General features: G+C 71.8%; 49 protein-coding genes and 1 pseudogene (1 of these 50 running past the window's edge). 10 read left to right on the top strand and 40 right to left on the bottom strand.

The window, feature by feature from the left end; genetic code table 11:
• The 12 genes from ACWER9_RS20060 to ACWER9_RS20005 form a co-directional block, all read right to left on the bottom strand.
• A protein-coding gene (locus tag ACWER9_RS20060) for a UDP-N-acetylglucosamine--LPS N-acetylglucosamine transferase (protein ID WP_452303257.1) crosses the window boundary here: on the bottom strand, positions 1–305 show its 5' portion. The gene continues 175 nt to the left of window position 1, outside the view; only the first 305 of its 480 coding nucleotides appear in the window; it begins with the start codon at positions 303–305; the stop codon falls past the left edge of the window.
• A 215-nt stretch (positions 306–520) separates the two neighbouring features.
• Positions 521–1783, bottom strand: coding sequence for a hypothetical protein (locus tag ACWER9_RS20055; protein WP_452303256.1), 1263 nt, complete (start codon positions 1781–1783; stop codon positions 521–523).
• A complete protein-coding gene (locus ACWER9_RS20050) occupies positions 1780–2682 on the bottom strand; it encodes a sulfotransferase domain-containing protein (protein WP_452303267.1) in 903 nt (300 codons plus the stop codon). Before ACWER9_RS20050 ends, ACWER9_RS20055 begins: the two co-directional genes overlap by 4 nt.
• Before the next feature lie 8 nt (positions 2683–2690).
• Positions 2691–4328 (bottom strand): lipopolysaccharide biosynthesis protein, encoded by a 1638-nt coding sequence (locus ACWER9_RS20045; RefSeq protein ID WP_452303255.1) that lies wholly within the window; start codon positions 4326–4328, stop codon positions 2691–2693.
• Positions 4325–5617 carry an O-antigen ligase family protein gene (locus ACWER9_RS20040; protein WP_452303254.1) on the bottom strand — a complete coding sequence of 431 codons (1293 nt, stop codon included), beginning with the start codon at positions 5615–5617 and terminating at the stop codon, positions 4325–4327. Before ACWER9_RS20040 ends, ACWER9_RS20045 begins: the two co-directional genes overlap by 4 nt.
• Positions 5618–5685: 68 nt before the next feature.
• The gene (locus tag ACWER9_RS20035; RefSeq protein WP_452303253.1) at positions 5686–7284 is read right to left on the bottom strand and encodes a lipopolysaccharide biosynthesis protein; all 1599 of its coding nucleotides are present in this window, start codon (positions 7282–7284) and stop codon (positions 5686–5688) included.
• Positions 7277–7795 (bottom strand): acyltransferase, encoded by a 519-nt coding sequence (locus ACWER9_RS20030; RefSeq protein ID WP_452303252.1) that lies wholly within the window; start codon positions 7793–7795, stop codon positions 7277–7279. Before ACWER9_RS20030 ends, ACWER9_RS20035 begins: the two co-directional genes overlap by 8 nt.
• 127 nt (positions 7796–7922) lie before the next feature.
• Positions 7923–9860, bottom strand: coding sequence for a hypothetical protein (locus ACWER9_RS20025; protein ID WP_452303251.1), 1938 nt, complete (start codon positions 9858–9860; stop codon positions 7923–7925).
• 222 nt (positions 9861–10082) lie between these two features.
• Positions 10083–11789 carry a glycoside hydrolase gene (locus ACWER9_RS20020; protein WP_452303250.1) on the bottom strand — a complete coding sequence of 569 codons (1707 nt, stop codon included), beginning with the start codon at positions 11787–11789 and terminating at the stop codon, positions 10083–10085.
• Positions 11790–11950: 161 nt separating this feature from the next.
• A complete protein-coding gene (locus ACWER9_RS20015; protein ID WP_452303249.1) occupies positions 11951–12619 on the bottom strand; it encodes a phosphoribosyltransferase in 669 nt (222 codons plus the stop codon).
• 67 nt (positions 12620–12686) lie between these two features.
• Entirely contained in the window at positions 12687–13601 is a 915-nt protein-coding gene (locus ACWER9_RS20010; RefSeq protein ID WP_452303248.1) for a DNA-processing protein DprA, read from the bottom strand.
• 147 nt (positions 13602–13748) lie between these two features.
• On the bottom strand, positions 13749–14579 hold the full coding sequence (locus tag ACWER9_RS20005) for a shikimate dehydrogenase (RefSeq protein ID WP_452303247.1): 831 nt from the start codon (positions 14577–14579) through the stop codon (positions 13749–13751).
• A gap of 203 nt (positions 14580–14782) precedes the next feature.
• On the opposite strand from ACWER9_RS20005, the gene ACWER9_RS20000 reads away from it, so the two are divergent.
• The gene (locus tag ACWER9_RS20000) at positions 14783–15274 is read left to right on the top strand and encodes a peptidoglycan-binding domain-containing protein (protein WP_452303246.1); all 492 of its coding nucleotides are present in this window, start codon (positions 14783–14785) and stop codon (positions 15272–15274) included.
• A 114-nt stretch (positions 15275–15388) separates the two neighbouring features.
• Here ACWER9_RS20000 and mltG read toward each other — a convergent pair whose 3' ends face one another.
• The 8 genes from mltG to ACWER9_RS19960 all read right to left on the bottom strand — a co-directional run bounded on the left by mltG (position 15389) and on the right by ACWER9_RS19960 (position 25579).
• Positions 15389–16582, bottom strand: coding sequence for an endolytic transglycosylase MltG (gene mltG / locus ACWER9_RS19995; RefSeq protein WP_452303245.1), 1194 nt, complete (start codon positions 16580–16582; stop codon positions 15389–15391).
• Positions 16582–17040 (bottom strand): Holliday junction resolvase RuvX, encoded by a 459-nt coding sequence (gene ruvX, locus ACWER9_RS19990; RefSeq protein ID WP_452303244.1) that lies wholly within the window; start codon positions 17038–17040, stop codon positions 16582–16584. The genes mltG and ruvX overlap by 1 nt, the downstream gene beginning before the upstream one ends.
• A 72-nt stretch (positions 17041–17112) precedes the next feature.
• A complete protein-coding gene (alaS, locus tag ACWER9_RS19985; protein ID WP_452303243.1) occupies positions 17113–19791 on the bottom strand; it encodes an alanine--tRNA ligase in 2679 nt (892 codons plus the stop codon).
• The gene (locus tag ACWER9_RS19980; protein ID WP_452303242.1) at positions 19788–20093 is read right to left on the bottom strand and encodes a hypothetical protein; all 306 of its coding nucleotides are present in this window, start codon (positions 20091–20093) and stop codon (positions 19788–19790) included. The genes alaS and ACWER9_RS19980 overlap by 4 nt, the downstream gene beginning before the upstream one ends.
• 29 nt (positions 20094–20122) lie before the next feature.
• On the bottom strand, positions 20123–20587 hold the full coding sequence (locus ACWER9_RS19975; RefSeq protein ID WP_357355147.1) for a DUF948 domain-containing protein: 465 nt from the start codon (positions 20585–20587) through the stop codon (positions 20123–20125).
• A gap of 149 nt (positions 20588–20736) precedes the next feature.
• Positions 20737–21432, bottom strand: coding sequence for a hypothetical protein (locus tag ACWER9_RS19970; RefSeq protein WP_452303266.1), 696 nt, complete (start codon positions 21430–21432; stop codon positions 20737–20739).
• Positions 21433–23753: 2321 nt separating this feature from the next.
• Positions 23754–25292 (bottom strand): replication-associated recombination protein A, encoded by a 1539-nt coding sequence (locus ACWER9_RS19965; protein WP_452303241.1) that lies wholly within the window; start codon positions 25290–25292, stop codon positions 23754–23756.
• Between the two features lie 74 nt (positions 25293–25366).
• The gene (locus ACWER9_RS19960; RefSeq protein ID WP_334506565.1) at positions 25367–25579 is read right to left on the bottom strand and encodes a hypothetical protein; all 213 of its coding nucleotides are present in this window, start codon (positions 25577–25579) and stop codon (positions 25367–25369) included.
• 129 nt (positions 25580–25708) lie between these two features.
• Here ACWER9_RS19960 and ACWER9_RS19955 point away from each other — a divergent pair, with 129 nt between their 5' ends.
• Positions 25709–26449, top strand: coding sequence for a GNAT family N-acetyltransferase (locus tag ACWER9_RS19955; RefSeq protein WP_452303240.1), 741 nt, complete (start codon positions 25709–25711; stop codon positions 26447–26449).
• A gap of 34 nt (positions 26450–26483) precedes the next feature.
• Here the strand turns inward: ACWER9_RS19955 and ACWER9_RS19950 are convergent, their stop codons facing one another.
• From ACWER9_RS19950 to aspS, 4 genes are all read right to left on the bottom strand, one after another.
• A complete protein-coding gene (locus ACWER9_RS19950) occupies positions 26484–27770 on the bottom strand; it encodes an MFS transporter (protein ID WP_452303239.1) in 1287 nt (428 codons plus the stop codon).
• A 55-nt stretch (positions 27771–27825) separates the two neighbouring features.
• The gene (locus ACWER9_RS19945; RefSeq protein ID WP_452303238.1) at positions 27826–28434 is read right to left on the bottom strand and encodes an ArsR/SmtB family transcription factor; all 609 of its coding nucleotides are present in this window, start codon (positions 28432–28434) and stop codon (positions 27826–27828) included.
• 66 nt (positions 28435–28500) lie between these two features.
• Complete coding sequence (locus ACWER9_RS19940) at positions 28501–29355, bottom strand: sugar nucleotide-binding protein (protein WP_452303237.1); 855 nt, start codon at positions 29353–29355, stop codon at positions 28501–28503.
• A gap of 62 nt (positions 29356–29417) precedes the next feature.
• The gene (gene aspS, locus ACWER9_RS19935) at positions 29418–31241 is read right to left on the bottom strand and encodes an aspartate--tRNA ligase (RefSeq protein WP_452303236.1); all 1824 of its coding nucleotides are present in this window, start codon (positions 31239–31241) and stop codon (positions 29418–29420) included.
• A gap of 138 nt (positions 31242–31379) precedes the next feature.
• On the opposite strand from aspS, the gene ACWER9_RS19930 reads away from it, so the two are divergent.
• Together ACWER9_RS19930 and ACWER9_RS19925 are read left to right on the top strand one after the other, a co-directional pair.
• Entirely contained in the window at positions 31380–32114 is a 735-nt protein-coding gene (locus tag ACWER9_RS19930; protein ID WP_452303235.1) for a DUF998 domain-containing protein, read from the top strand.
• A 45-nt stretch (positions 32115–32159) separates the two neighbouring features.
• Positions 32160–32795: a DUF998 domain-containing protein gene (locus ACWER9_RS19925; RefSeq protein ID WP_452303234.1), complete on the top strand. Its 636-nt coding sequence runs from the start codon at positions 32160–32162 to the stop codon at positions 32793–32795.
• 94 nt (positions 32796–32889) lie between these two features.
• Here ACWER9_RS19925 and ACWER9_RS19920 read toward each other — a convergent pair whose 3' ends face one another.
• Together ACWER9_RS19920 and ACWER9_RS19915 are read right to left on the bottom strand one after the other, a co-directional pair.
• A complete protein-coding gene (locus ACWER9_RS19920) occupies positions 32890–33936 on the bottom strand; it encodes a S1 family peptidase (protein ID WP_452303233.1) in 1047 nt (348 codons plus the stop codon).
• Positions 33937–34237: 301 nt separating this feature from the next.
• Positions 34238–34714 carry a winged helix-turn-helix transcriptional regulator gene (locus ACWER9_RS19915; RefSeq protein WP_452303232.1) on the bottom strand — a complete coding sequence of 159 codons (477 nt, stop codon included), beginning with the start codon at positions 34712–34714 and terminating at the stop codon, positions 34238–34240.
• A 55-nt stretch (positions 34715–34769) separates the two neighbouring features.
• Between ACWER9_RS19915 and ACWER9_RS19910 the strand changes: the two genes are divergently transcribed.
• Positions 34770–35276, top strand: coding sequence for a PaaI family thioesterase (locus ACWER9_RS19910; RefSeq protein ID WP_452303231.1), 507 nt, complete (start codon positions 34770–34772; stop codon positions 35274–35276).
• A 152-nt stretch (positions 35277–35428) separates the two neighbouring features.
• Here the strand turns inward: ACWER9_RS19910 and ACWER9_RS19905 are convergent, their stop codons facing one another.
• From ACWER9_RS19905 to ACWER9_RS19895, 3 genes are all read right to left on the bottom strand, one after another.
• Positions 35429–36370: an acyl-ACP desaturase gene (locus ACWER9_RS19905; RefSeq protein WP_452303230.1), complete on the bottom strand. Its 942-nt coding sequence runs from the start codon at positions 36368–36370 to the stop codon at positions 35429–35431.
• 71 nt (positions 36371–36441) lie between these two features.
• Entirely contained in the window at positions 36442–37770 is a 1329-nt protein-coding gene (gene hisS, locus ACWER9_RS19900; RefSeq protein ID WP_452303229.1) for a histidine--tRNA ligase, read from the bottom strand.
• 72 nt (positions 37771–37842) lie between these two features.
• Positions 37843–38553, bottom strand: coding sequence for an MBL fold metallo-hydrolase (locus ACWER9_RS19895; protein ID WP_452303228.1), 711 nt, complete (start codon positions 38551–38553; stop codon positions 37843–37845).
• A 270-nt stretch (positions 38554–38823) separates the two neighbouring features.
• Here ACWER9_RS19895 and ACWER9_RS19890 point away from each other — a divergent pair, with 270 nt between their 5' ends.
• Both ACWER9_RS19890 and ACWER9_RS19885 read left to right on the top strand, forming a co-directional pair.
• Positions 38824–39708 carry a peptidylprolyl isomerase gene (locus ACWER9_RS19890; RefSeq protein ID WP_452303227.1) on the top strand — a complete coding sequence of 295 codons (885 nt, stop codon included), beginning with the start codon at positions 38824–38826 and terminating at the stop codon, positions 39706–39708.
• A 59-nt stretch (positions 39709–39767) separates the two neighbouring features.
• On the top strand, positions 39768–40607 hold the full coding sequence (locus tag ACWER9_RS19885) for a peptidylprolyl isomerase (RefSeq protein ID WP_452303226.1): 840 nt from the start codon (positions 39768–39770) through the stop codon (positions 40605–40607).
• 77 nt (positions 40608–40684) lie between these two features.
• Here the strand turns inward: ACWER9_RS19885 and ACWER9_RS19880 are convergent, their stop codons facing one another.
• The 8 genes from ACWER9_RS19880 to ruvC all read right to left on the bottom strand — a co-directional run bounded on the left by ACWER9_RS19880 (position 40685) and on the right by ruvC (position 50252).
• Positions 40685–43207 carry a RelA/SpoT family protein gene (locus ACWER9_RS19880; RefSeq protein WP_452303225.1) on the bottom strand — a complete coding sequence of 841 codons (2523 nt, stop codon included), beginning with the start codon at positions 43205–43207 and terminating at the stop codon, positions 40685–40687.
• A gap of 198 nt (positions 43208–43405) precedes the next feature.
• A complete protein-coding gene (locus ACWER9_RS19875; protein WP_452303224.1) occupies positions 43406–43972 on the bottom strand; it encodes an adenine phosphoribosyltransferase in 567 nt (188 codons plus the stop codon).
• Positions 43973–44050: 78 nt separating this feature from the next.
• Positions 44051–45250: a protein translocase subunit SecF gene (secF, locus tag ACWER9_RS19870; RefSeq protein ID WP_452303223.1), complete on the bottom strand. Its 1200-nt coding sequence runs from the start codon at positions 45248–45250 to the stop codon at positions 44051–44053.
• 1 nt (position 45251) lies between these two features.
• A complete protein-coding gene (secD, locus tag ACWER9_RS19865) occupies positions 45252–47168 on the bottom strand; it encodes a protein translocase subunit SecD (protein WP_452303222.1) in 1917 nt (638 codons plus the stop codon).
• A 279-nt stretch (positions 47169–47447) separates the two neighbouring features.
• Positions 47448–47804, bottom strand: coding sequence for a preprotein translocase subunit YajC (gene yajC / locus ACWER9_RS19860; protein WP_081884077.1), 357 nt, complete (start codon positions 47802–47804; stop codon positions 47448–47450).
• 121 nt (positions 47805–47925) lie between these two features.
• The gene (ruvB, locus tag ACWER9_RS19855; RefSeq protein ID WP_452303221.1) at positions 47926–48993 is read right to left on the bottom strand and encodes a Holliday junction branch migration DNA helicase RuvB; all 1068 of its coding nucleotides are present in this window, start codon (positions 48991–48993) and stop codon (positions 47926–47928) included.
• A 132-nt stretch (positions 48994–49125) separates the two neighbouring features.
• Positions 49126–49728, bottom strand: coding sequence for a Holliday junction branch migration protein RuvA (gene ruvA / locus ACWER9_RS19850; protein ID WP_452303220.1), 603 nt, complete (start codon positions 49726–49728; stop codon positions 49126–49128).
• Positions 49725–50252, bottom strand: a complete 528-nt coding sequence (ruvC, locus tag ACWER9_RS19845; protein WP_210821188.1) for a crossover junction endodeoxyribonuclease RuvC — start codon at positions 50250–50252, stop codon at positions 49725–49727. The genes ruvA and ruvC overlap by 4 nt, the downstream gene beginning before the upstream one ends.
• 541 nt (positions 50253–50793) lie before the next feature.
• Here ruvC and ACWER9_RS19840 point away from each other — a divergent pair.
• Together ACWER9_RS19840 and ACWER9_RS19835 are read left to right on the top strand one after the other, a co-directional pair.
• Positions 50794–51576 (top strand): 3-hydroxybutyrate dehydrogenase, encoded by a 783-nt coding sequence (locus ACWER9_RS19840; protein WP_452303219.1) that lies wholly within the window; start codon positions 50794–50796, stop codon positions 51574–51576.
• A 14-nt stretch (positions 51577–51590) separates the two neighbouring features.
• The gene (locus ACWER9_RS19835) at positions 51591–53510 is read left to right on the top strand and encodes a helix-turn-helix domain-containing protein (RefSeq protein ID WP_452303218.1); all 1920 of its coding nucleotides are present in this window, start codon (positions 51591–51593) and stop codon (positions 53508–53510) included.
• Positions 53511–53638: 128 nt separating this feature from the next.
• Here the strand turns inward: ACWER9_RS19835 and ACWER9_RS19830 are convergent, their stop codons facing one another.
• The 3 genes from ACWER9_RS19830 to ACWER9_RS19820 form a co-directional block, all read right to left on the bottom strand.
• Entirely contained in the window at positions 53639–54247 is a 609-nt protein-coding gene (locus ACWER9_RS19830) for a TetR/AcrR family transcriptional regulator (protein ID WP_452303217.1), read from the bottom strand.
• Positions 54248–54258: 11 nt separating this feature from the next.
• Positions 54259–55827, bottom strand: coding sequence for an MFS transporter (locus ACWER9_RS19825; protein ID WP_452303265.1), 1569 nt, complete (start codon positions 55825–55827; stop codon positions 54259–54261).
• An 84-nt stretch (positions 55828–55911) separates the two neighbouring features.
• A complete protein-coding gene (locus ACWER9_RS19820) occupies positions 55912–56583 on the bottom strand; it encodes a transcriptional regulator (RefSeq protein ID WP_452303216.1) in 672 nt (223 codons plus the stop codon).
• Positions 56584–56725: 142 nt separating this feature from the next.
• Between ACWER9_RS19820 and ACWER9_RS19815 the strand changes: the two are divergent.
• Positions 56726–57397: pseudogene (locus tag ACWER9_RS19815) on the top strand (SPFH domain-containing protein); the annotation flags it as partial.
• Positions 57398–57671 lie beyond the last annotated feature (274 nt).

Genomic DNA, 57671 nt, shown 5'->3' with positions numbered 1-57671 from the left:
ACGAACGGCACCGCCACCCCGGCGCCGGTGGTGACCACGGCGGCGACCCGCCGCGCCCGCAGCACCCGCCAGGCCAGCAGCGCGTTGCGCAGCAGGTTCGGCACGTTGCGGGTGGTCGGGTGGTGTGCCGGCACCAGGTCCTCGCCGGTCAGCAGCGAGACCGCCTCCGGGGTGTCGAAGGTGACCCAGCAGCGCCGCCACCGTTCGTACCAGGGCCGCAGGGCCAGTAGTTGGGCCAGATGGCCGCCGCTGGAGCCGACCAGCAGCAGCACCGGCGCCCCACTGTCGTCGTTGTTGGTGTCCACGCGACTCCCCACAAGTTCGCTTGGAATTTCAGTTCACGCCACGCAGAAGCAGATCACACGATTCCCGGTCGTTGAATAGCGCGACCGGCCGAGATGACGATCTCCACAGCGGCCGGTCCAGCGCGCCGAACGTCCGAGAATCCATCGATCGTCATCACCACCTGCGATTTTGTCGTCACTCTGCGGCGTGCCGCCACGGCCGCGATTCCTCCAGATCAGCCGCTATGTCTTTTCTCGATGACGTCCAAGAGCGCGGGATGCAGTGCGCCGTTCCAGCCCGCGCCCGCGTTCGCGAGTCGCCAGGTCCGCAACCACATCTCCACCAGGTACGCGTCGGCGACGAGCCGGCGCTGCGCCGCGTCGAGGCCGAGCCGCTCGCCGTGCCGGCCCAGATACCCGTCGACGGCCGACGCGGCGACGTCGGCCGGCTCTCCCCGCAACACGAGTGCCCGCTGGAACGCGTCGTGCGCCAGGTCGAAGCCGACCGGCACGTCCGGCCCGCTGTGCTCCCAGTCCCAGGCGACCAACCGGCCGGCGTGCCAGCCCAGGTTCCACGGCACCCAGTCACCATGCCAGTGACCGAACTCCACACTGGTGTCGCCATGCCGACGGGCCAGCGCGGAGACCGCGGCGACCGCCCGCGTGCCGGCCGGCTCGCTCGCGGCGGCCCGGCCGGCCAGATCGGCCAGCCGGTGCAGGAAGCTCGAGTCGACAAGTGGTCGAGGTGTCCCCGCCGGGCCGCCCCGGCGGGCGACCGCCAGCAGCGCGGCGATCCGTGGCGGGTCGTCCACCGGCACACCGCGTACCGCCGGTGGCAACGGCTCGATCACCGCCACCACCTGGCCCGCCCACGACGTCTCGGTGAGCAGCCTCGGCGGGGTCGGGTGGTCGGCGACGCCGACCACCGCGCGCAACGCCCGCAGCGCCGCCGCCTCCGCGCTGACCAGCGCGCGGGTCGCGTCGTTCCAACCGATCTTCGCGTAGCCCCGCGGACGCCCGTCGGCACTGAAGAGTTGCAGGGTGGGCTTGCCGTTCGGGTCGGGTGGGCGGACCCCGAACGCGGCAAGCAGCGGCGTGTCACCCAGGTCGCTGGTGAGCCGCTCGCTCAGCAACAACTCCGCAGCCGGCACCCCGGCCGGCACCGAGACGGTCAACGTCGGAAAGGGCGCGAGCCCCACCCGCCCGAACCGCGCCAGCCCGCCGAGCACCGCCCGCAGCGCGCGCACCTTCGGTGGCCGCAACGCGTTGTACGCCAACAGGGACGCCGCCCCGGCCCGGGGCGCGCCCAACGGCACCAGGAACCGGGCGCGGGCGATCGACGGCACCACCGCGTACCGGGCGACCGCCTGGTGACCGGCCGGCGGAGCGCCAGCCACGGTCAGGCCGACCCGGTCGTCCGGGAAGACCGCGCGGCTCACCCAACCCAGCCCATCCTCGCGGGAACGGGGGTCGGTGGCCGGGCCCGCCGCCGTCGTCACGCCGCCCGGTCCGCCCAGTCGAGGTCCAGTCCGAGCCGCTGACGCAACGCGTCGTTGTACGGCCGGTAGTAGTCGGTCAGCTCGGCGCGCACGGTCGGCTCCAACGGTGCCGAGCGCCGATCGTTGTAGACCTTGAAGTTCGGCAGGTCGTACGCCGGCAGACCGAGGAAGTCCAGGGTGCGCCGGTAGGTCGCGCGCGAGTCGCGGTACAGGTCCTCGCTGGGCAGGAAGAGGATCTGCTCGGAGTCGAAGCGCTCCAACCACGGCTCCAGGTGCTCCAGGTAGCGCCCCCGGGCCCGGTACGTGTACCAGTCGTACGGCTCACTGAACGACTCCGGCTCGGCGATCAACCGCTCCCGCTCCCCCGCCGTGCGCTCCGCCTCGGCGGCGAGGGCGGCGGCGAAGTCCAGTGGCTCGATGTTGTGGGTGCGGCGCTCCTTCCAGTGCGAGTACGCCCGCTCCACCGGGTCGCGCAGCAGCACGATGAGCTTCACCGTCGGCATCAGCGCGGCGACCCGCTCCGCGGCGAGTGGGTGGAACATGTACAGCGGGGCCGCCTCCCCCACCCGGACCGGCCCGCCGTGCCGCTTGGCCAGGGCCTCGCGCTGCCGTTCGGTCGGGAAGTGCGAGCGGTACCAGGCCTCGCCGCGCCCCCAGTGCTCCTCGAAGTAGTGCGCCGACTTGGTGTTCCACGCGGGGAAGAGCCGGGGTACCAGCGGGTGCTGGATGAGGTAGTTCCACAGGGAGGTGGTGCCACCCCGTTTGGTCCCGATGATCAGAAAGTCCGGCAGTGGCCGACGATCGCTGGTGCGCACGCCGTAGTCGACAAGCGACTCCTTCACCCGGGTGGTCACCTGGGTCGGAACCAACTGCTTGACCCGGTCACGGATGGACACCACGACGGACCTCACCTGCCTCTCGTCGATGCCGGGGTGGGCTCGCCGGCCGCGGCCGCGTCGCCCCCTCCACGGATCTGCCTCATGGTCCCCCGGATGCCGGCGCGCACCCGGGGCAACGTCAACATGCCGACGCAGCCGGCCAGCAGCACCGCAAGCGCCACCGCGAGGCCGGGCAGGCCGCGACCGCCCACGAGCACGCCGACACCGGCGGCCAGGCCCACGCCGACGACGGTGGCCACCGCGGCACGAACCATCGCCGCGTCGAACAGCGGCTCCCGCACCACCGACCGGGCGAACCCGGCGGCGGTGAGGTTCTCGGTGGCGATGCCGGCCGCCCAGGCGACCGCCGCGCCCGTCGCGCCGTACCGGGGGATCAGCCACAGACCCAGCGAGACGGTCACCGTCAGCCCGGCCACGGTGGCGATCAGGTGCAGCCCACTGCGCCCGCCCATCAGCAGCAGGCTCTGCACGTTGCCCACTCCGGTGTTGACGAGCATCGCCACCGCGAGCACGGTCATCGCCGGCACGCCGGCGGTGAACTCCGGCCCGAACAGTTGGAGGAAGGCAAGCGCGAAGACCGCCAGCAGCAGGTACACCGGCCAGGACAGCACCAGCCCCCAGGTGGTCAACTGCCGGTGTACGGCCGCGGCCGCGGCCCGCTCACCCCGCCCGAGCAGCCGGGACAACTGCGGAGACACCGCCACCCGCAGCCCCTGCATGGCCAACTGACCGGCAAGCACGTACCTGCCGACGGCCCCGAACACGCCGGCGTCGGCCGGCCCGGCCAGCACCGAGGTGAGCAGCACGCCCACCCACATGTTGCCCGCGTCGATCGCCGCCGAGGCGGCCCGGGGCAACGCGAAGCGCCAGAACGTCGACCAGTCGGCGCGGTGCGGTCGCAGCGTCGCGCCCCGGCCCAGCCCGAGCGGGCCGGCGACCAGGGTGAGGCAGACCAGCAGCGCCAACGCCGCCGGCACCAACCAGCCGGTCATGCCGGCGAGCAGACCACCACCGGCCAGCGCGGCGGCGCCGACGAGCACCGGCCGGGCGACCGGCAGCAGCAGGAACTGCACCCCGACGTACGCCCGGATGGGCCGCACGCAGCGCAGCGCGGCGAGCAGCAGGGTCATCGCGACGACCACCGGCACCGCGGCGAACGTGACGGTGAGCAGCGCCTCGCCGTTGGCGAGGACGTCGCCGAGCAGTCGGGGCGCGAGCGCGTCGGCGGCCAGCACGCCCGCGCCGGCGACCACGAACGCGGTCAGCAGCGGCGGGATCAGCGCCACCGGGAGCACCCGGGCCGCGTCGCCGCGCACCCCGGCAGTGCGCCGGGGCAGCGCCCACATGAGGCCGGTCTCCGCGCCGAGCGTGCAGATCGCGGTGGCCACGGTGACGACCCCGATCGCGGCGAAGAACGCGCCCGCGCCGGCCGTGCCGTACCCCCGGGTGATCACGACGGCCAGGACGAACCCGAACAACCCGCTGGTGGCGGCACCGAGCAGTCCGGCGACTCCGCTACGGGCGCTGCGGCGGGTCTCGGCCGAGCCGGCGTCCCCGGCGGGTGACGGCGCGGCCGGGCCCTCGGCGGGACCCTGCGTCGGCCGGCCCTCGTCGGCGTCGGCCGGCGGTCGGGTGGCGGCGGTCACGCGGGCACCGCCGCGTTCCGGGCGGCCGGCGGTGGCGACCCGACCAACCGGGTCAGCCGTTCACGTTCGGTGAGCGCCATGGCGAAGGCGACCGCGAAGAACGCGACCGCCAGGTTCTGGTTGGCCATGCCGTAGAACGGGATCTGCACGAGGCAGACCACCGGCACCACCGCCAGCCACTGCCCGGCCGCCGACGTCGCCCGCGCGCAGATCACCGCGGCGGCGACGAACCACGCCAGGAAGCAGAGCAGCGCGGGTACGCCGTGACTGAACAGCACCATCCACAGCTGCCCCTGGGTGCCGATCGGCGCGGCCGCCGACACGGTGTCGACGTTCACCGGAGCGCCGTAGCCCAACCACGGCGACTCCTGCACCCGGCGGATGACCTCGGTGTAGAGCGAGAGGCGGTCGGTGTTGGTGTCGCTGGAGTCGACCCGTTTGCTGATCAGCTCGGTGATCGGAATGAACAGTGTGGCCACCGCGCCGATCACGACCACCCCGACGATCGACGCGGCCACCCGGACGTTGCCGCGCAGGCTGGCGCGCACCCCGAGCACCGCCAGCCCGGCGCCGAGGCTGAGGAACATCGCCCGGTTGAGGGTGAGGAACGCCGGCGCCAGCGACAGCGGCAACGACGCCAGTAGCGCCCAGCGCAGCACCCCCTGCCGACGCAGCATCGCGAAGGCCACCACGCAGGGCAGGGTCATGGCGTACGCGCTGCCGTAGTTGTTGGTGTACGCGAACGGCGCGGCCGGCCGGTAGATCGGGTTCAGCGAACGGGCGCTGTATTCGGCGGTGGTGAGGTGCACCATGTCCTGGATGAACGGGGTGCCGGCCACCCCGCCGGGCAGCAGCACCTCCATCGGGGTCGTCATGGCCAGCCGGGGCACCAGCACCCCGAGCCAGCCCAGCGCCACCAGCCCGAACCAGAACGCGCAGAGCGGGGTGAGCACCGCCACCAGGCTGGCGCGTTCCCGGGCGGCGGCGTAGACGTACACGCCGACCACAAGTGCGGTCAGGTAGAAGGCCAGCCGCAGGGCGAACGTCAGCAGCGAGGCGGGCGACGACAGTTGGGTGGCGCTGACCACCACGATGGCCAGGAAGAGCAGCCAGATGCCGACCGCCGGCGGCAGCGGCACACGCCCCCGGGTGAGCAGCAACGCGAGCAGCAGCGCACCCAGCAGCGGCCAGCCGAGGTAGAACGCGCCGAGCAGCCACCAGAGCGGCACCAGACCGAACATCATGGACAGCGGCCAGAGCGGCAGTTGCGGCGGCGCGGGCGGCGGCATCGGCCCGGCAGCCTCCGGGGCGCCTCCGGGCGGTGGTTCGGTCGCCGGGGCGCGGGTCACCGACACGCTCAGGCCCGGCCGTTGCGGGTGAGCACGAAGCCCAGCGGGGTGACGCCGGCGGCGCGGAGCCGCTCCACCAGGCGGCGCAGGTCGCTCTGCCGGGTGCGGTCCCGCTCGACGACCACCACCGCGCTGCCCTGCCGGGCCACGGCCACGCCACGCTCGTCGGACTCGGCCGGCGGAGCGTTGAACAGGACCAGGCCATGGTCCGCGCCCTGCCGCCAGGTGCCGAACCGGACACTGCCCACACCCACGGCGACCTCGTCGGGGCCGACGACGCGGCCGTTGTCCGGGCGGGCGGACGACACCCGCGGCAACGTCAGCGTGGCGTCCGGGTCGGTGGACGGGCGGGCGCCGGGCGGGTGCGGGGAGGGTCGGCGGGCGGGTGTGCCGTCCGTGGCGGCACCGGCGGCAGGTGTGCTGCCGGCCGGCCGGGGCTTGGGCACCAGCGGCCGGGACGGGTCGATGGGCAGCCGCCCCCGGTCGGCGAGCACGCTGGCCCGTAGCCGCTCGATCCGGCCGCTGTCGTCGGCGACGAAGACCTCCCGACCGTCCACGGCGAGCGCCACCGCCAGCCCTGCGGTGAGCGCCGTGGCGTCCTCCCGGGCGGTGACAAGCGCCACCCGGGCGGGTTGCCGGACCCGCTCGGCGACCGCCATCGCCACGTACCGGACGTCGGCGTCGACGGCGCGGGGACTACCCCGGAACGCCGGCCGGCGCACCGTGCCGAGCAGCGGGAGGCCGGAGGCGTCCCGGCCGTCGGCGACCGAGCGGACCCGCCTGTCGGTCGACTCCCAGAGGTACGCCAGCACGATGCCGACAAGCGCGCCACCGAGCAGGCCGGCGACCAGGTAGAGCGGCCGGTGCCCGGCGGAGGTGACGAGCGCCTTCTCGGCGGTCTGGGTGACCCAGCCGGGGTTGACGTCGACCGCCGCGATCTCGGTACGGGCGGCGTTGAGCTGGGTGAGCTGGTTGTTGATGCCGGCCAGCTCGGCGACCAGCGCGTCGCCGGCGGCGGTGTCCTTGGCGGTGTTCGCCCGCTTCTGCAACGTGGTCTGCTGGGCGGCGACCTTGGTGATGCTGGCGTCGTAGGAGCGCAGCATCTCGGCGCGCTGCTGCTCGTACATGGCCCGCCGCACACTGAGGTAGGCCTCGGCGGCCCTGTTGGCGCTCTGCACGGCCTGGTGGGCCTCGCGCGCCTGGTAGGTGAAGCGCAGGATCTGCCCGCCGGTGGGCACCTCGACCTCGAGCGCGTCGCGGATGTCGCGCGGGTCGCCACCGGCCGACTCGGCGAGCTGCTGCACCACCTCGGTGCCGGTGGCGATGCCGCTCTCCACGTTCATGTTGACCGCGCGGTCGGCGCCCGCGCCGCTGGGGGTGAAGGCGTCGGTCACCACCGGCCGGACCGCGACCACGGCGCTCGCGGACTGCGCCGCCGGCACCAGCAGCACGTAGCCGAGCGCGGCGAGCAGACCGACCATGGCGACCGCCGCCACCAACCGCAACCGGTGCATCGGCACCCGCAGCAGGTCGGTAAGTGTCACGGCGCGCGAGGTGCCGGCGGACGGGCCGTCCGTGGGCCAGGAACCGGGCGCTGCATCAGTCATGGAACTTCTTCACCGTCTGTTGAGGATTGCCGACGACCACGACGCCGGGTGGCACGTCCGCGCGGACCACCGTCGCGGCGCCGACGACGCTGTCCCGGCCGACCCGCACGCCCTTCAGGACCAGGGCGTGCGCACCGACCCAGACGTTGTCCTCGAGGACGATCGGGGCACGGGTGAGCGGGCTGGGCGGCGCGTGCCGCTGCTCGGGGGGCAGGTTGTGGAAGTCGTTGTCGAGCAGCTCGCAGTCCGACAGAAGGCACCTGTCGCCCACTGTCACCGACGTCCAGGTGCCGATCCAGGTGGCGTTGAGCAGGCAGTCCGCGCCGACGCGAACCTCGCCGGGGCCCGCGAAGCGGACGAGCTTGTTCAACCGGGTACGGTCACCGATGGTCACCCGCACACCGCGCCGCAACCGGATCCGGCCGCGGATCTCGACGTCCCGACCGAGCGTCAACCGCCGGTAACGGAGCTGATACCAGCCGCGTTTGACCGCGAAGACCAGACGCACCACGCGTCTCGTTCGGATGCCAGCGGCGCCGAGCAACGACCCTCCCCCACCATCGCGGGCCGGCGGCGGTGGTACCGCCACCGGCCCAACGTGAACAATCTACCGATGCTCCGTTACGAACGGTTGACCCTTACTGTACGGAGAAGAATGTCGATGGGGTAGACCAGGACAACTCGGGCGTTGCGGTGCTGATGACGGTCGCCGTGGTGCCGTTGACCACCGCCGTCGGGGCGGCCGTCGGGTCGAACGGCACGCTCCGCAGCGCGCCGTCGGTGGAGCCGTAGACGATCCGGCCGCCCACCCAGGCCATGCCTCGCACCGCGGACCAGGTCACACCGGTGGTCGGCAGGGTGAACTCGGTGGCGCCGAGGTAGTTGCCGTCGATCTCGAAGTAGCGGTAGTAGAGGTTGTTGGCCCCGGTCCGGGTGTAGTAGAGCCGGCCGTCGAGGAAGAACGCGCCGGTCAGCAACGCCGGGTTGTACCAGTCGTTGTAGCCGGACGCCTCCCACGGAGCGCCGATCGCGCCGCCGTTGAAGAGCGAGACGTCGATCCGGCTGCCGGTGGGCGTGCCGGCCACCGTGTGCGACCAGTAGATCCGGTCGTCCACCCGCCAGGTCGCGCCGGCCGCCGTGTACGCGGGCTGGCTGACGCTTGTCGCGGTGCCCAGCGCGGTGCCGTTGAACGGCACCTTCGCCACGGTGCCCGAGGCGGTGCCCAGGTAGAGGTTGCCGGTGGTCGCCGACGGCGGGTTCTTCGGGATGAAGGTACGCCCGCCGGAGAGCGGGAACATGCCGAGCCGGCCGTGGTACTCCTCGCCCATGCCGTCGGAGTTGTGCCCGAAGTAGAGGCCGTCCGAGCCGCGCCACAGCACCGGCACCGACGAACCCCAGTTGCTGGTGCCCGACGGCATCGAGGCGCTGCCACTCCGGCGCGGGTTCCAGTTCACCGGCATGCCGGTCGCCGGCGTGACGGCGGCGATGCCGAGTCGGTCGACCGCGCCCGGGCCCGCGTTGTCGCTGGCGTTCGGGTTGTTGACCCAGCGGAAGTGCCCACCCAGGTAGATGACGTTGTCGGCCACCTCGACCGAGGTGATGGTGTCGTTGCCGGTGTAGTCGACCCAGGTGGCGAGCAGGCCACTGCCCCGCGCGGCGGTCTCGAAGCGGACCAGGGCGTCGCAGTACGCGGCCGGCCAACCGGCGCCGCCGTTGGTGCCGACCACGAACCAGCTACCGTCGCCGCCGAACTTCACGTCCTGCACGTAGTGGACGAAGGTCGTCGGCGCCGCGCACGGCGGGACGAACTTGTCGGTGCTCCAGTCGAGCACCGTGGGGGTCCCGGAGACGTCCACCAGCGCCATCTGGTTACGCGGCAGGTCGTTCACGAGCGTGAAGTTGCCGCCGACGACGAGGGTGTCGCCGTCCGGTGCGACGTCGATGGTCCAGACGTACGACGTGGTGCTGTGCCGCCCCACGGTGGCGTCGATGCTGAAGCTCGAATCGATCGCACCGGTGGTCGCGTTGAGCCGGCCGAGGCCGGAGTGCGCGGTGCCGTTGAGCCAGTTGAACGCGCCGGCCACGTACAGCCAGTTACCGTCCAACGCCAGGTCACGGACCGTGCCGCCGTCCGAGCGCCCGACCCAGCTGTCGATGATCGCGCCGGTGGAGGGGTTGAGCGCCACCAGGTTCTTCCGGGAGACGCCGTTGACGTTCTTGAAGGCGCCGCCGACGATCAGCGTGCCGCCGGGGCCGGCGAGCAGGGTGTTGACCGCGCCGTCGAGCACCGGCAAGAACGTGGTCGACATGGTGCCGGTGGTCCGGTCGTACGCGAAGAGGTAGCGCTGGGTGACCCACGCGGAACTGGCGGTCTGCCGGAGCTGGGTGAAGCTGCCGCCGACGAAGACCGTGTTGCCCACCTGCGCGAAGGCGCGGGTCTCACCGTCTCGCGCGTGCGGGGTCGTGTCGGCGGGGTTCGCCGACACCAGGGTCGCCGTCGCCGGGACCGGTACCACCGCAGCCGACGCGGTCGTGGGCACGCCCAGAGCTGCGGCGATGATCGCCAACGCGACCATCCCCGCCCGAGTACGACGACGTCCTGCGGAACGCCACAAGTGCGAGAGTTTGGGCACGCTGCGCCTCCAGATTGGATGAGAACCCGAGGTAGCGTGCCTCGTCCAGCCTGGTAAACAAAATCCGCCGATTGGGCGGTGCATGAATCCGCAAGCCGACAGAACGCCGGAGGATCGGTTTGTCCGACCCCCGGCGAACGCCGTCGCGTCAGTCCAACTGGGTCGTCAGCGGCTACCTCCGGTGGGTTGCCGCAGGTAGGGATCCTGCCCCGCCTTGGCGAAGCCGGCCACCGCCGAGGCATCGTGGTTCATCGTCATGTCACAGGTCGACGTGCGGCTGGTCATGCCGGCCGAGTTGAAGTAGATGGCCGCCTTGATCTTCGGGTGCGCCTTCAGCGCCGCCGGGAACTCCTGGAACCAGCGCTGCTTGGCGCTCGGGTCGGCGGCGTCGAAGTTGGTGCCGAACTCGGCGAGCATCCGGGGCTTACCGGCGCCGATGCCGTTGTCGTCCAGCCAGCGGTAGAAGCCACCGACAGTCGTGCTCGGGCTCTTCCAGACCGTACTGCCGTTGCAGACGTGGAAGTTGTACGGGTCGTAGGCGACCCAGTCGACGTACTGGTCGCCCGGGTACAGCCCGGCGTACCGGGAGTAGTGCCCGGACCAGCCCATCATCGTCCAGACCCAGACCGCATTCGTCGCGCCCGCGTTGGCGAACCGGGCGTGCACGTAGCGCCAGGCCCGGACGAAGTCGGCGTCGCTGCCCTTGTTCGGCTCGTCCTCCGGCTCGTGGTCGAAGCCGATGAAGACCGGCACCCCGGCGGCCTTGATCCGGCCCGCGACCGCGTCGATGGTGCCGTCCTGCTTGCCGCCGTAGACATCCGACCACTTGAGAGTGGTGCCGGCGGAGAAGTCACGGGACTCCCAGGCGAAGAACATCAGCCGGCCCTCGCGCATCTGCTGCTGTTCGTACATGTCGGGGAAGGCGCCGTTACTGCCGGCGTTGGAGAAGTCGTGGTAGCGGTGCACGATGTCGAACTTGCGCCCGACCTGCGCCTCCACGTCGGAGACGGCCTTGCCGTGATCCCAGCCGCCGGCTGCCCCGGCGGGCGAGTACATGCCCCACCAGGCTCCGCAGGACGGCACGAGCTTGTCCGAGACGGACCCACACTTGCCGGCCGGGAGGGTGCCGCTGGGGCTCGGGCTGGGCGTCCGGGTCGGCGCGACTGTCGGTGACGGCGTCGGCGCCGCGGTGGTCGGCGGCGCGCTCGGTGACGGCGGCGGAGCCGGCCTGGTGGTCGGCGCCGACGACGGTCGGGCCCCGAGGTCGTAGCTGATCAGCAGGCTGGGCCGCAGGTCCGGGTTGCGGTTCTCGACCGACGCCCAGTAGATCCGGCTCTCCAGGCCACCCTGCGCGAGCGAGACCGTCCAGGTGCCGTTGCCGGTGACAAGCTTGGAGACGTCCCACTCGTTGAGGCCCTTGGACACGCTCGTCACGCTGTCGAGTGGCGCACCGGCCGGTGTCAGCGGGGGCCGCGACTCGCGGGCGCTCAGCGGCGAGGCGTGCGCCGTGACCGTGGCGGCGAACTGCTGCCAGGCGTGCACCCGCAGCGTCGCCCGGATGTTGACCGCGGCGGCCGGCACGGTGGTGACCGCGAACTCGATGACCGCCTCGCGAGCACCGCGCGGGTTGCCGTCGCAGCGGGTCGCGCAGGTGGCGAGGGTCGTCTTGGCCGCGTTGTCACCGTCCTGCGACACCGCGGTCGCGGTGGTGTCCGCCGCCGCCCGGATCGACAGGTCGTCGCTGGCCAGTAGCGGCATCATGGTCGCCACGATGCCGGCCACCACCGTGCCGCCGACCACGCCGATGGCAATCGCCTTACGGCGGGGTCCGGAACGGAACCGGGTGATGCGGTGCAGTCCGTGCCTGGTCAAGGAAACTCCTTGTGTCTGCGTCCGTAACGGTGTGCAGCGTATCGATGACCAGGGCACGTCGTGAGGAGGACAGTTTTCCGTAAGCGCGTCTTAACCGTGAGCTAAGAATCTGGCCGGGAGTTGATCCGCGTCGAACTCCTGGACAGAGGGCACGGGTGGGCTCAACCCTCCGTCACACAGTGGGTGGGGTCGAAGACCGGATCGGCGATTGCGGTCAGCAGCCGTTTGGCCGGCGCGTAGGTGGGATCGACGTGGCGTCCAAGGACGATGGCAGCCGCAGTGCTGGCACCGGCGGTCTTCAGGGCATGCGCCAGTGACTGGACCCGGGCTCCGGTCGTCCAGGTGTCCTCGAGAATCAGCGCATGGATCGGCACGCGAGAGGTGGGCACGAGCGGCGCAAACCAGTCGGCGTGGAAGTCGTGGTCGTCTGCCCCGTAGTCCGAATTGACCGAACTGACAATCCAGGGCAGGCCGAGTCGGTTGCCGACAAGAGCCGCGAGTGGATGCGGCCCAGCGCGACCACGTGTACTCGGGACGGTGATGACATGCGTCGGTGATGCGCCGACACGGTCCGCGATACAAGCAAGATGGTCTCGTAGGAAGAGCAGCAGCAGTGCGAGCAGGCTCCGCCGCGCCTGCTCGGAGCGCGCTGCACCCTTGTACGACCGCAGATTGTGATGATGCTGCCAGGTTCGTGGTGAGTAGGAGACCGGTACGACCAGGTCCGCCAGGATGCCGTCGGACTGCGTGAGATGGGATTGGCAGCGGAAGCAGACCGAGTAGCCCTCGCTACGAACACCCCGGCACGTGGGGCAGACCCATGAGTACACCGGTAGTGGGTTACGTAGATACCCGCGCTGGACTTCCACATAGCGGCTGATGATGGTCCAGCGCTGGTCAGCGAAGGGCGAAGTCAGGGAAGCTCTCCAGACCGGCGCCGGTGGGGTGGTAGCTGAGGATGTCGTCAACGGCCTCCAGCAGCTGTGCGGTGCCGTGAACGACGTAGACCCCTGGGTTCTCGGCGAACGTCCTGGCCCAGTTGCACTGCATGACCTGGCTTGTGAGAACGACCGGACGGCCGTGCTGAAGGGCCAGCCGGGCCTGAATCCTCGCTCCGCTGGTTTCACCCGCCTCGACAACGACGGTCGCGACTGCGTACCCACTCATGACGGCGTTGCGCATCGGAAAGCTCTGCCTGCTCGGTGCAGCATCAGGCCAGAACTGGGAGACCACGAGCCCAACGTCGGCGATGTGGTCCTGGAGACCTCGGTTACCTGATGGGTAGTAACGGCGGATGCCAGTGCCGAGGACGGCGACAGTGCGCCCGCCGGCCTCCAACGCAGCGGAGTGCGCGGCGGTGTCGATGCCGGCTGCGAGCCCACTCACCACCGTCACCCCGCGGCCCGCAAGCGTCGTGGCGACGGCCCGGGCAATCCGAAGACCCTCGTCGCTGGCCTTGCGGCTGCCGACGACGGCTACCGCCCGATCATGAACCCGCAGATCACCCTTACTGAACAGGATCGGCGGCACCTCTCGGATGCCGAGCAACTGGGCTGGATAGGTGTCGTCGAAGAACGCGTGGACACCGACGCCATCCCGCTGCCAGTCGGCGACCTCGGCAAGGGCCTCGCTGATCAGATCGGTGGTCGAATCCCCCTCGGGGAAGAGCGTGTCGGAGTGGCCGACCATGCGGTCGAGGACCGCCCTGGCACTGCCGTTCTCCTGGATGTCGAGAGCGACCTCCGACCAGCGCGTCTGTTGCAGGCGAAGTAGCGCAACCAGGGACGCCCGCTCGATCGCCACCGTGTCCATGGAAGGGATCGTAGGCCCTGGGGTGCGCGCCTGGCTCGACCATCCAGGCCAGCGTTGCGGGTACGAACTTCCAGAGCCCCTCATTCCTCGAACATATGTTCCAGACGGTAATGAATCAAGCTTGACCCGATCGTTCAGCTCGACCCGTCAGCTTGTCCGCGCGGCAGCCAACGCGGCGGCCATCGCCGCTCTCGGCGCGGGCACGCCGGTGAACTGCTCGAACTGCCCGACCGCCTGGGCCAGCAGCAGATCCAGACCGGAGACGATCCGGCAGCCGGCCGCGTCGGCGGCGGTCGCCAGCGGCGTCGGCCACGGGTCGTAGAGCGCGTCGAAGAACACCGCGCCCGCTCGCCACGCCACCGCGCCGGCCAAGGGGTCGGCGACCCCCTTCGGCACCGTGGACACGACCACGTCCGCGGTGGCGAGCTGTCGGGGCGCGTCACCCCACGGCGCGGGCGTCAGCGCGACGCGCAGCGCGTCGCCCACCGGACGCAGCTCCTCGACCGCCTCCGCTCGACGGGCCACCACCGTCACCGACGAGCAGGCCAGCTCCGCCGCCGCCGCGAGCGCGGCGCGGGCCGTCCCGCCGGCGCCGAGCACCGTCACGGCGGCACCGGCGGTCACCCCGGCGTCGGTGAGCACCCGCACCATGCCGGCGACGTCGGTGTTGTCCGCGTACCAGGAGCCGTCCGGACGGCGTACCAACGTGTTGGCCGCGCCGACGGCGGCGGCGACCGGCGACGCGGCGTCGGCCACGGCGAGCGCCGCCTCCTTGCCCGGCATGGTCACCGACAACCCGGCCCACTCCGGGCCCAGGCCGGCGACCAGATCCGGCAGCTCCGCCGCCGCGCACTCGATCCGAATGTACGACCACCCGGTCAGCCCGGCGGCCACGTAGCCGGCAGTGTGGATCACCGGGGAGAGGGAGTGCGTGATCGGCTTGCCCAGCACCGCGGCCCGACGGGTCGCCTCGGTCACCCCGCACCACCCAGCGCTGCCGCCGTGTTCCGCATCACTCTCCGTCCTCCCGAACCCTCGGATCGACCATACCCAGCAGGCAGGTCGAGCCACCAGATACCCACTACTGCGGACCGCAACCGGGAGGTAAGCGCTTGACGCTCATCGATGGGAGTGAAAACATTTCCGGCGACGGTACGGCCGATCCAAAAATGGGGGGAACCTTGAACAAACGCATTCTGCGTGCCCTGATCGCAATTGCCGCGGTCTTCAGCCTCTCGCTGATGATCGGCGCGCCCGCCAAGGCGGACCCGGCAGCGGGCAGCTGGTCGGACAACCACGAGCTGTGCAACTCCAGCTCCTGCGTGCGTGCCGGCAACATCGTGCGGCTCTGGCAGGCCATCATCTGGGCCGACGACCTGAGCGGCTCCGTCGGCACCAGCTTCATCGACGGGGAGTACGGCTCCAACACCGCTGCCAAGACCAGGACCTGGCAGGACGTGATGAACATCGGCATCGACGGCTCCGTCGGGCCGCAGACCTGGGGCGAGGCGTACGGCGCTGTCAACCGCAACACGGGCTTCGACACCAGCACCCAGACCGGCTACTTCTACTACGGCTACAACCGCACGTTCGGTCTGCGTAAGCAGAACAGCAACGGCGTGTGGACGTTCCTCAACCCGCGCACCGGCACGTGGACCGGCACGAGTCACTGACAATGACGCAGTAATTGCGCATCGCGGCTGACTGAAACGTAAAGGCTCCCTTCCCGATGGCGACCACAATTGCGGTCGCAATGGGAAGGGAGCCTTTACGTGTGACCGGGCCGGTCAGATGATGCCGGCCTCCCGAGCCTTGTTCTCGTTGCGCTGGTGCTGCTCGTACGTCTCGGCGAACGCGGAGTGGCCCTGCTTGTCGATCGCCACGAAGTAGAGCCACTTGCCGGTCGGCGTGTCCATCGCCCCTTCCAGGGCCTGCTTGCCCGGGTTGTTGATCGGGGTGGGGATCATGCCGCGCAGCTTGCGGTTGTACGGGTTCTTCTGGTCGTCCAGCTCGGCCGCCGTCATCTGCTTGGACGACTTGGTCGGTTTGCCGATCGACTCCAGGTAGTAGTTGACCGTGACGTCCATTTCCAGGCAGTTGCACGGGAACTCGCCGTACGCCCGGTTGTAGGCCACCCGGGCGACCTTGCCGAGGTCGTCCTTGTTACCGGCCTCAGCCTGCGCGAGGGACGCCACGATGAGCGCCTCGTACGGGCTGACCTTGCGCTCCTCCTGCACCCGGTCGGCGAACTTCATCTCCCCGCTTACCGAGAGGAAGCGGTTCACCATCAGCTTGAGGATGCTCTCGGCGGTGGACTTCGGCGGGATCTCGTAGGTGTCCGGGAAGAGGAAACCCTCGATGGACTTGACGCTCTTCTTGCCGTCGCCGCGCGTGAACCACCAGTCCGGGACGCCGAGCCCCTCCGGGTCCTTCGCGGCGGCCTGGAAGTTCTTGACCGGGATCTTGGTCTTCTCGGAGAGCAGCTTGTAGATGTTGAAGCTGGTGCGGCCCTCGGGGATGGTCAGCCCGTTGACGATCTTGTTCTTCAGGTCGAGCATCGCGGTCACCGCGTTCGCGCCGCTCATCTGCTTGCGCAGCTTGTACGTGCCCGGCTGGATGTTCTTGCTGCGTGAGTTGGCTTCGGCCGCCTCGATGAAGGCCTTCTGGCTCTTCACCACGTCGGCCGCCACGAGGGCGTCGGCCATGTCGGCGAGCAGCGCGCCGCTCTTGATCTCGACGGTGATCTCACCGGCCCCGCCGCCGTCGTAGTCGGGGGTGACGAAGTAGTTCTGGATGCGGTCGAAGCCGTAGAACGCGCCGCCGCCGATGCCGCCCAAGAGGAGCAGAGCCATCAACAGAGCCAGGAACGTCTTTCCCCGGCCGCCGCCGGACCCGCCCTTGCGCTTGCGGAAGCCGCGCCGGTGCCGACCCTTCTCACCCCGCTCCGGCTCGTCGAACCCAAGGTCCAGATCGTCGATCATTACGTCCGCCTCCGCTGCGCGTCCAGCCAGCTCTGCAGGATCTCCACCGCGGCCGCCTGATCGACAACCGCACGTTGACGTTTACCTCGGACGCCACGCTCGGCAAGCCTACGAGAAGCGACCACGGTCGACATCCTCTCGTCGGTGAGCGTTACCGGGACAGGCGCCACCACATCGACCAGTCGGTCAGCGTACGCCTTCACATGGGCGGCCGCAGGGCCGTGCTTGCCGGCGAGATTGACCGGAAGGCCGACGACGACCCCGACGGCCTCATGTTCGGCCACCAACGCGGCCAGCTCGGCGAGGTCGCTCGGCAGCGCGTCCGGCGCCGCCGTGAGGTCGCGGGCAAGCGTGACCAGCGGCGTCGCCAGGATCCCGTCCGGATCCGAGCGGGAGACACCCACCCGCACCTGGCCGACATCCACGCCGATCCGCACCCCACGCGTCAACTCAGCCACCGACGGTCACCCCCGGCCGGGTACGAACCAGGGCGGACCAAACGGTCCGCCCTGGCTGACAGTGATGGTTCGTCACGCCTCAGTGATCGCCTTCTCGACGGTGAGCAGCAGCTTCGGCGCTTCGGCCGCCGGCAGACCGCCGCCCTGGGCGAGGTCCGGGCTGCCACCCCCGCGCCCGGAGAACGCCGCCTTCACCAGGTCCGATGCGGCCAGGCCCCGGCTGCGCGCCGCCGCGTTGACCGCCACCACCAGCGACGCCTTGCCGTTGGACCGAGCCGACACCGCGACGACCGCCGGCCGTGCCGGGTCGATCTTGCCGCGGATCTCCTGGGCCAGGGTGCGCACGTCGTTGCCGGCCGCGCCCTCCGGCGCCTCGGTGCCCACGTACGCGACCCCGTGCACGTCCTTGGCCTGCGCCGCGAGCGCCGACGCGCCGCCAAGCACCAGCTGGGCGCGCAGCTTCTCCAGTTCCTTCTCCGCGTCGCGGAGCTGGGTGACGGTCTGCTCCACCCGGTCGGCCACCTGGTCGTTGGGCACCCGGTACAGCTCGGCCAACCGGGAGACCAACAGGTGCTCCTTGGCCAGGAAACCGAAGGCGTCCATGCCGACGAGCGCCTCGACCCGGCGGACGCCGGAACCGATCGACGACTCGGAGAGGATCTTCACGAGGCCGAGTTGCGCCGAGCGGGCCACGTGCGTGCCGCCGCACAGCTCCCGGGCGTAGTCGCCCACCTCGACGACCCGCACCTCCTCGCCGTACTTCTCGCCGAAGAGCGCCATCGCGCCGATCTTCCGCGCCTCGTCCAACGAGGTGATGAAGGCGTGCACCTCCAGGTCGGCCAGGAGCACCTCGTTGACCTGCTGCTCGACGTCGCGCAGGACGCTCGGCGACACGCCGGTGGGGGTGTTGAAGTCGAACCGGAGCCGACCGGGGGCGTTCAGCGACCCGGCCTGCGTGGCCGACTCACCGAGGAAGTTCCGCATGGTCTGGTGCACCAGGTGCGTGGCGGTGTGCGACCGGGAGATCGCCCGACGCCGGGTCGTGTCGATCTCGGCGAAGCCGGCCTCACCGGCACGGACCTCGCCCCGGATCACCCGGGCACGGTGCACGATCAGGCCGGGCACCGGCTGCTGCACGTCGAGCACCTCGACCTGCCCGCCGCCAACCGTGATCATGCCCTGGTCGGGCTGCTGCCCACCGCCCTCGGCGTAGAACGGGGTGGTGTCCAGCACCAGCTCGATGGTGTCGCCCTCGGTCGCCGCCTGACGCGGGCCGTCGGCGCCGAGCAGCGCCCGCACCGTCGACTCGCGGGACACCTCGCTGTACCCGGTGAACGTCACCGGGCCACCCGCGTCGAGCACCGACCGGTACGCCGACAGGTCCACGTGGCCGGTCTTGCGCGCCTGCGCATCGGCCTTCGCCCGGGTCCGCTGGTCGGCCATCAGCCGCCGGAAACCCTCGTCGTCGACCGTGAGGCCCTGCTCCGCGGCGATCTCCAGGGTCAGGTCGATCGGGAAGCCGTACGTGTCGTGCAACTGGAACGCCTTCGCCCCGGACAACGCCGAGCCACCCGCCGTGCGGGTCTCCGCGATCGCCGTGTCCAGGATCGTGGTGCCCGCACGCAGGGTCGACAGGAACGCCTCCTCCTCCGCGTACGCGTAGTCCGCGATCCGGTCGAAGTCGGTCGCCAGCTCCGGGTACGACGGGGCCATGCAGTCCCGCGCCACCGGCAGCAGCTCGGGCAGCGCCCGGTCCTGCCAGCCCAGCAGCCGGATCGACCGGATCGCCCGGCGCATGATCCGCCGCAGCACGTACCCACGGCCCTCGTTCGACGGGGTCACCCCGTCGCCGATCAGCATCAACGCCGTCCGCACGTGGTCCGCGATGACCCGCAACCGCACGTCGTCCGGGTGCGACTCACTCGCCACGTGCCCCGAGTGCGCGCCGTAGCGCTTCCCGGTCAACTCGGCCGCCCGGGCAAGGATCGGCCGGACCTCGTCGATCTCGTACAGGTTGTCCACACCCTGCAGGATCGACGCCATCCGCTCCAGGCCCATGCCGGTGTCGATGTTCTTCGCCGGCAGGTCACCCAGGATCGGGTAGTCCTCCTTGGTCGTTCCCGGACCCCGCTCGAACTGCATGAACACGAGGTTCCAGTACTCCATGTAGCGGTCCTCGTCGACCGCCGGACCACCCTCACGCCCGTACTCCGGACCCCGGTCGTAGAACAGCTCCGACGACGGACCGCACGGCCCGGGGATGCCCATCGACCAGAAGTTGTCCGCCTTGCCCCGACGCACGATCCGCTCCGCCGGCACCCCCACCGACCGCCAGATCTCGAACGCCTCGTCGTCGTCGAGGTAGATCGTCGGCCAGATCCGCTCCGGATCCAACCCGTAACCACCCTCGGCGACCGGCTTCGTGGACAACTCCCAGGCCAGCGGAATCGCGCCCGCCTTGAAGTAGTCGCCGAAGGAGAAGTTGCCGTTCATCTGGAAGAACGTGCCATGCCGGCTGGTCTTGCCGACCTCGTCGATGTCCGGGGTGCGGATGCACTTCTGCACACTCACCGCCCGCTGGTACGCGGGCGTCTGCTGACCCAGGAAGTACGGGACGAACTGCACCATGCCGGCGTTGACGAACAACAGGTTCGGATCGCTGATGGCGGGCAGCGGAGCGGACGGCACCACGGTGTGGCCATTCGCCTCGAAGTGCGCGAGGTACCGCCGCTTGATCTCCGCCGTCTTCATCGCTGGTGTTCCTCCGGAAAGATTTCTCGATCGCCGATCCGCGGGTCCTCCCGCAGCTCGGCGAACTGATCGTCGAACGCCTCACCGTGGGCGAACGCGTGGTGGATCTCCTGCTCGCGTTCGGCCATCCCGACCCGGACGTCCTCCACGAAACTACGCAGCGACTCGACGAGCCCGCCAGCGGATTCCGTCAGCGAGCTGGCGATGCCCGCCGGTGTGTACGCCTGCGCGGTCCGGGTCACCCTGCGCACCACGACCACACCGACGGCGACCCCGATGCCGAGCCAGAACAAGCGCCTCATGTCTCGCTACCTCCTGCTGCGCCGGCCGGTCAGCTGTTGCCGCGTCGCGCGGCCCGTCGCTGCTGCTTGATGGTGTCGCGTACCTCACGCTCGGTCTCGGCGTGCCGGCGACCGGCGGCGGCCTTCCGCACGCCGTAGCCGAACGCGGCCACCTTGACCAGCGGGTTGGCGGCCGCGGCGGAGACCACGGTGGCCAGGTTGGCGACGTTTGCGGTGACGTTCTGCGCGTGGCTGGTCATGGTGTCGACCTTCGCCAGTTGGAGGTTCACACCGTCGAGCGAGACCTGCACCTGTTCCAGCGCGGTGTTGACGTTCTTCACCGTGGTGTTCACGTCACCGAGCAGCGGTGCGGTCCGGTCGTTGAGGTCGTTGATCATGCGGGTGGTGGCGTCAACCGTGTGCCGCAGCCGCAGGATGGGCAGCGTCAGGATGAGCACCAGCACCGCGAACGCGGATGCCGCGATCAGCGCCGCGATCGCTCCAATGTCGCCCACGCCTGTCCTCCTCAAGCAGAGTTCCGCAGGACCCGACGTCCCCGGACCGCACAACCATGGCACCCCAACCGGCCGCCGAACCATCGGCGCTCACCGGTAGCGGGCGTGCCCGCCAGCCCCAGACCCTACCGTCCGTGATGGAGACCGGCTCACGACGGTGAGGATGTCAGCTCACCCAACGGATCCGCGCTGACCGTTGGGAACGGATCCTCACCGGTCAGTGACGGGTCGGTGGTCGGCTGCGGCCTGGTCCGCTCGTCGTCGATCGCATTGCGTACCTTCACCGACACCAACGAGCCGGTGCACTCGGTCGCAGCGGCCGACGGGTCGGCGGACGGCACGACCGCCGGCTCGCCGTCGACCGGCGGCGGCACACAGGTCGGCTCGCGTACCCACAGGTCGAGGGTCAGCTCGTCGCGACGCCAGCAGGTGTAGCTGCCCTTCGTCTGCTGCTCCGGGCAGCGGTCCACCTTCCATGGCCGCCACCCGTCCTGGCGCAGCGCGTCCTCGTAGACCTGCGCGGTCTCCTTGGGCGCCTTCTCCGAGGTCACCGTGCGCTCACGCAGGCGGCAGTCGAGCAGGCACCACCGGCTGCCGCTGACGTCGTCGACAGTCTTCGCAGCCGCCCAGCCGGGCACGCTGAGCTGGTCCAGGTTGTCGAAGACCGGGTCACGACTCAGCGTCCGGAGGCCGAAGAAGAGCGGCACCGCGCCGAGCAGCACGACACTGACCAGCACCAACGCCGCCGCGCGCAGACGGCGTCGTTCACGGGTCTGCCGGTGCTCCTCGGAACGGGCACCCGGCGCGGCGTCGTCGTCCGGCGCGTCCTGACCGGCCGAGCGCAGCGCCGGTCCGTCGGAGGGCTCCGGTGCCGGCCGGTCCACCGGGCCGGACGCGGACGGCACCACGACGGCGGCGCGGGCCACGCCGACAGGCTCGCCGGCGCGGCCGGGCGGTGGCACCGGGGCGACACCGCTCGGCTCGGCACGACCGGGCTCCCGGTGTGGAGGCAGGGCACGCCCGGCGGCACGGTCGGTCGGCGCGGGTCGGCCGGTCGGCACCGCACCACGGGCCGGAACAGCCGGCCCCGGTTCACCTGCCATCCGGTCGTCGGTGGGTGGTGGCGCGCCGGGTGGGCGGACGGCGGCGCGCGCCGGACCGTCCGGACGTGACCGCGGCGGAGCATCCACACCCGGCGGCACCGCCGCACGAGGCGGACCGTCCGGGCGGGTCGTGTCGCGGGGTGCCGCCTCGGCACCCGGACCGGGGCGCAGGGGGCCGTCAGCGCCACCGCGCCCGGTGCCGGGCGCCGGCGCGTCGCCGGGGATGGGACGGGCCCGGCCCGGTGGGGCGGAGCGGGCGGCGCCTCGAGCCGCGGCGTCCGGACCGGGCCCCACCACGGCACGGCCGCGCCGGCCGGTGGGGTCCGGCGGGGGAACCGCAGCGGCACCCCGTCCTCGGGCGGGCCGTTCAGTGGGCGTCGGCGGGTAGGGCAGTGCCTGCTCCCCGGTGGACCCGGACCCGTCCGGCCGGACGGCACGACGACCTGTCGGTGCGTCCGCGCCCGGGTCGACAGGCGGGCCGGCCGGCCGGCGGACGGAGGGCCCCTCCGCGGCCGGGTCCGGCACGGCGAGCCGACCGGACGCCGTGTCGGTGAGGTCCGCCGACCCGGTGGGCGGCACCGGACGGCGGCCTCCGGACGGCGGGCCGCCGTCGCGGCGGTTCACCACTTGCAGGCCAGGGTCGGTGTGGGGCAGGCGGCCGGCCTGACGGAGCCAGTCCGCGGGCCGCTCTGGACGGTCCGGCCGGCCCAGACGGGGTTCGCCGCCGGGTGGCGTCCGGCGTTCCGGTTCCGTTCGACGGTCCTGTTCGTCGGAGACGACCCGGCGGCGACCGGTGCCGTCGGCGGGGCCGGCGGTGGGCAGGGCACCGCTGTGCGCGCCGGTCGCCTCGGGCACCGACGACGCGTTGCCCGAGCGGGGCACGGCAGGCGCGTTGCCCGAGCGGGGCACCACCGGCTCGTCTGGCTCCGCGGCGCGGCGACGCCCGCCCGCCGCCGCACGCGGGTTCGCGGCACGCCGCCCGGTGGGCTCGGGGGCACCGGGGTCGGCCGGCCCCGGGCGACGCCGGGCGGTACGCGGGTCACGATCGATGGCAGGGTCGGGCCGCAGGCCGTCCGCGGACGGCGGCGGCACGACGCCAGCCGGCGCGCCGTCGAAGCGGGTCGACCCGGGGGCGGCGACGGCCGGTGCCTGGTCGGGTGGCGGGCCGGCGGCGCGTCGTCCAGCCGGCGTGCCGTCAGCGGGCGGACGGGCCCGGCCGGGCTCGGCCGGCTGCTCCGGACCAGGCCGTCGAACCGGCGGGCCCGCGTCCGGGCGGCGCACCTGTGGCATCACGTCGGGATGCCCGCCCGGTGCGGCGTCCTGGTGACGTCCGGGTGCGACAGCGCCGTCCGGACGACGGACCGGCGAGGCGGCGGTGTCCGGACGACGGCCGGCCGGCGGGCCCACGGGCGGAAGGCCGGCGGGTGGACCGGGAGGGGCCGCGGCACCGCGAGGACGGGCCGGGCCACCGGGCGCGTCCGGTGCCGGTCGAGGCCCCTGCGGGCCGACCGGGTCACTGCCACCCGGGCGGACGGCGGGTGGCGGCGGTGGTACGGCGGCGCGGGCACCGGGCACCGGCTGCACGCCACGGCGCGGCGGTTGCCCCGCCACGCCGGGACCCGCGGCGGGTGGCCGGTCATCGGGGCGGCGGCCGGGTGGCGGCGCCTCCCCCGGCCAGGGGCCGTCGACCTGTCGACGGGCGCCGACGCCGCCCGGTTCGCCCGGGCGGGCGGCCGGTGGCGCCGCGGACTCCGGCCCACCGCCGCGCGGACCGGCTGGCTCTGCCGGCGTACGGGGGGCGGCCGGGGCCGGCGGCCCGGTCGGGTCTGCCGGCGGCATGCCCCCACGGGGCCGGTTCGGCTCCGCAGGTGCGCCGTCCGGGCCCAGCTCGGTGCGTTGCTGCTTGGCCGAGCGCAGGTCGTCGATCCAGCCGAACTCCTCGCCGGCGACCGGCTCCTCCGGCTCGGGCTCAGCCGCCCGACCGCGACCCCAACGGCGGGTCTTGGCGCGGGGATCGCGCCGCTCGTCCGGGCCCTCGTCCGGCCGGTCCCCACCACGCGACTTCACTGTTGACCCTCTCCTGCGGCGTCGGTGCCGCTGTCCTGCATCGTGCCGGGGGCACCGGTGCCCGTCGTCGGACGGACGGCCCCCGGGGATAGCGCTGGCGCGGTCTGCGCCGTTACGGACGGCTCGGATGTCGGCGTCTGCGGGCGGGCGGCCGGGGCCGGCAGACCCCGCACGATCCGGCGCAGCAGTGGCAGCCGGCCGGCCACCGACCGCTCCGCGCCGTGCGGGCTGGGCTCGTAGTAGTCGGTGCCCACCAGGTCGTCCGGGACGTACTGCTGGGTGACCACACCGCGCTGGTCGTCGTGCGGGTAGCGGTAACCGGTGCCGTGGCCCAACCCGCGGGCGCCCGCGTAGTGCGCGTCGCGCAGCCCCCGCGGCACCGGGCCACCGCGACCGGCCCGGACGTCGGCAATCGCGGCGCCGATGGCGGTGGTGGCCGAGTTCGACTTGGGCGCGGTGGCGAGGTGGATCACCGCCTGGGCGAGGTTGAGCTGCGCTTCGGGCAGCCCGACGTACTCGACCGCGTGCGCGGCGGCGGTCGCGACGCTCAGCGCCGAGGGGTCGGCCATGCCCACGTCCTCGCTGGCGAAGATGACCAGCCGACGGGCGATGAACCGGGCGTCCTCGCCGGCGACGAGCATGCGGGCCAGCCAGTGCACCGCCGCGTCCACGTCCGACCCGCGCATGCTCTTGATGAACGCGCTGACCACGTCGTAGTGGGCGTCACCGTCGCGGTCGTAGCGCACCGCCGCCACGTCGACCGCCTGCTCGGCGGTGGCGAGGTCGATCCGCCCACCACCGAGGGCCGCGGCGGAGGCCGCCGCCGCCTCCAGCGCGGTGAGCGCCTTACGGACGTCGCCGGCGGCCAACCGGACCAGGTGGTCCTCGGCCTCGGTGGTCAGGGCCAGCGCGCCGTCCAGGCCACGCTTGTCGGCGACCGCGCGGCGCAGCAGGCCCCGCACCGCCTCGTCGTCGAGCGGTTGCAGGGTGAGCAGCACGCACCGCGACAGCAGCGGTGAGATGACCGAGAAGTACGGGTTCTCCGTGGTCGCCGCCAGCAGGGTGACCGTACGGTCCTCGACGGCGGCGAGCAGCGAGTCCTGTTGGGTCTTGCTGAACCGGTGCACCTCGTCGATGAAGAGCACGGTCTGCGGGCCGCCGGAACGGCGCTGGCGGCGAGCCGTCTCGATCACCGCCCGCACGTCCTTCACACCGGCGGAGAGCGCCGACATGGCGACGAAGCGGCGGTCGGTGGCGCCGGCCACCAGGTGCGCGATGGTGGTCTTGCCGCTGCCCGGCGGGCCCCAGAGGATCACCGACATCGGAGCCCCGCCGGAGACCAACTGCCGCAGGGGTGCGCCGGGGGCGAGCAGGTGCTCCTGCCCGACCAACTCGTCGAGGGTCACCGGGCGCATCCGGACGGGCAGGGGTGAGTCGTCGGCCACCGCGGTGAAGCCGTCGACACCGGCGGGACCGTCGGGCGCGCTGCGCGACCCGGCCGGTTCACCGAGGGAGAAGAGGGCGTCGGACTCCATCACGAAGACAGTACCGGGCCGGACCCACGACGCCGGAATCGCGCCGTGGGCCCGCCACCGGTGATCGGTTCCGGTCAGCCACGCCCGGGGCGCCGGCCCCGGTACCAGCGGCCGCCGCCACCGCCGCGCGGACCGCTGCCCACGCCGGCCAGGTAGAGCGAGAGCAGGAGCAACCCGATGAGTACGAGGGTGTTCCAGTTGAACAGGTCGGGCGCTCCGAAGTTGGTGTCGAGCAGGTCGAGAAGCAGGGCGAAGCCAAAGACGATGGCCGCGAGAATGGCGAGCATGTCGGTCCTCCGGTGGGGGTTCCCAGTAGGTCGGCGCGTGATGTACCCAATCGGTCGACTCGCCAATCTCCATCGTGGATCAGGGCGACTCCGCGCGGACGTCGTACCCTCGGCTCCTAGGCTGGGGCCATGATCATCGAAGACCAGCTGCTTCCGGACCGGGACGCCATCCTGGGCGCTGTCGGCCATCACCCGTTCGCCCGGCACGCGCTCGGGCGGCCCGTGCCGGTGCGCGGGTACCGACGTGACGGTGCCGTGCTGTGGCTGGTTCCGCCCGACTACGGGCCGGCCGGCTGCGCGATCGGCCCGGCCGGGGCGGTGCTGGAGATCTGTGTCGCGCTTGCCGCCGACGGGGTGTTCCAGCCCGGGCAGCGGCTGCACCTGCCTCGCCACGATCGCGCCCTGGTGGAGGACCGGCTGGCGGTGGCCGAGCACAGCGACTGGGACTTCCACTGGACCGACGCGTCGCCGCCGACGCAGCCGGACGAGCGGTCGGTCGTACGCCTCACCGACGCCGACCAGCCGGCGCTGGCGGCGCTGGTGGACGAGTCGTTCCCCAGCAGCACCTCCCGCCCGGGCGACCCACGGGTGGTCGACTGGTACGGCATCCGCGCCGGCGACCGCCTGGTGGCGTGCGGCGCGGACCGCAGCCAGGGTGACCTCGGTTTCCTCGCCGGCCTGACCGTCGCCCCCGACCAGCGAGGTCGGGGGCTCGGCGCGTCGCTGACCGCCGGGATGACCCGGGCGTTGCTGACCCGCCACGAGATGGTGGGGCTCGGCGTCTACACGCACAACGTCGGTGCGGCCCGGCTCTACCGCCGGCTCGGCTACACCAACACTCTCCCGCTCAGCTCGATCCGCCTCGCCTGACCGGCGATTCGGCCGATCAGGCGAGGGGCCTTCGCTAACGGTCGGCGGCGGGCACCGGGACCGCTGTCGGCTCGACGGCGGGAGCCGGTCGGCGGCCGGCCAGCCAGGCGGGCAGGTAGAGCGGGGCGGCGACGGCGAGCATCACCGCGCCGACCACCATCGCGGTGCTGACGCTTGTCGCGGCGGCGAGCGCGGTGAGCGCCACCCCGCCCAGCGCACCGGCGGGCTGCCCCACCATCGAGTTCAGCGACAGCACGCTGGTCCGGTACGGGCCCTCGACCTGACGGTGCAGCAACCCGCTGTGCAACGGGTTGGACGCGCCGTGCACGGTGTAGCAGGCCAGGTACGCCACCAACACCCCGACCGGCCCGGCGAACAACCCCATGCCCACCACCGTCACGCCCTGGAGGATGCGCAGCAGGGCCGCCCCTGGAGCCGCCCCGAACCAGCGCAGCAGCAGCGGAGTCAACGCCGCACCGGCGGCCGAGGCGAGCCAGGCGGCCGAGTTCGCCGGTCCGAGCAGCGCGGCGGCACGTTCCGGATTACCGATCACCTCGGCGAGCCGCACCGGCAACAGCGACTCGAAGGTGACCATGCCGAAGCCCCAGAACAGCTCCACCGCCACCAGGGCCAGCAACACCCGGGAGCGGCGCAGCAGCTTGACCGCCTCACCGATCATCCGGGGCGCCTGGACCACCGAGGCCCGCAGCGCCACCACCCCGGTGGCCGGCCGCTCCTCGACAAGCAGCACGACGAGCGCCACGAGCGCCGCCGCCTGCGCCACGATGGCCGCGAGCACGGGCACCGTCAGCGCGGTGACCGGCCCGATCGGCCCGAGCGCGATGAGGCCGCCGCTGAGCAACGCGCCAGCGCCGATGGCCCCACCGACGACGGTTCCCGCGTACCCGAGACCACGCTCGTACTCGGCCTCCGGGTCGGCGGCCAGGGTGGCGTCGACGTACCAGGACTCCAACGGACCGCTGTCCAGCGCCCGGTAGACGCCCTGCAACGCCCAGACCACGAAGAACAGCACGAACGAGTCGGCCACCGCGAACAGCGCGAGGGAGGCGAGGTTGAGCACGCCGGCGGCGAGCAGCACCGGTCGGCGACCCAGGGCGTCGGCGAGCCCGCCGGTGGGCAACTCCAGCGCCAGCACCAGCAGCCCCTGCGCCGTGCCGACCAGGCCGATCTGCGGCAGGGACAGGCCGCGCTCCTGCATCAGCAGGATCATCACCGGGATCATCAGACCCGTGGGCAGCCAGCGCAGGCCGTAGAGCGTGAGGTAACGACCCCGAACCTGGCGTACGGTCAGCGCGCTCACGGCACCTCCTCGATTCGCGACTGCGGGGCTCGCAAGACCGGCTCACTCCTCGCCCTCATGACAGACCCTCGCGCAGCGGGTAGCTGGCCAGGAAGACCTGCACCGGGCGGGCGTCCGGGTCGACAGAGCCGGCGGCGTCGGCCTCGCGGTGATACCGCTCCAGCACCTGCCACACCTCTGCCTGAAGTTCCTCGAGCCGGGCCGCAGGAATGGTCATGAAGATGTCGCTCATGCCGAAGGCGTCCCGCCAGGCCGGCGACCACTCGTGCTGGGTCGCGAACCAGCGGTCGGCGGTCTCGGCGAGGAGTCGCACCTGGTCTCCCTGGATCCACTCGATCGCGGCCCGGGCGTCGGGGTCGTCGTCGAAGTCGGTCGGATCCCAGTTCGTGACGTCGTGCGCGGCCTGCCACCAGCGCTGCCGGCCACGGCCCCGGTCGGGGTCCTCGGTGACCAGCCCGACGTCGGCGAGCTGGCGCAGGTGGTAGCTGGTCGCGCCGGTGTTGGTGCCGAGCAGTTCGGCGAGGGTGGTGGCGGTGGCGGGCCCCTTCACCCGCAGGGCGCCGACCAGCCGCATCCGCAGCGGATGGGCCAGCACCCGAACCTGCCGCTTGTCGATGCGCACCTCACGCGGGGCGGGCCGCACTGTCGCTTCGTCGTTCGCCATGACTGCACACTATCTCTGCACACTTCCTTTGCACAATAGTTATGCATAGGAAGTGTGCAGAGACTTTCACGGTGTGAGCAGTTCGCGCACCCCCCGCAAGCGCGTACGCAGCAGGCCGGCGGCTCGGGTGGAGTCGAGGCGTACGTCGAGGGGGCGGACCAGACCGGCGGCCACGCTCGTGGTGGTCTTCAACCCCGCCGCGTCCAGGCCGTCGTGCTCGGCGACAAGCAGGCCCAGCTCGGCCCGGCTGACCGCGTCCGGGCCGGCCACGTTGAGCAGACCGGCGTACGACGAGACGACAAGCTCCAGCACGGCGTCGGCCAGGTCGGTGACGTCGACGGGGCAGCGCAGCTCGTCGCTGAACAGGGTGGCCCGGCCGGCGAGCGCGTCCCGGCACAGCTGGATCTGCTTGCTGCCCTCCCCCAGGATCAGGGAGGTCCGCACCACTGCCGCGCCCGGGTCGACGGCCCGCACGGCGGTCTCGGCGGCGGCCTTCGCGGCCCCGTACGCGTGCACCGGCGTGGGTGGTTCGTCGTCGGCGTACGGCACGGGTCGTCCGGCGTGCAGCGCGTCGCTGGACACGTGCACCAGCCGGGCCCCTGCCTCGGCGGCGGCGAGCGCCACGTGCGCGGCACCGTCGGCGGTGACCGCCCAGTTCCCGTACCGATAGGGGGTGCCGACCACGGCGTCCGGCCGCACCTCGGCGACAAGCGCGAGCACGGCGGCCCGATCGGTCACATCCAGTCGCCGCGCCGCGACTCCCGGCACGGCGACCTCACCGGAGTGGAACGTCCCGACGACAGTGAACCCCGCGTCGACGCCCCGCCGACACACCTCGCGCCCCAGAAGCCCACTGCCCCCGACGACAAGCACCCGCACCAGAACCCACTCCCCCACAGTCGACCAAGAGGTTTGCGTCATCTCGTGGGGCGATGATGACGCAAACCTCTTGATCAACCACGCAAGGGCGGCGGGGCGTGCGGTCAGACCGGGTCTGCTACCGGGGCTGCGGGGCCGGCGGTTCCGGTGTGCGCGGCGGGGGCCGGCTTGGGCTTGGCGTCGATGCCGGCCTCGGTGCGCTGCTGGGCGGTGATCGGGGTGGGGGCGCTGGTCAGCGGGTCGAAACCACCGCGGGTCTTCGGGAAGGCGATGACCTCACGGATGGAGTCGGCACCGGCGAGCAGCATGCAGACCCGGTCCCAGCCGAAGGCGATGCCACCGTGCGGCGGGGCGCCGTACTTGAACGCCTCCAGCAGGAAGCCGAACTTGTCCTGCGCCTCCTCGGCGGTGATGCCGAGCAGGTCGAACACCCGCTTCTGCACGTCGCCCCGGTGGATACGGATCGACCCGCCGCCGATCTCGTTGCCGTTGCAGACGATGTCGTACGCGTACGCCAGGGCCCGGTCCGGAGCCTCCTCGAACCGGTCGACCCACTCGGCGTTCGGCGAGGTGAACGGGTGGTGCACGGCGGTCCAGCCACCCGCCCGACCGTTCTCCTGGTCGGAGGCCGGCTCGAACATCGGCGCGTCGACCACCCAGCAGAACGCCCAGGCACTCTCGTCGATCAGGCCGGACCGCTTGGCGATCTCGACGCGGGCCGCCCCGAGCAGCTCCTGCGCCTCCCGCGTGGTGGCGCTCGCGGCGAAGAAGACCGCGTCACCCGGCTTGGCCCCGACCGCGTCGGCGAGCCCACCCAGGTGCTCGGCGGACAGGTTCTTCGCCACCGGGCCACGCGCCTCGCCGGTCTCGGCGTCCAGCACCACGTACGCCAGGCCACGGGCGCCCCGCGCCTTCGCCCAGTCCTGCCAGCCGTCCAGCTCCTTGCGGCTCTGCGCCGCGCCACCCGGCATCACCACCGCGCCCACGTAGCCGCCCGCGTCGATCGCGCCGGCGAAGACCCGGAACTCGGTGCCGCGCAGGTAGTCCGTCAGCTCGGTCAGCTCGACGCCGTAGCGCAGGTCCGGCTTGTCGGAGCCGTACCGGGCCATCGCGTCGTGCCAGGTGATGCGCGGGATCGGGCGGGTGATCTCGTGCCCGGCCAGGTCCTCCCAGAGCGCGGAGACGATCGCCTCGCCGAGGTCGATCACGTCGTCCTCGGTCACGAACGACATCTCGATGTCGAGCTGGGTGAACTCCGGCTGCCGGTCGGCGCGGAAGTCCTCGTCGCGGTAGCAGCGGGCGATCTGGTAGTACCGCTCCATGCCGCCCACCATCAGCAGCTGCTTGAACAGCTGCGGTGACTGCGGCAGCGCATACCAGCTGCCCGGCTGCAGGCGCACCGGCACCAGGAAGTCGCGGGCGCCCTCCGGCGTCGAGCGGGTCAGCGTCGGCGTCTCGATCTCCAGGAAGTCCCGCTCGTGCAGCACGCCCCGGGCGAGCTGGCTGGCGCGCGAGCGCAGCCGCAGCGCGTTCGCCGGGCCGCTGCGGCGCAGGTCCAGGTAGCGGTACCGGAGTCGAATGTCGTCGCCGGCCTCGATCTGGTCGTCCACCGGCAGCGGCAGCGGGGCCGCCTCGGAGAGCACCTCCAGCTCGACGGCGGTCACCTCGACCTCGCCGGTGGGCAGCTCCGGGTTCTCGTTGCCGGCCGGGCGGCGGGTCACCTCGCCGACGACCTTCACGCAGAACTCGTTGCGCAGCGCGTGCGCATCCTCCTCGCGGAACACCACCTGGACAACACCGGAACCGTCGCGCAGGTCGACGAAGATGACCCCGCCGTGGTCGCGGCGGCGGGCCACCCAGCCGGCGAGCGTCACCGTCGAGCCGGCGTCCGCGGCGCGCAGGCTTCCGGCATTGTGGGTACGGATCACGGCTGGCAACTCCTCATCGTGGAACAGTCCTCACCGGCATTCTGTCAGGGGTGGCCGCCCCACCTGTGGGCACCCGTCGGGTCGGCCGCACCTGGCGAACCCGACTCAACCGGCCGTTCCGCCGGTTAACGTGGCGAAATGCGCGCCGTACCGAACTGGGCCGTCGCCACGGCGGCGGCGGCACCCGTGCTGCTGGTAGCGGGTTGGACGGTGGCCCAGGCCCGACAACCCATCGGCTACGACCCGGTCCGGGACACCATCAGCGAGTTGGCGGGGCAGGACGCCACCGACGCCTGGATCATGGTGGTGGCCCTGGTGCTGCTCGGCTGCTGCTACCTGTCGGTCGCCGCCGTCCTGCACGCGGCCGGGCTACCCAGCCGATTCCTGCTCGCCATCGGCGGGGTGGCCACCATCGCGCTCGTCGCCTTCCCCCGGCCGCCGGTCGGCGGCTCGCTCAGCCACGGCATCGCGGCGACGGTGGCCGTCCTGGCGCTGGTGCTCTGGCCGGCCGGCTCGGCTCTGCGGCTGCCGCGCGCCCGCGACACCGAGCACCCCGGCCGACCGGAGCCGCCCTGGGCGTTTCGCCGGGCGGTGGGCCTGAGCGCCACACTGGTGCTGCTGGCGCTCTTCGGCTGGTGCGCGTTCGAGGTGACAAGTGGGTCCCGCACCGGGCTGGCCGAGCGGGTGACGGCGGTGGCGGTCTCGCTCTGGCCGCTGCTTGCCGTCCTCTCCGCCCGACGGGCGCACCTCGCCTGGTCGGCCGGCGACACCGTACGCGTCGGCCCGGACCTGCCGACCATCGGCGTCGTACCTCCGGATCCACTCGGACCACCGGGCGGACCCACCCCCGGGCGGCCCGACCGGCTGCCCTGAGTCGCCGCCCCGCCGGACCGGCTTACGCGCCGCTACGATCGCCCGATGTCCGCAGTTCCCCGTTGGGCCCTGCTGTCGGCGGGCGGCGCGCCGCTGTTCCTCATCGGCGGCTGGACCCTGGCGCAGGCCGCCCAGTCCGACGGATTCGACCCGGTACGGCAGACCATCAGCGCGCTCGCCGCCACGGGGGCGGACCATCGCTGGATCATGACGGTCGGCCTGGCCGGCCTGGGCCTCTGTCACCTGACGACCGCGCTCGGCCTGGTCGCCGCCGCGCCGCTGGGCCGAGGGCTGCTGGCGCTGGGTGGGCTGGCCACCCTGGTGCTTGTCGCGTTCCCGCAGAGACCGGCCGGAGACTCGACGACGCACGCCGTGGCCGCAGGTGTGGCGTTCGGGGCGTTGGCCGTCTGGCCGGCCCTGGCCGTCCCCCGTCGAGCGGTGCCGGCCCTCGACCACGAGCGCCGCCACCCGCCGGACGGGGGGCCGGCTCCCGTACGCCGGGCGGCGCTGGCGGCGACGGCGGTCCTGCTCGCGTTTGTCGGCTGGTTCGCCGTCGAGTTCTTCAGCGACGGGGCGTGGGTCGGGCTGACCGAGCGGCTGGCGGCGGCCGCCGAGGCGGTCGTACCGCTGCTCGCCGTGCTGCTCGCCCGGCGGCAGCCGCGGGAGTCCGATCCCGGCTGACCGCTGTCGGGCGCGCCCGGTGTCGGCCGTTCGGCGGCCGTCGACGCGACGCGGGCCGCCGGGTTGTCCCGGCGGCCCGCGAACGGTGCGTGGATCAGAAGACGCTGACGCCGTAGCGGCTCAGCGCCTCGGTGACCGGCTGGAAGAAGGTCGTACCGCCGGTGCGGCAGTTGCCACTGCCGCCGGAGGTCAGGCCCAGGGCGGTGGTGTTGGCGAACAGCGAGCCGCCGCTGTCGCCCGGCTCGGCGCAGACGTTGGTACGGATCAGGCCGGAGACCGAGCCCTCGGCGTAGTTCACCGTGGCGTTGGTCGCGGTCACCGAGCCGCTGCGCAGGCCGGTGGTGCTGCCGGAGCGCTGCACCGCCTGACCGACGGAGGCGTTGCCGGCGCCGGTGATGTCGCGGAAGCTGCCGTTGTAGAGCGAGACGTTGCCGGCCGCGTTGGCCGAGTTGTTGTGCCGCACGATGCCGTAGTCGTTGCCCGGGAAGCTGGTGCCGGTACGGCTGCCGAGCAGCGCGGTCTGGGCGGAGTTCGAGTACCAGCTGGCCGAGATGTTGGTGCAGTGCCCGGCCGTCAGGAACGAGTAGGTGCTGCCACTGCGCACGTTGAAGCCGAGCGAGCAGCGCCCGCCCCCGCCGGCGTAGATGGCCTGGCCACCGGAGATCCGGGTGCTCAGCACACCCGCCTCGGCCTCGACCCGGACCGCGCCGTTGGCACGCGCGGCGGCGGCCTTGACCCGCTCCAGCTTGGCCCCGGTGACGGTGCTGTCGACGGAGACGACGACCTGGTTGGTGACCGGGTCGCTCCACCAGGCGGTGCCCGGGATCTTGGCGGAGCGCTCCAGGTCGGCCGTGGCCCGGTTGAGCTCGGCGGCGCCGCGGGTGACGTAGCGGACGACGGCGCCGGCCTTGCTCGCCTTGCTCGCGGCGGCCGCGTCGGTCACCGTGACGACCGACTTGCCACTGGCGTCGATGTACGAGCCGGCGGAGCGGTCGCCGAGTTCCGCGGAGATCACGGCGGCGGCGTCGGGGGACGCGGCGGGAGCGGCCTGAGCGGGCGCGCCGATGAGCGAGCCGACGACCAGGGTTCCGGAAACGGCGACTGTAGCCGCAACGCGGAGTGAGGACCTCGTGGGTCGCATGTAACAAACCTCCTGGGCGGGGGAGCGGGTCTGGCCGGGGGCGGCTGACCCGAGGGCAACCCGGCCGATCTGGGGAAACTGGCCGGATGAGACTGAAGTATTCACATACTTAAGATCATTGACAAGGCTTGGATTCGCCCGGATTTGCAGATCTTGGCCGGCCGCGGGGGCGCAACACCCTCGACACGCTGGTGAACAGGCACCGTCACACCCGACCGACGCCGAATCCACAATTAGCGCGTACAGCCATCGATGTCTGGCGGCATGGCACGGCGTGATCGGGCGCGACGGGCGCTTACCGTCAGGGGGTGCGGCGGCGGGCGCCGGGGCCCGGACGGGGCACCACATCGCGCGGTCCACCCACGTCGTGCCCGTCGGCGCAGCGCAGTTCGGCGTGCACCTCGGCACCGCACTCGCGGTGCGTGACGCGCAGCGGTGGACCCTCCGCGTCGGCGAGGTACCTGTCGCCCCAACCGAGGACGGCGACCAGCACCGGCCACAGGTCCAGGCCCTTCTCCGTGAGCCGGTACTCGTGGCGCAGTCGACTCCCGGGCTCCCGGTACGGCTCGCGACTCAGCACACCCTGCTCCACCAATGTGGCGAGCCGGTTGGTCAGCACCTGCCGTGGGATGCCGGTGCGCACCCGCATGTCGTCGAAGCGGCGTACGCCGGTGAACACCTCGCGGAGGACCACGAGCGTCCACCGCTCACCGAGGACCTCCATCGCACGGGCGATGGTGCAGTTCTCCACTGACCAGTCCAGAGCCGCGGGTCGCATCCGACCAGGCTAGATCTCGTTGACAGACTCAGCAACCTGCTGTCAGGCTGCGTCCATGACGCAGACGCAGGAACCAGTGCGCAGCCGTACCTTCACCTGGGCGGACCCGTCGGTCAACGCCGCCCAGGTCGGTCGACGTAGCGGCCTGGACATGCTCCGGGCGATGATCGCCGGCGAACTGGCCGCGCCTCCGGTGATGCACCTCCTCGACATGGCCCGGATGGAAGCCGACGAGGGTCGGGTCGTCGTCGAGCTGACTCCGCAGGAGTTCCACTACAACCCGCTCGGCAGCGTCCACGGTGGCGTGCTCTCCACCCTGCTCGACACCGCGGCCGCCTGCGCGGTGCACACCACGCTCCCCGCCGGGGTGGGCTACACCTCGCTGGACCTCAACGTGAAGTTCCTCCGCCCGGTCACCGTCGACAGCGGCACCCTGCGTTGCGAGGGCACCGTGCTGCAACGTGGCCGCCGTACGGCCCTGGCCGAGGCCCGCCTCACCGACGCCAGCGCCCGCCTGATAGCCCACGCCACCAGCACCTGCCTCCTCCTCCCCCTCCCCTAACCCCACCCCCCCATGCCCCCACCCCCACCCCCCTCCTCCCACCCCCCAACCCGGGTTGATCAAGAGGTTTGCGTCAGAAAACTGGCTTCCGGTGACCGAAACCTCTTGATCAACACGAGCAAAGGGGGGTGGGTGGGGGTGGGGGGTGGGGTTTAGCGGGGGGCTAGGCGGGCGGCTCTTGCGTCGCGCTTTTCCTCGAAGCGGCTCGCGGCGCGGTCCAGGCCTTCCAGCTGTGCGGCCAGTTCCTCGCGGGCGGCTTCGCCGTCGGCGTTGAGGCCGGTCACGTTGAAGACGTCCCACTGCCGCAGCACCGGCTGGAGCACCTCGTCGCGGTGCTGACGCAGGTCGTAGATGCCGGCCAGGGCGATCGCCACCGACTTGCGGGCGAAGCCCTCGATGCCGGCACCCGGCATCTGGAAGTCCGCCACCACGTCGGCGACGGCCCGCATGGCCTGGCTGGGGGCCAGCTCGAACGCGGCCGCGAGCAGGTTGCGGTAGAAGACCATGTGCAGGTTCTCGTCGGCGGCCACCCGGGCCAGCAGCGCCTCGCAGGTGGGGTCGCCGGTGGCCTTGCCGGTGTTGCGGTGCGAGATCCGGGTGGCCAGCTCCTGGAACGAGACGTACGCGAGCGAGTGCAGCACCTCGTCGCCGTGCGCGTTGGTGTAGCCCTCCGACATGTGCGTCATCCGGGCGCGCTCCAGCGCCACCGGGTCGACCGCCCGGCTGACGGTCAGGTAGTCGCGGATCGCGACACCGTGCCGCCCCTCCTCGGCGGTCCACCGGTGCACCCAGGTGCCCCACGCGCCGTCGCGACCGAAGAGGGTGGCGATCTCGTGGTGGTACGAGGGCAGGTTGTCCTCGGTCAGCAGGTTCACGATGAGCGCGGTGCGGGCCACGTCCGGGATGGTGGAGTCGGTCGGTGACCACGCCTCGCCGCCGAGCGGCCCGTCGAACGTCCGCCCCTCGCTCCACGGCACGTACTCGTGCGGGAACCACTCCTTGGCGAGCGAGAGGTGGCGGTCCAGGTTGCGTGCGACCACCGGCTCCAATTCGACGAGCAGCGCGGTCTGGCTCAAGGTGGTGCTGACGGTCACGAGAAGCTCCCTACGGTGGCGTAACTTACGCTACCGTAGGTCCCCGCGGCCGTTAGCGCCAGTGGGGACGCTCAACCGACAGTCGGCGTGAGGTCCGCCAGTGGCGGCACCCACTCCTGGGCGACGGCCGTGACCTGCTCACCGGAGCGGATGTCCTTCACCTCGTCCGGCGCTCCCTCGGCACCGGGGAACCAGACGTACGGGATGCCGCGCCGCTCGGCGTAGCGGATCTGCTTGCCGAACTTCGCCGCGCTCGGCGACACCTCGGTAGGGATACCGCGCGCCCGCAGCGCCGCCGCGATCCGCCCACTCGTCGGACGGTGCTCTTCGTCAGCCAACGCCACCAGGACACAGGTGGGCACGGAACGCGAGACCGACAGCTCTCCCGCGCCGAAGAGCAGGCCGAGCAGCCGGGTCACGCCGATCGAGATCCCCACCCCCGGGTACGAGACGGCGCCGGCGCTGGCCAGGTTGTCGTACCGGCCGCCGGAGCAGACCGAGCCGAACCGCTCGTAGCCGCGCAGCTGGGTCTCGTAGACGGTGCCGGTGTAGTAATCCAGGCCCCGGGCGATGCGCAGGTCCGCCACGCAGAGGCCGGGCGAGTGCTCGGCGGCGGTCTCCACCACCCGGACCAGCTCCTCGATGCCCTCGTCGAGCAGCGGGTCGCTCACCCCGAGCGCGCGGACGGCGTCGGCGAACGACGCGTCCGGGGCGGAGATCTCGGCCAGCGCCAGGCACGCCTTGGCCTGCGCCTCGCTCGCCCCGGCGGTCTGGGCCAGCAGCTCGGCCACCTTCGCCGGGCCGATCTTGTCGAGCTTGTCGACGGTACGCAGCGCCGCTTCGGCATCGGTCACCCCGACGCCCCGGAAGAACCCCTCCCAGATCTTGCGGTTGTTGACCTGGATGGTTACCGGCGGGATCGGCAACGAGCGCAGCGCGTCCCCGATCACCAGCGGCATCTCCGCCTCGTGGTGCCCGGCCAACGTGTCCCGGTCGACGATGTCGATGTCGGCCTGGACGAACTCCCGGTAACGGCCCTCCTGCGGCCGCTCACCACGCCACACCTTCTGGATCTGGTAGCGGCGGAACGGGAAGTTGAGCTTGCCGGCGTTCTCCAGCACGTACCGGGCGAACGGCACGGTCAGGTCGAAGTGCAGGCCGAGCTGGTCGTCCGTGCCGGCCGCCTCGGCGTCGGCGTGCAGCCGCCGGATCACGTAGACCTCCTTCGAGGTCTCGCCCTTGCGCAGCAGCTGGTCCAGCGGCTCGACGGCGCGGGTCTCCAGCGGCGCGAAGCCGTACAGCTCGAAGGTGGCCCGGATCTTGTCGAGCACGAACTGCTCGATCATCCGCTGGCCGGGGGGCCACTCCGGGAAGCCGGAGATGGGCGTGGGCTTGCTCATCGGCGTACTCCTTGCGGTTCCGCGCCCGCGGCGCGGTGGTGTCGTGGGTCCGCGCGCGGCGCGGACGAAGATCTAGAGGCCCCGGGTGGGAGCGGCCGGCGAGACGCCGGCCACCTCCATGAGGTACGGGTTGCTGGCGCGCTCGCGGCCGATGGTGGTGCTCGGGCCGTGGCCGGGCAGCACGACGGTGTCGTCGGCCAGCGGGAGGATCTTGTCGCGCAGGCTGGTGAGCATGGCCGGCATGCTCCCGCCCGGCAGGTCGGTGCGGCCGATCGACCCGGCGAAGAGCACGTCGCCGGAGAGGCACAGCTCGTCGGCCTCCCAGCTCGACCCGGCAGCGGGCAGCCGGAACAGCACCGACCCGCCGGTATGGCCCGGGGCGTGGTCGACGGCGATCTCCAGGCCGGCGAGCGTGAGGGTGGCGCCGTCGGTCAGCTCCGCCACGTCCTCCGGCTCGGTGTAGGTCAGCCGGCCGCCGAACAGCGACCTCAGGTCGGTCGAGAGGCCCTTGGACGGGTCGGCAAGCATCTCCCGGTCACCGGGGTGCACGTACGCGGTGATGCCGCGCGCACCGCAGACCGGCGCGACCGAGAAGGTGTGGTCGAGGTGGCCGTGGGTGAGCAGCACGGCGGCCGGATGCAGGCGGTGCTCGGCGAGCAGCGCGTCGAGCTGGTCGAGCACCCCGATGCCGGGGTCGACCACCACGCACTGCTCCCCCGGCGCGGTGGCGACCACGTAGCAGTTGGTGCCGAAGGCGTCCGCGGGAAAGCCGGCCACGAGCACGGGCGCTGTCCTTTCCGTCGAGCAGCTGTCGTCCTGCACAGCAGCCTATCGGGCGCGCCGAGCGAGTTTACCGCGTCTGTCCCAGGCGCCCCGTACGGCACAGTGACAACCTCCGATAAGCGCTGCTCGGGATGGGGTGGACCTCGTACACCACATTCCCAGTCACTAGCCGTACACTCTGGCGGGCGTGTGGCGCGGCACACGTGACGCCCGGACGGGCCGGGGCGACCGGCCGCCGGCGACGACCAGGTAGAGGAAAGGGGAGCACCGGTGGCTTCCAGCAGGGACCGGCAGCGCAAACTGGCGCGGGCGAAGCTCGACCGGCAGATGGTCCGCCGGGCCGCCGCCACGCGGCGCCGACGGCAGATCCAGGCCGGTGTCGGCGCCGCTCTGATCCTCGTGTTGGTCGTGGCCGGCTCGGCCTGGGCGCTCGGTGCGTTCGACTCCGACCCGGAGCAGAACACGGCCGCCGCGGACACCTGCCTCTGGACACCGCAGGACGCGACGGCCAACACCAACCTCAAGGACGTCGGCACGCCGGCCACCAAGGACCTGCCCACCGACGGCACCCGGCCGATGACCGTGACCACCAACCAGGGCGCGCCGATCACCGCCGAGCTGAACCTGACCAACTCCCCGTGCGCGGCGGCGAGCATCGCCCACCTGGCGAGCCGGTCGTTCTACGACAACACCACGTGCCACGAGATCACCACCGAGGGCGCGCTGCGCTGCGGCGACCCCAGCGGCACGGGTCTCGGTGGGCCGACCTACTCGTTCTACGACGAGGAGCTGCCGACCGTGCCGTCGGCGTCACCGTCGGCCAGCCCGGCCCCCGGCCAGCCGCCGACGTACCCGAAGGGCACCGTAGCGATGGTCTCCAACCCGCCGGGCAGCAACGGCAGCCAGTTCCTGGTCTTCTTCAAGGACTTCACCACCGCCGACCCGAAGTACCCGGTCATCGGCCGGGTGACCGGCGGGCTGGACGTGGTGGAGAAGATCGGCGCCCTCCCGACCGTGGACAATGGGACCGGGGCGAAGGTCAAGCCCAGCACCGACGTGACGATCCAGAGCCTCACGGTCGGTGAGCCGGTCAGCGGCGCGGCACCGGCGCCGTCGGCCTCCGGCACCCCGGCCAGCAGCCCGAGCGCCGGCTGACCGGGCGCCACCACCCACCCAAGCGGCACTCAGCAGCAGACAGCCAGGAGGATCCAGGCGTGACGTCCACCAGAGAGCGGCAGCGCGCGGCGGCACGCGCCCGGCTTGAGAAGGAGATGGCCGAGCGCTCGGCCAAGGCCCGCAAGCGCCGGCAGACGACGGCGATCGTCAGCGCGGGTGCCGCGCTGGTGCTCGTGGTCGCCGGCACCGTGTGGCTGGCGGTGAGCCTCGGCGGTGACGACGACAAGCCCGACACCAACACCGCGGCGCCCGGCGCGTCGGAGTGCGTGTACAACGCGCTGCCCACCGAGCAGCGGCCCCCGCAGATCAAGGACGTGGGGGTGCCGAGCAACCAGCAGTCCGCCACCGGCGTGCAGACGATGACTATCGACACCAACCTGGGCCCGATCACGGCCAAGGTCGACAGGTCGTTGGTGCCGTGCACGGCGGGCAGCTTCACCCTCCTCGCGGAGAAGAACTTCTTCGACAACACCAAGTGCCACCGTCTCGTGACCGAGGGCATCAAGGTGTTGCAGTGCGGTGACCCGAGCGCCACCGGCAACGGCTGGCGGCCCACCGACGGCCAGGGCGGCCCGAGCTACCGCCTGCCCGAGGAGAACCTGCCCACCGACAAGCGCCCGCCGTACCCGGAGGGTGTCATCGCGATGGCCAACTCCGGCCAGCCGGGCAGCACCGGCAGCCAGTTCTTCATCGTCTACGGCGACTCGCCGCTGGACCCGGCGTACACCGTGCTGGGCACCATCACCGGTGGCCTGGACCTGGTCAAGGACGTGGCCAAGGCCGGCGACGACGGGGCGTTCGCCCAGCAGGCCGGCGGTGGCCACCCGAAGAGGGAGGTCATCATCAAGGACCTCACGATGAGCAACCCGCAGGGCTGACCCCCGCGCGCACGTCGAAGCGCCCGCCGGCTGAGCCGGCGGGCGCTGTCGTTTCCAGAGGTACGGGGTACGGCCGCTCAGGCGCCCGAGGTGACCCGGTAGGCGTCGAAGACCCCGTCGACCTTGCGGACGGTGGCCAGCAGGTGGCCCAGGTGCTTCGGGTCGGCCATCTCGAAGCTGAACCGGCTCACCGCCACCCGGTCGCGGGTGGTGGTGACGGTGGCGGAGAGGATGTTGACCCGCTCGTCGGAGAGCACCCGGGTGACGTCGGCAAGCAGCTTGTGCCGGTCCAGGGCCTCGACCTGGATGGCCACCAGGAACGTCGAGGCGGAGGTCAGCTTCCAGCTCACCTCGACGACCCGCTCGCTCTGCGCGCGCAGGTCCTCGGCGTTGGCGCAGTCGTCGCGGTGCACGCTCACCCCGCCGGAGCGGGTGACGAAGCCGAACACCGAGTCCGGTGGGACCGGGGTGCAGCAGCGGGCCAGCTTGATCCAGACGTCGCTGACGCCCCGGACCACCACACCCGGGTCGCTGCTGCTCTGCCGGCTGCGCGGCGGCCGGGTGGCGACGGCGGTCTCGGCGATGTCCTCCGCCGCGCCCTCCTCGCCCCCGTACGCGGCCATCAGCTTCTGCACCACCGACTGCGCGGAGACCTGGCTGTCGCCGACCGCCGCGTAGAGCGACGCCACGTCGGCCAGGTGCAGGTCCCGGGCGATCGACATGAGCGCGTCGGAGGTGAGCATCCGCTGCAACGGCATGCCCTGCTTGCGCATCGCCTTGACGATCGCGTCCTTGCCGGCCTCGATCGCCTCCTCGCGGCGCTCTTTGTTGAAGTACTGGCGGATCTTCGTGCGGGCGCGCGGGCTCTTGACGAAGCCGAGCCAGTCCTGTGTCGGGCCCGCCGTCTCGGACTTCGACGTGAAGATCTCGATCACGTCGCCGTTGGACAGCGTCGACTCGAGCGGCACCAACTTGCCGTTGACCCGCGCCCCGATGCACTTGTGCCCCACCTCGGTGTGCACCGCGTACGCGAAGTCCACGGGCGTCGACCCGGTCGGCAGCGGGATGACGTCACCCTTCGGGGTGAAGACGTACACCTCCTGGCTGGACAGGTCGAAGCGCAGCGCGTCGAGGAACTCGCTCGGGTCGGCGGCCTCGCGCTGCCAGTCCAGCAGTTGCCGCAGCCAGGTCATCTCGTCGATGTGCGCCGGCGGGCCGACGATCTGGGTGCCCTTGTGCTCCTTGTACTTCCAGTGCGCGGCGATGCCGAACTCGGCGGTGCGGTGCATGGCGTACGTGCGGATCTGCATCTCCACCGGCTTGCCGGTGGGCCCGATGACAGTCGTGTGCAACGACTGGTACATGTTGAACTTGGGCATGGCGATGTAGTCCTTGAAGCGGCCCGGCACCGGCTGCCAGTTGGCGTGGATGACCCCCAGCGCCGCGTAGCAGTCCCGAACCGTGTCGACCAGGATGCGCACGCCCACCAGGTCGTAGATGTCGTTGAAGTCGCGACCCCGCACGATCATCTTCTGGTAGATCGAGTAGAGGTGCTTCGGCCGGCCGGTGGTCTCCGCCTTGATCTTGGCGGCCTTCAGATCGGTCTGCACCTTCTGCGTCACCTGCCGCAGCAACGCCTCGCGCTGCGGCTGGTGCTCCCCGATCAGCCGGTTGATCTCCTCGTAGCGCTTCGGGAAGAGCGTGCCGAAGGACAGGTCCTCCAGCTCCCACTTGATCGTGTTCATACCGAGCCGGTGCGCCAGCGGCGCCAGGATCTCCAGCGTCTCCTTGGCCTTCTGCTCCTGCTTGGGACGGGGCAGGAAGGTCAGGGTACGCATGTTGTGCAGCCGGTCGGCCAGCTTGATCACCAGGACCCGCGGGTCCTTCGCCATCGCCACGACCATCTTGCGGATCGTCTCGGCCTTGGCCGCGTCACCAAGCTTGACCTTGTCGAGCTTGGTGACGCCGTCGACGAGCAGGGCGACCTCGCCACCGAAGTCGGCCCGCATCTGGTCGAGGGTGTACTCGGTGTCCTCGATGGTGTCGTGCAGCAGCGCGGCGACAAGCGTGGTGGTGTCCATGCCCAGGTTGCCGAGGATCGTCGCCACGGCGAGCGGGTGGGTGATGTAGGGGTCACCGGACTTGCGGTACTGCCCGGAGTGCCACCGCGCGGCCGTGTCGAAGGCGCGCTGGAGCAGCCGGGCGTCCGCCTTGGGGTGGTTGTCGCGGTGGCTGGCGATCAGCGGCTCCAGCACCTCGCTGACCTGGGAGGTCTGCCAGGGCGCGTTGAACCGGGCCAGCCGGGCCCGGACCCGCCGGCCGGTGGGCGCGTTGGACAGCCCGAAGCCACCGCTGGGCGACGGATCGATGCCCGCGTCGGTCGGGAACGGCACCACGACACCGTCGGCGCCAGGGGACGCCTCGGCACTCGGCGGGCCACTTGTCGGACGTGCCGCGCTCTCGCCGGAAACCCTGCCGGAGCCGTTGCCGGTGCCCGTCACCCGGGCCGGCACGTCGCCTGTCCGGTCGGTCACCGAGCCGTCAGCGTCGCCTGTCGGGTGCACCGTGCCCTCCGCCGGAGGGACGACATCGTGGGACACCGGCCTCCTCACCGCTCGCCGGAAAAACACCTGCCGAACATCGGCCGGCCTGGTCTTCGCCCGCCGGACGGGGTACCGCCGGCGTCAGCAAAGGGCAATGCTACCCGCACGGACGGTCCCCTGCCGCTCCGCCGGACGGTCGGCGCCGAGTCCGTCCCGTGGATCCGGGGCCAAACGGTCAGCAGGGCACCGGTGGGCTCAAACGGTCAGCAGGGCGTGGACGGGACGCGGCGCCAGACGCTCACGCCCACCCAGGAAGCCGAGCTCCAGCAGCACGGTGAAGCCGGTGACGGTCCCGCCGGCCCGCTCCACCAGATCCAGCGTCGCCTCGGCGGTGCCACCGGTGGCCAGCACGTCGTCGACCACCAACACCCGGTGCCCGGCGGTGAAGGCGTCCTCGTGCACCTCGAGGGTGGCCTCGCCGTACTCCAGCTCGTAGGAGACCGAGTGCGCCGGGCGGGGCAACTTGCCGGCCTTGCGCACCGGCACCACGCCCACCCCCGTCGCGTACGCGATGGCCGCCGCGACGACGAACCCCCGCGCCTCGATGCCGACCACCACGTCGAAGGCGTCCCGCCCGTGGTACGAGACGATCCCGTCGATCACCTCACGGAAGACCTTGCCGTCGGCGAACAGTGGCATCAGGTCCTTGAACATGACGCCGGGCTTGGGGAAGTCGGGCACGTCCAGCACCCGGCTGGCGACCAGGCGGGCGACCTCCGGGCCACTGTCCCCGCGCGCTGCGGTGCTGTGGGTCTCCGTCACGGCTGTTTCGCTCTCCTTCGACGACGAACGGCGTCCGGCAACAGCATGCCGGACGCCGTTCGGGTGTTTCCTGTCGGGTCAGCGCCGCTTGGCGCCACCCGGTCGGTTGCCGCCGCCACCCGGGCGACCGCCCCGGGCGCCGGTGGGACGCTTGCCCGCCGGCCGAGCGCCCACCTTGGGGGCGGCACCGGCGAGCGCTGCGGCGTCCTGGTCGACCGGCTCGTCGGTCGCGTCGGCCTGGTCCGCCGAACTCGCGGCGGGGCCCTTACCGGCGACGTCGCCACGGACGCCCCCGCCCCGTCGGGACAGAACGCGCTTGTTGTGCGCCTGGATCCGCGGGTCGTAGTTCTTCAGCAGCGCCAGCAGCGGGGTCGCCACCAGGATGGACGTCAGGAACGCCACCGCCATACCGACGAACAACACCAGACCGAGGTCCTTCAGGGTGCCCGCGCCGAGCAGGCCGGCACCGATGAAGAGCAGACCGCCGACCGGCAGCAGCGCGACCACCGAGGTGTTCAGCGACCGCATCAGGCTCTGGTTGACGGCCAGGTTCGACGCCTCGGCGTACGTCTGGTTGTTGTTGGCGGTGATGCCCCGGGTGTTCTCCTGGACCTTGTCGAAGACCACCACCACGTCGTAGAGCGCGAAGCCCAGGATGGTGAGGAAGCCGATGATCGTCGACGGCGTGACCTCGAAGCCGACAAGCGAGTAGATGCCGGCGGTGAGGACCAGGTTCATGATCAGCGAGGCGACCGCGGCCACGGCCATCCGCCACTCGAAGCGCAGGATCAGGTAGACCATCACCAGCGCGATGAAGATGATCAGACCGAGCACGGCCCGCTCGGTGACCTGGCTGCCCCAGGCCTCGCTGACCTGGTTGCCGCTGATCTGGTCGACGTTGATGCCGAGGTCCTCGGCGATCTGGGCCTTGACCGCGTTGGCCTGCTCGACGGTGAGCTGCGGCGTACGCAGCTCGTAGGAGTCACCGCCCGGCCCGCCGACCTTCTGCGTGGTCGCCACCTCGACGCCGGTGTCCTCCGAGGCGAGGGCCGAGTTGACCTCCCGCTCGGCGTCGTCGATCGTGCCGACGCTTGCCGGAACCTGGAACGAGTTGCCGCCGGCGAACTCGATGCCCAGGCTGAACCCACGGATCGAGAAGCTGAGGATCGCGATCAGGACCAGGACCCCGGCGACGCCGAACCAGAGCTTGCGCCGGCCGACGATGTTGAGACCGGCCTCGCCGTTGTAGAGGCGGCTCGCCAGACCGTTTTCAGCCATCTCAGGCCTCCTTGGCGCGCGGGTTGCGGGGCTGCTCAGTCGGCTGGTTGCGGGCCGGGAGTGCCCGGCCCAGACCGCTGACCCGCGGGGACAGGAACGCCCGGGTCCGGGCGAACATCGTCATGATCGGGTGCCGGAAGAGGAAGACCACCACCAGGTCCAGCACGGTGGCCAGGCCGAGCGCGAACGCGAAGCCCTTGACCGTGCCGACCGAGACCACGTAGAGCACCACCGCGGACAGCAGGGTGATGGCGTTGGCCGAGATGATCGTCCGGCGGGCCCGGATCCAGGCGCGGGGCACCGCGCTACGCGGGCTGCGCCCCTCCCGGATCTCGTCTTTCAGTCGTTCGAAGTAGATGACGAACGAGTCCGCCGCCACACCCAGTGAGACGATGATGCCGGCGATGCCGGCGAGGGTGAGCGTGAAGCCGATCTGCCGGCCGAGCACCACCAGCGCGCCGAAGAGCAACAACGCGGAGAGGACGAGGCTCAGGAAGATCACCGAGCCGAGCAGCCGGTAGTAGAAGAACGCGTAGATGATGACCAGCAGCATGCCGATGCCGGCCGCGAGCAGACCGGCGCGCAGGTGGCTGGCACCCAGCGTGGCGGTGACGTTCTGCGCCTCCTGCTGCTCGAAGGTCACCGGCAGCGCGCCGTAGCGGAGCTGACCGGCGAGGGTGCTGGCGTCCTTCTGGGTGAAGGTGCCGGTGATCTGGGAGTTGCCGGTCAGCACGCCCTGGATCTCCGGCGAGGAGACGATCTCGTTGTCCAGTACGACGGCCACCCGGCACTTGCCGTCCTGACCCAGCGCGGTCGCGTCGCAGGCCTGACCCTCGTTGTTGAACGCCTCACGGGTCAACGAGGTCCACTTGCCCTGACCGTCGCCGGTGAAGTCCAGGCTGACCACCCAGGAGTTGGTCTGGTCGAGCACCGCATCCGCGTCGGACACGTCGGTGCCCAGCACCTTGGCCTGGTCGAGCAGGTACTTCGACGCGCCGTCCTCGCAGGAGACGACCTGCTGCTTCGGGTCGGAGATCGACGCCGGGGGGCGCTGGTCGAGCTGCGCGCAGCCGATCGTCGGCACGTTGAACTGCATCTGCGCCGGCAGCACCGCGACCTCCTGCGGAGACAGCGTGCCGAACGGCTTGAGCTTCTCGGCCAGCGACGGGTCGGCGCTCAGGTCGGCCGGGGCCTGCAACCCGTTGGCGGCCTGCCAGGTGGCGGCGCCGACCTTCTGCTCGACGGCCTTGCGCTGCTCCTCGATGCTTGCCGGGACCGGCTCGGCGCTGGCGGTGGGCGCGGCGGCGCTCGGCGAGGCCGTGGCGGACGCGGCGGGCGTCGGCGTGGCGCTCGGCGACGCCGGGGCCATTCCGCCCTGACCGCCGCTCGGCGACGAGGTCACCTTCGGCGAGGCGCTGCCGGTCGGGGTCGCGGCACCGGTCGGGGTCGCGCTGCCGGTCGGGGCGGCGCTGCCGGTCGGGGCCGGCGTGGCGGCGGGCGGCGCCTCGGCCACCCCGCTGCCGGAGGCGGCCTTGAGCACCTTGCGGAAGCGCAGCTCGGCCGCGCTGCCCACGTCGGTGAGGTCCCGGTTCTCACCGGGCAGGGAGATGACGATGTTGCGGTTGCCCTCGGTGACCACCTCGGCCTCGGCCACGCCGAACGCGTTGACCCGGCTCTCGATGATCTCGCGGGCCTCTTCGAGGTTCTCCGCCGTCGGGGGCTTGCCGTCGACGCTGTTGGTCGCCTCCAGTGTCACCCGCGTGCCGCCGATGAGGTCCAGGCCGAGCTTGGGCTCGAGCCGGTCCTTCAAGCTGCCGCTGGCGCCGGCGAAGAACACCAAAAGATAGAGGACCACGAAGATGAACCCGAGCACGGCGAGCTGCCGCCCGGGGCGCATCTGTCCCTGAGGTGGTGCCACGGCTGTCCTGTCTCCCTGTACGGTCGCGCCGCTGTCGCAGCGGCGGCGGGTGTCGGGCCGGGGGTTCCGCCCGACGGGTCTGCCTTGAGCCGACGAGGTGCCGGCACGAGGACCGGGCAACCCGGCGCGGAACGCCGACGGTCACCGGAACGTGCCGACGCCCGGCGTCGACCCAACTATCCAGTTTTCACGTCTCGTCCGCTGCCCCGTCGGGCGCGACGACCCGGAAGCCGGGTCGACCGGCCGGACGCCGGACTCGCCGCTCCCGGAGGGGAGGGGTCAGTCCTTGGCGGTGTCCGCGTCCTCGGTGACCGGCTCGCTCGGCAGCTCCGCGCGGGTGACCACCCGCGCGATGGCCGGGCGGGCGTACCGGGTCTGCACACCGGGTGCGACCTCGATCAGGACAGTGTCGTCCTCGATGCCGGTGACCGTGCCGTAGAGCCCACCGATGGTCACGACCTCGTCGCCGGGGCCGAGGTTGGACTGCATCGCCTCTGCCTCTTTGCGGCGCTTCTGCTGGGGCCGGATCATCATGAAGTACATGACACCGAAGAGCAGGGCGATCATCAGGATCGGCGTGAAACCGCCGGCCCCGCCACCCGCTGCTGCCAATTGCACGGTTACTGACCTTCCCATTGGCCACCTGCCCGGCACCGGAGTGCCGGAGCGGAGGCGGATTCTCACGTCCTGTACAGACCGCGGCGAAGTCTAAACCCTGCACCTGGGAACGCCGAATGCGGCACAGATCACGTTCACATCACGGCTGATCGGCATCCAACGAGAACAAGTCGGGCACAGGTGGACTATCTGCACCAAATGTACCATTCGGCGGCGTGCGCCCCAGATGCCGCCAGGCGGCCTCGGTCGCCACCCGGCCCCGGGGCGTCCGCGCCAACAGGCCGGCTCGCACCAGGAACGGCTCGCAGACCTCCTCGACCGTGTCCGGCTGCTCCCCCACCGCCACCGCGAGAGTGGACAACCCGACCGGGCCGCCCCGGAACGAGTCGACCAACGCGGTCAGCACCGCACGGTCCAACCGGTCCAGCCCGAGCGCGTCCACGTCGTACACCACCAGGGCCGCGCGGGCGGTGTCGAGATCGACCACCCCGTCCGCCCGGACCTCGGCGTAGTCGCGGACCCGGCGCAGCAGCCGGTTGGCGATCCGCGGCGTGCCCCGCGACCGACCGGCGACCTCGGTCGCGCCCTCGGCGGTGATCGGCACCCCCAGGATCCGCGCCGAACGGTGCAGCAGCGTCTCCAGGTCCGCCGGGGAGTAGAAGTCCAGGTGCGCGACGAAACCGAAACGATCCCGCATCGGCCCGGTCAGCAACCCGGAGCGGGTCGTCGCGCCGACCAGGGTGAACGGCTCGACATCAAGCGGAATCGCCGTCGCCCCCGGCCCCTTGCCCACCACCACGTCGACCCGGAAGTCCTCCATCGCGCTGTACAGCAACTCCTCGGCCGGCCGCGCGATCCGATGGATCTCGTCGATGAAGAGCACGTCACCCTCGGCGAGGCTGGTCAGGATCGCCGCCAGGTCACCCGAACGCTCGATCGCCGGGCCGCTCGTCACCCGAATACCCGTGCCCAGCTCGGCGGCGACGATGTTGGCCAGACTCGTCTTACCCAGACCAGGCGGACCGGACAGCAGGATGTGGTCCGGCGGCGCACCCCGCCGCATGGCGCCCTGCAACAACAGGTCCAGCTGGTCACGTACCCGGTCCTGGGCGATGAACTCGGCCAGCCGCCGCGGCCGTACCGTCGCCTCCGCATCCCGGTCGGCGTCGCTGACGTACGCCGAGACGAGCCCCTCGGTCTCGCTCATGGTGCTGCCTTCATTCGCGACTGCGGGGCTCGCAAACCCGGCTCACTCCTCGCGCTCAGTGCTGCCTTCATTCGCGACTGCGGGGCTCGCAAACCCGGCTCACTCCTCGCGCTCATCGTGCGGCCCGGGCGCTCATCGGGTGCGACCCAGCAGTCGGATCGCCTGCTTGAGCAGGACCGGCACCGGCGGGGTCTCGCCCTCGATCGACTCCGCCACCGCGGCCACCGCCTGGTCGGCCTGCCCGGCCGTCCAGCCCAACCCCACCAACGCCTGCCGGACCTGGTCGGGCCAGCTGCCGCGGGTCACCCCGGCCACCCCGTCGGCGCCGATCGGCACCGGGCCGATCCGGTCGCGCAGTTCCAGCACCAGCCGTTCCGCACCCTTCTTACCAATCCCGGGTACGCGGGTCAGGGCCGCCGTGTCGGCGTTGGCGATCGCCTTGCGTACCGCGTCCGGGGAGTGCACCGCAAGCACCGCCTGGGCCAGTCGAGGGCCGACCCCACTCGCGGTCTGGAGCAGCTCGAACAGTGACTTGGCGTCGTCGTCGGCGAAGCCGTACAGGGTCAGCGAGTCTTCCCGCACGATCAGGCTGGTGGCGAGCCGGGCGACCTGGCCGACCCGCAGCTCCGCGAGGGTTCCCGGGGCGCAGTGCACGGCGAGCCCGACCCCGCCGACCTCGATCACCGCCTGGTCCGGACCTGTCGCGGTCACCGTGCCGCGCACACTGGCGATCATCGTGCTCCTCCTCGTCGTGCCCGGTCGGCCGCAGCGGCCAGCTTGGACCGGGTGCCTCCACGCCACACGTGGCAGATGGCCAGGGCCAACGCGTCGGCGGCGTCGGCCGGCTTCGGCGGCTCGGCCAGCCGCAACAGCCGGGTCACCATCGCGGTCATCTGCGCCTTGTCGGCCTGACCGGACCCGGTCACCGCCGCCTTCACCTCACTCGGCGTGTACGTCTGCACCGGCAACCCGGCGCGCGCCCCGGCCAACACGGCGATACCGCTGGCCTGCGCGGTGCCCATGACGGTGCGCACGTTGTGCTGGCTGAACACCCGCTCGACGGCGACGCTCTCCGGCTCGTGCTTGGCCACCAACTCGGTCAGCGACCGATCCAGGTGCAACAGGCGCAGCGCCAGGTCGTCGGCCGGGTCGGTGTAGACCACGTAGTAGGCGACGAGCGTGCAGGGCCGGCCGGGCACGCCCTCGACCACGCCCACCCCACACCGGGTCAGCCCCGGGTCCACACCGAGCACGCGCACGCCGCCCCCTCCCCCAACCGTCAGCAGTACGTGTGTTCGACACCCTAACCGTCGCCGTTCCACGAGCCCCACGGGACACGCCCTGATCCCCCCACCCCACACCGACCCCACGCCCCACGCCACGCCACGCCCCACGCCCCACGCCCCACGCCCCACGCCCCACGCCCCACGCCCCACGCCCCACGCCCCACGCCCCACGCCCCAAGATCTCCGCAACTTCCCTGAGGTTGCTGCCTCCGACACGCGGGAGACAGCAACATCCCCGATGCTGCGCAGATCGTGACGGACACACACCCCTACCGACCCGCTGGCGCGAGGTCCGCAACACCCACAGCCGCCAAGATCGCGCTCGAACCAGGATCGAGTGGTCACGCAACACCGGGAGGCCACTAGATCCCGGTTCGAGTGCGATCTTGCGGGGGCGGCACGGCGCGAGGCGGAGCGGGGCGAGCCGGGGCGGGGCGGGCCACACAGCTTTGGTGCGGAGTATGTGTCGCTGACCCATGTGCCGGGGACCACACAGCTCGTAACTTCTTGCGCCATGACGGCAGAACCCGTGGCGGTCCCCCACGTCGTACAGGTCGACCTCTCCGGTCGGACCGCCCTGGTCACCGGAGGCGGCGGCGGCATCGGGCGGGCGTGCGCCCTGCGGTTGGGCGCGGCCGGTGCCACGGTGATCGTGGTGGACCGCAACCTGGAGGCGGCCGAGGCGGTGGCCGCGGAGGTCGGTGGCCGGGCCGAGGGCGTCGACCTGTCCGACGCCGCGGCGGTGGACGCACTCGACGTGGACGTGGACATCGTGGTGAACAACGCCGGGCTCCAGCACGTCGCGCCGTTGCAGGACTTCCCCGTCGAGCGCTTCGAGTACATCCAGCGGGTGATGGTGGAGGCGCCGTTCCTGCTGATCCGCCGGGCGCTGCCGCACATGTACGCGCGCGGGTGGGGGCGGGTCGTCAACATCTCCTCGGTGCACGGGTTGCGGGCCTCGCCGTACAAGGCGGCCTACGTCTCGGCCAAGCACGCCCTGGAGGGGTTGTCGAAGGTGGTCGCGCTTGAGGGCGCGGCGCACGGGGTCACCGCCAACTGCATCAACCCGGCGTACGTGCGCACCGCGCTGGTGGAGAGCCAGATCGCCGACCAGGCGGCCAGCCACGGCATCGACGAGGCCGAGGTGATCGAGAAGATCATGCTGGCCCGGGCCGCGGTCAAGCGGCTGATCGAGCCGGCGGAGGTCGCCGAGCTGCTGGCGTACCTCTGCTCGCCGCCGGCGGCCTTCATCACCGGCGCGTCGATCGCCCTCGACGGGGGCTGGACGGCCAACTAGTGGGGCTGAGCACAATGTCGACCATGTCATCGCCGGTGGAGTTCCTGGAGCTGCTCGCCCGTGAGGCCGCGGCGGTCGAGTTCGAGGGGCCGCTGGTGGCCGCGCGGGCCGCCGGGCTGCCACCGGACCGGCTGGCCGAGCTGGAGCAGGCCAGGTCGGTGGCGTTGCGGGTCCGGGCGCTGCTGGAGCGTCGGCGTCGCCGGGAGAGCGAGCTGTCCGGCCTGTACGACACGGTCAGCGACCTGGCCGGGCTGCGCGACCTCGACGACGTCCTGCGGGCGATCGTGCACCGGGCCCGCCACCTGCTGGGTGCGGACGTGGCCTACATGACGCTCAACGACGACGAACGCGGCGACACCTACATGCGGGTGACCGACGGGTCCGTCTCGGCGCGTTTCCAGCGGCTGCGCCTGCCGATGGGCGCCGGTCTCGGCGGCCTGGTGGCCCAGTCCGGCGCCCCGTACGTCACCGCCAACTACGGCGAGGACGCGCGTTTCCACCACACCGGCGAGATCGACGCCGGTGTGGGCGAGGAGGGGCTGGTGGCGATCCTCGGGGTGCCGCTGCGGCTCGGCTCCACGTCGATCGGGGTGCTCTACGCGGCCAATCGTTCGGCCCGTCCGTTCGTCCGGGAGGAGGTGGCGCTGCTGGTGTCGCTCGCCGCGCACGCCGCGGTGGCGATCGACACCGCCCGGCTGTTGACCGAGACCCGTTCGGCGTTGGCCGAGTTGTCGGCGGCGAACACCACCATCCGGGCGCACAGCAGCTCGGTGGAGCGGGCGGCGGCGGCGCACGACCGGATGACCGCGCTGGTGTTGCGCGGCGGCGGGGTGGAGGACGTGGCGGCGGCGGTGACCGAGGTGCTTGGCGGCGCGCTGCTGGCGCTCGACGCCGAGGGGCGCCTGCTGGCCCGGGTGGGTGAGATCGAGGAGCCGGACCGGGCGGACATCGTGGAGGCGGTGGCCGCGTCCCGGACCGAGGGGCGCAGCGTACGCCGGGGTCCGCTCTGGTACGCGGCGGTGGTGGCCGGCGCGGAGAACCTGGGTGCCCTGGTGCTGCGCCCGGACGACGAGTTGGTCGACGCCGACCAGCGCATCCTGGAGCGCGCCGCGTTGGTGACCGCGCTGCTGCTGTTGTTCCGCCGGACGGTCGCGGAGGCGGAGGGGCGGGTGCGTGGCGAGCTGCTGGACGACCTGATCGCCCGCCCGCTGCGCGACACCGACGCGCTGCGCAGCCGGGCCCGCCGCCTCGGCGTGGACCTGGACGCGCCGCACGTGCTGGTGGCGGTGGGCGACGACGCGATCGCCGCGACCGGCTCGGCGCGGCAGCGGGTGCTCTCCTGGGCCACCACGTACGCCTCGGCGCGCGGTGGACTGGCCGCGGCGCGCGACGGCCGGGTGGTGCTGATGCTGCCGGGGTTGGACGCGGGCGGCAGCGCCCGCGCGGTGGCGCGGGACCTGTCCCGGGTGACCGGTCGACCGGTGACCGCCGGGGCGAGCGGCCCGTCGAACACGCCGTCGGCGCTGGCGGCGACCTTCCAGGAGGCGGACAGGTGCCTGACGGCGCTTGGCGCGCTGGGCCGCTCCGGGCAGGGGGCGAGCACCGTGGAGCTGGGCTTCGTGGGGCTGTTGCTGGGCACTGTCGGCGACCGGGGTGAGAAGGACGTGACCGAGTTCCTCGGCGCCACTGTCGGGCCGGTGCTCGACTACGACGCCCGGCGCGGTACGGCTCTGGTGAAGACGCTTGAGGCGTACTTCGGGGTGGGTGGCAGCCTGGCCCGGGCCGCCGAGCAGTTGCACGTGCACGTCAACACGGTGACCCAGCGGTTGGAGCGGGTCGGGCAGCTGCTCGGCGTCGACTGGCAGCGGCCCGAGCGGGCGCTCGAGGTGCAGCTCGCGCTGCGCCTGCACCGCCTGCGCGCGCCAACCGGCTGACCGGAGCCGGCCGGCGGACCCGACGCCGGCCGGCGACCGGGCACCCCGACGTCGGGGGGGCACCAGAGACGCCGACCGGGCACGGCACGGCAACCGGCAACCGGCAACCAGCGACCTGGCGCCCGGCGTCAGCGGGCTCGGATGCCCTCCAGCACGGCGTCGACGACCCGCTCGGGCAGGCTCTGCTCGTCCAGGTCAGGGTTCCACTGGAGCACCCGCTGGATCAGCATCGGCCCGGTGAGCAGCGCCATCGTCACCTCGACGTCGATGTCGGCGCGGAGCACCCCCTCGTCGATGCCGCGCCGCAGCACCTCGCGCATCAGCTGCCGCCGGGGCGCGATGATGTTCTGGTAGAGCTGGAACTGGTCCGCGCTGCGGTTCACGGCGGGCGCCAGGCATGGCATGATCTTGGCCGCTCGCGGGTCGACGTTCTTGCCGATCGCACCGACCAGCAGCACCAGGTCGTCGCGGACGGAGTGGCCCGCCGGCTGGGCCATCACGCCCTTGAGCCGCCGCAACGCGTCCAGCAGCAACGCGTCCTTGCCGGCCCAGCGACGGTAGATGGTGGCCTTGCCGACCCCGGCTCGGGCAGCGATCGCCTCGATCGAGAGCGCCTCGATGGTGCTGCCCTCGGCGAGCAGGTCGAGGGTCGCCTCGATGATGGCCTCATCGGCGCGGATGCTCCGCGGTCGCCCTGGCGACCGCGGAGCATCGGCAGTGGACGTCATGTCCGCCATTCTTCCCGAACCTATGCCGTGCCGGCCAGCTCAGGCTCAGCGACCGGCGCCGCCGGGACGACGCTGGCGTCCTCCTTGCCCGGCATCCAGCGCAGCACCACGATCATCCCGAGCGCGGCGATCACCGCGGAGAGCCCGGCCGCCCAGTGCATGGCGGTGACGAAGGCGTCGTTGGCCGCCGAGATGAGCCCCGGAGCCGCCGGGCCGAGCTGGCCCGCCGCCGCGTACGCCCCGGAGATCGACTCGTTCGCCGCGTCCCTGGCCTGCGTGGGCAGACCGGTGAGCGCGTCACCGATGTCGCTGCGGTAGACCGCGGAGAGCACCGAGCCGAGGACGGCCACGCCGAGCGCGCCGGCCACCTGGCGGATGGTGTTGCTGACCGCGGAGCCGACACCGGCCTTCTCCCGGGGCAGCGCCGACATGATCGACTCGGTGGCCGGCGGCATGATGTTGGCCATCCCGGCGCCCTGGATGAGGAAGACCAGCAGCACGACCCAGATCGGGGTGGAGGCGCCGATGAAGACGAAGGCGGCGAGGGACACCACGGTCAGCCCCAACCCGACGGCGGCGACGACCTTACCGCCGTAGCGGCGGACCATCGCGGCGCTGCGCGGAGCGAAGACCAGCTGGGCACCGGCGAAGGGCAGGAAGAGCAGGCCGGTCTGCAGCGGGCTGTAGTCGCGCACGAGTTGCAGGTAGAACGAGCCGAAGAACATCGAGCCCATCGCGGCGAAGAAGACCAGGCCGACGATGGCGACCGGCGCGGCGAACCGGGGCACCTTGAACAGTCGGACGTCGAGCGACGGGTGGTCGCTGCGCCGCTCGTGCTGGACGAACCAGGCCAGCACCGCGACGCCCACCAGGATCGAGCCCCAGGCGACCGGGCGGTCGAAGCCGTGCTCGCCGCCGTCGATGATGCCGTAGGAGAGGGCGACCAGACCGACCACGGAGAGCAGCACGCCGAGCACGTCGATCCGGCCGGGCCGCGGGTCCCGCGACTCGGGGACCAGCAACGCCACCAGGACCACGCCGGCGGCGACCACCGGCACGTTGATCAGGAAGACCGAGCCCCACCAGAAGTGCTCCAGCAGCGCGCCGCCGAGGATCGGGCCGATCGCCACGGCGAGACCGACCGCGCCGGCCCAGACACCGATGGCCCGACCGCGCTCACGGGGGTCGAAGACGTTGGAGATGATCGACAGCGTGACCGGCATGATGGCCGCGCCGCCGACCCCCATCAGGGCACGGGCCGCGATGAGCTGTCCGGGGCTCTGGGCGTACGCGGAGAGCAGCGACGCCAGGCCGAACAGCAGCAGACCGATCATCAGGAAGCGCTTGCGGCCGGCGCGGTCGCCGAGCACCCCGAAGGTGAACAGCAGCCCGGCGAAGACGAGCGTGTAGGAGTTGATGGACCACTCCAGCTCGCCCTGACTGGCGCCGAGGCCGTGCACCGGGTCGGCCAGGGTGCGCAGGGCCACGTTGAGGATCGTGTTGTCGAGGACGACCACGAGGAGGCTGATCACCAGCACCCCCAGGATCGCCCACCGCCTCGGGTGTCCGGTGTTGTTGTGCAGCTCCATGCCGTGCTTTCCCCCCACGCTTGTCACCCGCGACGAAATACGATACGGGTCAGACTCGTAACGTGGGTCAGCCTACGACGCGTATTAACGATACGGCACCGATCCGTATCGTATGTGGTGGGCATCACGCCGAGTGGGCACCGTCAGGCACGCGGCGACGGCGTCCGACAGCGTGCCGAGCCGGGCCGCCGGATGGCCGAGCGGCTCGATCCAGCCCGGCCCCGCGCCGTACACCCGAAGGAGCGGGAAGTCCCGGGCGAAGCGCACCAGGCGGTACGCGCGGCCGGTCAGCGGCGTCTGCGACCAGAGCACGACGGTGTGCGGACGCGCCCGGTACACCGCGCTGGTGAGCGCGGACCAGGGCAGCGCGGGGCCGAGGTTCAGGCAGCCACGCCCCTGCTCGCGCAGCGCGGCGGCGAGCGCGAGCTGGCCCAGGCTGTGCGCCTCCTTCTCGGCGCCGGCCAGCAGCACCCCGCCGGTGGGCAGCGGCCGGCCCGGCTCCCGGCGGTACGCGTCCAACCCGACCCGGACGCCCTCGAAGAGGGCGTGTTCGACGACGACCTCGGCGGGGGTCCGGCCCGACAGACGGCCCAGCAGCGGACGGCAGACCTGCTCCCAGAGCGCCGGTACGCCCCACGCCTCGGCGCACTCCAGCAGCGCCGAGGCGACGCCGTTGGCGTCCAGGTCCTCGGCCGCGAGCGAAACCTGCTTGCGCGCGATCTCCACGGCCTCCGCCGGCATCGGATCGGTAAGCACCAGACGCACCCCCGGGTAGACGTTCGCTACCCGAGGGTTCGCTCGAAGGGCGCGCGGCGGATGCGCCCGTCGCGGAATCAGGCACCTTGACCAGACCCTCTAGGTTGATGATCCACACAGCCCAACGAAAGGTCCCCACCCCATGCCCGTCGGCTTCACCATGGCGATCGTCTTCGCCGTCGCCCTGGCGGTCAGCGCCGTCGTCGCCCTCGTCGCCCCCGCCCGGCCGTTGAAGCGGATGGCCGCCCTCGCGGCGCTCGGCCTGCTCACCCTGACCCTGGTGGTCGGCGTCGCCTCCAGCGCCCACTCGGTGCCCATCCGCTCGGTCGGCATCGTCACCAGCTTCGGCAAGCCAACCGGCAAGGTGACCGGCTCGGGCCTGAAGTGGGTGGCGCCCTGGCAGAAGGTCGGTGAGTGGGACGCGGGCCGACAGAAGTACGACCACATCGGCGGCAACAACTGCGTACGGGTACGCACCGGCACCCTCGCCGACGCCTGCGTCGAGGTGCTCGTCGAATGGCAGGTCAAGCCGGAGAACGCGCCGAAGCAGTTCATGGACTACAAGGGTGACTTCGGCAGCTTCCGGGGTCAGCGGGTGGGCGTACAGCTCGACAGCGCGGTCAACGACGCCTTCGCCGCGTACAACCCACTGGAGAAGATCGACGCCCGGACCGGTGACCTCAACGTCGACCTGAAGCCGTTCGCCGCGAACATCAAGACCAGTGCGGAGAGCCGCCTCGCCACCGACGTGGACATCCTGTCGGTGACCATCACCCGGGTGAACCACGACGACAAGACCGAGGGCAACATCAAGGCGTTCCAGGACAAGCTGGCGCAGACCCGCAACCTGGAGCAGGACCGCAAGAACGCCGAGATCTCCAAGCAGATCACCGAGACCAACGCGACAGTCGACAAGGTGACCCGCTGCCTCGAGATCGCGGAGAAGAACGGCGCCAACCCGGGGCTCTGCATCAACCCGGGCATCGTCACCGGCTTCGGCGTCTGGGCCCCCGGCGAAGAGGTCGCCAACCTGACCTACTTCGGCCTCTACGCCCTGCAGCACCGCGGCCAGGAGGCGGCGGGCATCG

It is taken from the genome of Micromonospora sp. NPDC003944, from assembly GCF_053605225.1.
This window is presented reverse-complemented; position numbering and strand designations above follow the sequence as displayed.

What these genes read in the sequence shown, in the direction of transcription:
- yajC (WP_081884077.1), bottom strand. Translation starts at nt 47,804, where the DNA reads ATGGGAAGGTCAGTAACCGTGCAATTGGCAGCAGCGGGTGGCGGGGCC.
- alaS (WP_452303243.1), bottom strand. Translation starts at nt 19,791, where the DNA reads ATGAAGACGGCGGAGATCAAGCGGCGGTACCTCGCGCACTTCGAGGCG.
- ACWER9_RS19835 (WP_452303218.1), top strand. Translation starts at nt 51,591, where the DNA reads ATGTCGACCATGTCATCGCCGGTGGAGTTCCTGGAGCTGCTCGCCCGT.
- ACWER9_RS20035 (WP_452303253.1), bottom strand. Translation starts at nt 7,284, where the DNA reads ATGACTGATGCAGCGCCCGGTTCCTGGCCCACGGACGGCCCGTCCGCC.
- ruvA (WP_452303220.1), bottom strand. Translation starts at nt 49,728, where the DNA reads ATGATCGCCAGTGTGCGCGGCACGGTGACCGCGACAGGTCCGGACCAG.
- ACWER9_RS19930 (WP_452303235.1), top strand. Translation starts at nt 31,380, where the DNA reads ATGCGCGCCGTACCGAACTGGGCCGTCGCCACGGCGGCGGCGGCACCC.
- ACWER9_RS19925 (WP_452303234.1), top strand. Translation starts at nt 32,160, where the DNA reads ATGTCCGCAGTTCCCCGTTGGGCCCTGCTGTCGGCGGGCGGCGCGCCG.
- ACWER9_RS20010 (WP_452303248.1), bottom strand. Translation starts at nt 13,601, where the DNA reads ATGGACACGGTGGCGATCGAGCGGGCGTCCCTGGTTGCGCTACTTCGC.
- ACWER9_RS20025 (WP_452303251.1), bottom strand. Translation starts at nt 9,860, where the DNA reads ATGGTCGCGTTGGCGATCATCGCCGCAGCTCTGGGCGTGCCCACGACC.
- ruvB (WP_452303221.1), bottom strand. Translation starts at nt 48,993, where the DNA reads ATGAGCGAGACCGAGGGGCTCGTCTCGGCGTACGTCAGCGACGCCGAC.
- ACWER9_RS19915 (WP_452303232.1), bottom strand. Translation starts at nt 34,714, where the DNA reads ATGCGACCCGCGGCTCTGGACTGGTCAGTGGAGAACTGCACCATCGCC.
- ACWER9_RS19960 (WP_334506565.1), bottom strand. Translation starts at nt 25,579, where the DNA reads ATGCTCGCCATTCTCGCGGCCATCGTCTTTGGCTTCGCCCTGCTTCTC.
- ACWER9_RS19955 (WP_452303240.1), top strand. Translation starts at nt 25,709, where the DNA reads ATGATCATCGAAGACCAGCTGCTTCCGGACCGGGACGCCATCCTGGGC.
- hisS (WP_452303229.1), bottom strand. Translation starts at nt 37,770, where the DNA reads ATGAGCAAGCCCACGCCCATCTCCGGCTTCCCGGAGTGGCCCCCCGGC.
- ACWER9_RS19980 (WP_452303242.1), bottom strand. Translation starts at nt 20,093, where the DNA reads ATGAGGCGCTTGTTCTGGCTCGGCATCGGGGTCGCCGTCGGTGTGGTC.
- ACWER9_RS19940 (WP_452303237.1), bottom strand. Translation starts at nt 29,355, where the DNA reads ATGACGCAAACCTCTTGGTCGACTGTGGGGGAGTGGGTTCTGGTGCGG.
- ACWER9_RS19825 (WP_452303265.1), bottom strand. Translation starts at nt 55,827, where the DNA reads ATGGAGCTGCACAACAACACCGGACACCCGAGGCGGTGGGCGATCCTG.
- ACWER9_RS19840 (WP_452303219.1), top strand. Translation starts at nt 50,794, where the DNA reads ATGACGGCAGAACCCGTGGCGGTCCCCCACGTCGTACAGGTCGACCTC.
- ACWER9_RS19945 (WP_452303238.1), bottom strand. Translation starts at nt 28,434, where the DNA reads ATGGCGAACGACGAAGCGACAGTGCGGCCCGCCCCGCGTGAGGTGCGC.
- ACWER9_RS19920 (WP_452303233.1), bottom strand. Translation starts at nt 33,936, where the DNA reads ATGCGACCCACGAGGTCCTCACTCCGCGTTGCGGCTACAGTCGCCGTT.
- ACWER9_RS19830 (WP_452303217.1), bottom strand. Translation starts at nt 54,247, where the DNA reads ATGGCGGACATGACGTCCACTGCCGATGCTCCGCGGTCGCCAGGGCGA.
- mltG (WP_452303245.1), bottom strand. Translation starts at nt 16,582, where the DNA reads ATGATCGACGATCTGGACCTTGGGTTCGACGAGCCGGAGCGGGGTGAG.
- ACWER9_RS19965 (WP_452303241.1), bottom strand. Translation starts at nt 25,292, where the DNA reads ATGGAGTCCGACGCCCTCTTCTCCCTCGGTGAACCGGCCGGGTCGCGC.
- secF (WP_452303223.1), bottom strand. Translation starts at nt 45,250, where the DNA reads ATGGCTGAAAACGGTCTGGCGAGCCGCCTCTACAACGGCGAGGCCGGT.
- ACWER9_RS19910 (WP_452303231.1), top strand. Translation starts at nt 34,770, where the DNA reads ATGACGCAGACGCAGGAACCAGTGCGCAGCCGTACCTTCACCTGGGCG.
- ACWER9_RS20040 (WP_452303254.1), bottom strand. Translation starts at nt 5,617, where the DNA reads ATGCCGCCGCCCGCGCCGCCGCAACTGCCGCTCTGGCCGCTGTCCATG.